The sequence below is a fragment of the Antarctobacter sp. genome (assembly GCF_048262615.1).
In the GTDB taxonomy this organism is placed as follows: domain Bacteria; phylum Pseudomonadota; class Alphaproteobacteria; order Rhodobacterales; family Rhodobacteraceae; genus Antarctobacter.
On the sequence record NZ_JBLXFB010000030.1, the window covers coordinates 1 to 40,725 of the forward strand.

Annotated in this window: 35 protein-coding genes and 1 tRNA gene; 13 read left to right on the forward strand and 23 right to left on the reverse strand. The window is 64.1% G+C overall.

What is annotated here, in order from left to right; translation table 11 throughout:
• Positions 1-11: 11 nt before the first annotated feature.
• From ACN0S5_RS20920 to ACN0S5_RS20940, 5 genes are all read right to left on the reverse strand, one after another.
• A tRNA-Ser gene (locus tag ACN0S5_RS20920) sits at positions 12-101 on the reverse strand.
• A gap of 358 nt (positions 102-459) precedes the next feature.
• Entirely contained in the window at positions 460-2,229 is a 1,770-nt protein-coding gene (locus ACN0S5_RS20925; protein ID WP_417210941.1) for a capsule biosynthesis protein, read from the reverse strand.
• Complete coding sequence (locus tag ACN0S5_RS20930; protein ID WP_417210942.1) at positions 2,207-2,866, reverse strand: ABC transporter ATP-binding protein; 660 nt, start codon at positions 2,864-2,866, stop codon at positions 2,207-2,209. The genes ACN0S5_RS20925 and ACN0S5_RS20930 overlap by 23 nt, the downstream gene beginning before the upstream one ends.
• A gap of 149 nt (positions 2,867-3,015) precedes the next feature.
• The gene (locus ACN0S5_RS20935) at positions 3,016-4,041 is read right to left on the reverse strand and encodes a permease (protein ID WP_417210943.1); all 1,026 of its coding nucleotides are present in this window, start codon (positions 4,039-4,041) and stop codon (positions 3,016-3,018) included.
• Positions 4,034-4,378, reverse strand: coding sequence for an ArsR/SmtB family transcription factor (locus ACN0S5_RS20940; protein ID WP_417210945.1), 345 nt, complete (start codon positions 4,376-4,378; stop codon positions 4,034-4,036). Before ACN0S5_RS20940 ends, ACN0S5_RS20935 begins: the two co-directional genes overlap by 8 nt.
• A 119-nt stretch (positions 4,379-4,497) precedes the next feature.
• Between ACN0S5_RS20940 and ACN0S5_RS20945 the strand changes: the two genes are divergently transcribed.
• On the forward strand, positions 4,498-5,079 hold the full coding sequence (locus tag ACN0S5_RS20945) for a uracil-DNA glycosylase family protein (protein ID WP_417210946.1): 582 nt from the start codon (positions 4,498-4,500) through the stop codon (positions 5,077-5,079).
• Positions 5,076-5,870 carry an SseB family protein gene (locus ACN0S5_RS20950; protein WP_417210948.1) on the forward strand — a complete coding sequence of 265 codons (795 nt, stop codon included), beginning with the start codon at positions 5,076-5,078 and terminating at the stop codon, positions 5,868-5,870. Before ACN0S5_RS20945 ends, ACN0S5_RS20950 begins: the two co-directional genes overlap by 4 nt.
• 69 nt (positions 5,871-5,939) lie before the next feature.
• On the opposite strand, the gene ACN0S5_RS20955 is transcribed toward ACN0S5_RS20950, so the two are convergent.
• The 12 genes from ACN0S5_RS20955 to ACN0S5_RS21010 form a co-directional block, all read right to left on the reverse strand.
• A complete protein-coding gene (locus ACN0S5_RS20955) occupies positions 5,940-6,950 on the reverse strand; it encodes a P1 family peptidase (RefSeq protein WP_417210950.1) in 1,011 nt (336 codons plus the stop codon).
• A 79-nt stretch (positions 6,951-7,029) separates the two neighbouring features.
• Positions 7,030-9,015, reverse strand: coding sequence for an ATP-binding protein (locus ACN0S5_RS20960; protein WP_417210952.1), 1,986 nt, complete (start codon positions 9,013-9,015; stop codon positions 7,030-7,032).
• A 319-nt stretch (positions 9,016-9,334) separates the two neighbouring features.
• Complete coding sequence (locus ACN0S5_RS20965; protein ID WP_417210953.1) at positions 9,335-9,640, reverse strand: hypothetical protein; 306 nt, start codon at positions 9,638-9,640, stop codon at positions 9,335-9,337.
• A gap of 34 nt (positions 9,641-9,674) precedes the next feature.
• Positions 9,675-10,721, reverse strand: a complete 1,047-nt coding sequence (locus ACN0S5_RS20970) for a Hint domain-containing protein (RefSeq protein WP_417210955.1) — start codon at positions 10,719-10,721, stop codon at positions 9,675-9,677.
• Positions 10,722-11,069: 348 nt separating this feature from the next.
• Complete coding sequence (locus tag ACN0S5_RS20975; RefSeq protein ID WP_417210957.1) at positions 11,070-11,810, reverse strand: SDR family oxidoreductase; 741 nt, start codon at positions 11,808-11,810, stop codon at positions 11,070-11,072.
• A gap of 10 nt (positions 11,811-11,820) precedes the next feature.
• Complete coding sequence (locus tag ACN0S5_RS20980; RefSeq protein ID WP_417210958.1) at positions 11,821-12,552, reverse strand: SDR family NAD(P)-dependent oxidoreductase; 732 nt, start codon at positions 12,550-12,552, stop codon at positions 11,821-11,823.
• A 71-nt stretch (positions 12,553-12,623) separates the two neighbouring features.
• Positions 12,624-14,213, reverse strand: a complete 1,590-nt coding sequence (locus ACN0S5_RS20985) for an ABC transporter ATP-binding protein (protein ID WP_417210959.1) — start codon at positions 14,211-14,213, stop codon at positions 12,624-12,626.
• Positions 14,210-15,025 (reverse strand): ABC transporter permease, encoded by an 816-nt coding sequence (locus tag ACN0S5_RS20990; protein WP_417210960.1) that lies wholly within the window; start codon positions 15,023-15,025, stop codon positions 14,210-14,212. The genes ACN0S5_RS20985 and ACN0S5_RS20990 overlap by 4 nt, the downstream gene beginning before the upstream one ends.
• A complete protein-coding gene (locus ACN0S5_RS20995) occupies positions 15,022-15,963 on the reverse strand; it encodes an ABC transporter permease (RefSeq protein ID WP_417210962.1) in 942 nt (313 codons plus the stop codon). Before ACN0S5_RS20995 ends, ACN0S5_RS20990 begins: the two co-directional genes overlap by 4 nt.
• A 40-nt stretch (positions 15,964-16,003) precedes the next feature.
• A complete protein-coding gene (locus ACN0S5_RS21000; RefSeq protein ID WP_417210965.1) occupies positions 16,004-16,879 on the reverse strand; it encodes an alpha/beta fold hydrolase in 876 nt (291 codons plus the stop codon).
• A gap of 66 nt (positions 16,880-16,945) precedes the next feature.
• Positions 16,946-18,394: a hypothetical protein gene (locus tag ACN0S5_RS21005; protein ID WP_417210967.1), complete on the reverse strand. Its 1,449-nt coding sequence runs from the start codon at positions 18,392-18,394 to the stop codon at positions 16,946-16,948.
• Positions 18,395-18,578: 184 nt separating this feature from the next.
• Positions 18,579-20,048: an ABC transporter substrate-binding protein gene (locus ACN0S5_RS21010; RefSeq protein WP_417210969.1), complete on the reverse strand. Its 1,470-nt coding sequence runs from the start codon at positions 20,046-20,048 to the stop codon at positions 18,579-18,581.
• Positions 20,049-20,229: 181 nt separating this feature from the next.
• Between ACN0S5_RS21010 and panB the strand changes: the two genes are divergently transcribed.
• Positions 20,230-21,063, forward strand: coding sequence for a 3-methyl-2-oxobutanoate hydroxymethyltransferase (gene panB, locus ACN0S5_RS21015; RefSeq protein ID WP_417210971.1), 834 nt, complete (start codon positions 20,230-20,232; stop codon positions 21,061-21,063).
• Complete coding sequence (gene panC / locus ACN0S5_RS21020; protein ID WP_417210973.1) at positions 21,060-21,902, forward strand: pantoate--beta-alanine ligase; 843 nt, start codon at positions 21,060-21,062, stop codon at positions 21,900-21,902. Before panB ends, panC begins: the two co-directional genes overlap by 4 nt.
• 60 nt (positions 21,903-21,962) lie before the next feature.
• Here the strand turns inward: panC and ACN0S5_RS21025 are convergent, their stop codons facing one another.
• Positions 21,963-23,240, reverse strand: coding sequence for an acetylornithine deacetylase/succinyl-diaminopimelate desuccinylase family protein (locus ACN0S5_RS21025; RefSeq protein ID WP_417210976.1), 1,278 nt, complete (start codon positions 23,238-23,240; stop codon positions 21,963-21,965).
• A 48-nt stretch (positions 23,241-23,288) separates the two neighbouring features.
• Positions 23,289-24,266 (reverse strand): DUF2125 domain-containing protein, encoded by a 978-nt coding sequence (locus tag ACN0S5_RS21030; RefSeq protein WP_417210979.1) that lies wholly within the window; start codon positions 24,264-24,266, stop codon positions 23,289-23,291.
• Between the two features lie 67 nt (positions 24,267-24,333).
• On the opposite strand from ACN0S5_RS21030, the gene ACN0S5_RS21035 reads away from it, so the two are divergent.
• On the forward strand, positions 24,334-24,867 hold the full coding sequence (locus ACN0S5_RS21035) for a gamma-glutamylcyclotransferase (protein ID WP_417210982.1): 534 nt from the start codon (positions 24,334-24,336) through the stop codon (positions 24,865-24,867).
• Between the two features lie 96 nt (positions 24,868-24,963).
• Here the strand turns inward: ACN0S5_RS21035 and ACN0S5_RS21040 are convergent, their stop codons facing one another.
• Positions 24,964-25,920, reverse strand: a complete 957-nt coding sequence (locus ACN0S5_RS21040) for a homocysteine S-methyltransferase family protein (protein ID WP_417210984.1) — start codon at positions 25,918-25,920, stop codon at positions 24,964-24,966.
• Between the two features lie 129 nt (positions 25,921-26,049).
• Here ACN0S5_RS21040 and ACN0S5_RS21045 point away from each other — a divergent pair, with 129 nt between their 5' ends.
• The 3 genes from ACN0S5_RS21045 (at position 26,050) to ACN0S5_RS21055 (ending at position 31,425) form a co-directional block, all read left to right on the forward strand.
• Positions 26,050-26,679 (forward strand): TetR/AcrR family transcriptional regulator, encoded by a 630-nt coding sequence (locus tag ACN0S5_RS21045; RefSeq protein ID WP_417210985.1) that lies wholly within the window; start codon positions 26,050-26,052, stop codon positions 26,677-26,679.
• A gap of 114 nt (positions 26,680-26,793) precedes the next feature.
• Positions 26,794-27,969, forward strand: a complete 1,176-nt coding sequence (locus tag ACN0S5_RS21050) for a biopolymer transporter ExbB (protein WP_417210987.1) — start codon at positions 26,794-26,796, stop codon at positions 27,967-27,969.
• A gap of 3 nt (positions 27,970-27,972) precedes the next feature.
• Positions 27,973-31,425: a peptidoglycan -binding protein gene (locus tag ACN0S5_RS21055; RefSeq protein ID WP_417210989.1), complete on the forward strand. Its 3,453-nt coding sequence runs from the start codon at positions 27,973-27,975 to the stop codon at positions 31,423-31,425.
• A 21-nt stretch (positions 31,426-31,446) separates the two neighbouring features.
• Here the strand turns inward: ACN0S5_RS21055 and ACN0S5_RS21060 are convergent, their stop codons facing one another.
• The 3 genes from ACN0S5_RS21060 to gloB all read right to left on the reverse strand — a co-directional run bounded on the left by ACN0S5_RS21060 (position 31,447) and on the right by gloB (position 35,663).
• A complete protein-coding gene (locus tag ACN0S5_RS21060; protein WP_417210991.1) occupies positions 31,447-32,421 on the reverse strand; it encodes a M23 family metallopeptidase in 975 nt (324 codons plus the stop codon).
• On the reverse strand, positions 32,418-34,748 hold the full coding sequence (gene clpA / locus ACN0S5_RS21065; RefSeq protein WP_417210994.1) for an ATP-dependent Clp protease ATP-binding subunit ClpA: 2,331 nt from the start codon (positions 34,746-34,748) through the stop codon (positions 32,418-32,420). Before clpA ends, ACN0S5_RS21060 begins: the two co-directional genes overlap by 4 nt.
• A gap of 153 nt (positions 34,749-34,901) precedes the next feature.
• Positions 34,902-35,663: a hydroxyacylglutathione hydrolase gene (gloB, locus tag ACN0S5_RS21070; protein ID WP_417210997.1), complete on the reverse strand. Its 762-nt coding sequence runs from the start codon at positions 35,661-35,663 to the stop codon at positions 34,902-34,904.
• A 67-nt stretch (positions 35,664-35,730) separates the two neighbouring features.
• Here gloB and ACN0S5_RS21075 point away from each other — a divergent pair, with 67 nt between their 5' ends.
• The 5 genes from ACN0S5_RS21075 to atpD all read left to right on the forward strand — a co-directional run.
• Complete coding sequence (locus tag ACN0S5_RS21075; RefSeq protein WP_417210999.1) at positions 35,731-36,471, forward strand: methyltransferase domain-containing protein; 741 nt, start codon at positions 35,731-35,733, stop codon at positions 36,469-36,471.
• Between the two features lie 370 nt (positions 36,472-36,841).
• Positions 36,842-37,408 carry a F0F1 ATP synthase subunit delta gene (locus ACN0S5_RS21080; RefSeq protein WP_417211001.1) on the forward strand — a complete coding sequence of 189 codons (567 nt, stop codon included), beginning with the start codon at positions 36,842-36,844 and terminating at the stop codon, positions 37,406-37,408.
• Positions 37,409-38,950, forward strand: coding sequence for a F0F1 ATP synthase subunit alpha (gene atpA, locus ACN0S5_RS21085; RefSeq protein WP_417211003.1), 1,542 nt, complete (start codon positions 37,409-37,411; stop codon positions 38,948-38,950). It abuts the gene before it with no gap.
• Positions 38,951-38,962: 12 nt separating this feature from the next.
• Positions 38,963-39,844, forward strand: a complete 882-nt coding sequence (locus ACN0S5_RS21090) for a F0F1 ATP synthase subunit gamma (RefSeq protein WP_417211005.1) — start codon at positions 38,963-38,965, stop codon at positions 39,842-39,844.
• A gap of 19 nt (positions 39,845-39,863) precedes the next feature.
• On the forward strand, positions 39,864-40,725 hold an 862-nt coding region (atpD, locus tag ACN0S5_RS21095; RefSeq protein ID WP_417211007.1), incomplete at its 3' end, for a F0F1 ATP synthase subunit beta.

Sequence of the window (40,725 nt, forward strand, 5' to 3'; positions counted from 1 at the left end):
CACATAAAATGTGGCGGAGAGGAAGGGATTCGAACCCTCGAGACGGTCTCCCGCCTACACACTTTCCAGGCGTGCGCCTTCGACCACTCGGCCACCTCTCCGTCGACCCCTTTAGCAAGGACGGGGCCTAGGCTGCAAGGGGCTTTCTGACAGTTCGGGATCTCGTCCAGATGTAGGGCGGGGAGGGTGCGCCGGGCGGGAGCCGAACCGCCCATGGCGCGCGGCGGGCGGGGCTGGACAAAAACGGCCCTTGGTACAGGTGCCGGTCTCTGTTTCCGGCTACACCCGTGTGGTGTCCACAGTCGAAGTGGCCCTCGGCAAGTTGTCGGCGATGCGCTGGCCCTTACGGGCGCAACCGCCCTGCCAAGCGGCGTCCCCGAATGGCGCGCGTGCCATGCGGGCTGCCGTGCGAATACAGGGCTTGCAGGCCCACAGGTGCGCCCGCCGAGGACACCCGGTTCAGGTCGAGACCTGTTCCCGCAGGATCGACGCCGTGAGCGAGATCATCAGGTAGACGCCGCCAAAGATCAGGAACGCAAGGATCGTGTTCTCGAACTTGCGCGGATAGCTGGGGTCTTCCGAGGCGACCGGTTCCACCGAGGTAGTCAGATAACGCGCCTGACTGTCGGCATCGCGCCGCGCCTGTTCCAACCGCTCCAGCGCGGTTTGCAGCATCAGGTCGCGCGTGGCGAGGTCGGCCTCCGCCAGTTTGATCTGCACCGCAATTTCCGCCAGCGAATCCTCTCCGGTGGTTGCGGTTGTCATCTCGCGGTTCAACCGTGTCAGCAGCGTCTCCAGCCGCCGGATGTCACCTTCGGTGCCATCGACCTTGGCGCGGTTCGGGCGGTTGTTGTCCAGAAGCGCCTGAAGTTGCAACTGTTTCTCCTGCAATTGCAATTCGTAGGTGTTGATCTGCGATCGCAGCGCGGCGATGCGCCCCTCGGGGTCGATCACATTGCCGTCCTGCTGCATGCGCACCAGAACCTCCTGCGCCTCACGCCGACCGTTTTCGGCGTCCAAAAGCCCCTGTTCAGCGTCGGTGACGGCATTGGACCGCTTGCGGAACGACAGGTTGTCCACGCGTTCCTCCGCATAGCCGATCAACGCCCGAGAGAAATCCCGCGCGGTCTCTGGATCGGCGGCCATGACCTCCATTTTTACCACGCCTTCGGTCGGGTCATAGCCGATCTCGATGTGACGCTTGTAAAGCGCGTAGGCCTCTTCGTTGGTGGGCGAGGGGTCCAGACGCTGGATCGGGTCGATGAACGCTTGCGAAAAATGCGCCTTGAACCCTTCGTCCCGGTCCAGCCGCAGCATGGCGTCCTTGGAGGTCAGGTAGGATTGCACGGCGATGGCGTCCTGATTGGTGGCGAACTGCGTGCCCGAAAACAACGAGCCCATCGCGCCGCCGGTGTTTTCCGCCTTCAGGATCAGGAATTCCGATTTCGTCGAATACATCGGCGTGGCCATGGCGTAGAAATAATACCCCGCCAGCACCGTCGGCAGCAGCACAAAGGCTGCCAGCCGCACCATCAGCAGCATCATCTTCTTGCGGCGTCGGGCGGCCAGTTCGCGCTGGATTTGCAGGATTTCAGCGGCGCGGCGCTCTGCCGGGCTGATAGTTTCCGTCGACGGCAATTGCTGCTTTTCAGGCTTTATCGTCTGCGGCAGTTGCACCTTGGGGTCGGGTTTGACCGGTTGCGCGGGTTCCGGCCTTGGCCCGGCCTCTGCCTGTACGAGTTCCAGCATATTGGTACGCTGGAACGGGTCGATCCCGCGTTGCCGCAACAGGCGCACCGCGTCGAAATCAGAGGTCGGATTCAGCCCGTGTTTGTTGGCCACCCGCCGCGCCATGCGCAATTGTCGCCCGGTCAGACCTTCGGCGCGGATGCTGTCGATGTCGATCTCACCGGCCACCTGACGGGGCGAGGCGACCTCACCGCTGCGCACCTCCGGCGGTTGGGCGGGTTTGGAAAACTGCGGGCGTGACGTGGCGGGCGGCGTCGCTCTGGTCGGCGTTGCCGGTGTCTGCGTTGCCGGCGACACAGGGGCCGGGGTCTGCATGGCCGGTGTCGCAGAGGGCGGTGTCACAGAGGGCGGGGCCGCAGCGCCGGGGGCGGCGGCACGCGCGGCGCTGACGGTCTCTGGCGCGGGTCTCTCTCCGGTCAAGGCGGGAGCGGCCGGGGAACGCCGAATGCGGAATTTCTTAGCTTTCGGTTTCGTAGTCATACAGCCGTTTCGCTTCTTCCAATGTGTCGAACATATGCATTTTACCATCCATCAGGACAGCCGCCTTGCGGGCGAATTTCTCCAGCACCTTGGGCTGGTGTGAGACGATGATGATCGTTGTGGTGCGCAGCCGGTCGGCAAGGATGTCGCCGGCACGTTTGTTAAACCCCGCATCGGTGGAATTCGGCATGCCCTCATCGATCAGGTACATATCAAAATCCAGCGCCAACATCAGCGCAAAGGTGAACCGCGCGCGCATCCCGGACGAATATGTGCCCAAAGGTTGATCAAAGTATTCCTTGAGGTCGCAAAGCCATCGGCAGAAGGATTCGACGTAATCGGGGTCCAATCCGTAGAGCCGGGCGATAAAGCGGGCGTTTTCCTTGGCCGAGATCTTGGAGACGACCCCGCCCATGAACCCCAGCGGAAAGGACACCCGGCAGGTCCGGCGAATCTCACCCTCATCGGGTTTTTCCAGACCGGCCATCATCTTGATGACAGTGGATTTTCCGGTCCCGTTGGGCGCAAGGATGCCAAGCGATTCCCCCAGTTCGACACGAAAGGACACGCGGTCAAGGATCACCTTGCGCTGCGTCCCTGTCCAGAAGGACTTGCTGACCATGTCGAACTCTAACATCTGGGCGTCCCGGTTGTGCCTCGGTTCCCTCGTACTTTGGTGTATCGGTGATTTAGGTAGATAATTTGTTCACATTATGGCCTTGCGGCGAAACAAAAACAATTCGGGCCCCGCGTGGGGCCCGAACCTGCAACAGTTAACCAAGGAACTCAGGCAATCGCGCCCCATGTCAGCCCGGCGATCATCGCCCCCAGCAGCGCCCAGCCCAGATAGGCAAAGAAAATCCTTGGCTTGACCAGCGCCCAGACCGCGATGGCGGCGGGGATACAACTGACGCCCCCCGCGATGACAAAGCTCATCGCCGCGCCCGGTGCCATCCCCTGTGCCAGCAGCGCATCGACCAGCGGCACGGCGGCATAGCCGTTCAGATAGGCGGGGGCCCCGACCAATGCGCCCATCAGGATCGGCGTGATGCCGGTGCCGCCCAGCAGGCCCGCGATCATTTCTGCCGGCACGTAATGGATCATCAGCGCCTCCAGCACATAGGCCAGCGTCAGCCACTTCAGCAGGAACAGCGCATTCTCCAGCCCGGTATCGCGGAACGTCTCGACCCGGTCGCTGTCTTGCCAAAAGCGCCAGACCGGCTTGCCCTGAAACGGTTTCTTGACGCCGCAGCAGCCGCCCACCTGCGGTTTCTCCCGCAGCGGATCGCGAAACACCGCGCTGTTGGCCAGCGCGCGGGTGCCAAAGCCGCCCAGCAGGCCCAGCCCGATCGCCGCAAGCGCCTTGGCCACGGCAAAGGACCAGCCCAGCGTGCCCGCAGTGATCAGGAACATCGCCGGATCCATCAGCGGAGAGGCCAGCCAAAAGGCCATGACCGCCGCCAGCGGCGCGCCCACCGCCAGCAGGGCGGCGATAAACGGAATGACCTCACACGAACAGAACGGCGACAGCCCGCCGAGCGCTGCGGCCAGAAAGATCATCCGCACCTCACGCCCCTCAAACGCCTTGGCCAGCAGCGTTTCGGCCCCGGTGGCCTTCATGTAGGCGACGGCCAGCACCGCAAACAGGATGAACGGCGCGGTGCCGAGCAACGCATCAAGGGTGAACCGCACCGTATCGGGGAACTGCGGCCAGTCCAGCAGCGCAACCAGCGCCAGAATGCCGAGAATGACCAGCCAGACCTTGGGGACCGGCGGCAGGCGGCGGGTTGCAGTTGTCGTGGTATCAGCCATGATCGGCATCCTTGTGGCAGGTGGCGGCATCCGCGCAGCACTGGCGCAGCAGGTAATCGGACAGCGCCTCGACCTCGGAATAGTCGGCCGCCGCGCAGATGGTGGAGCGTCCCTGCCGCGCCTGCGTCACAAGACCGGCGGCAGAGAGAATTTTCAGGTGGTGGGTGAGGGTGGAGCCGGTGATGCCGGTACGCTCACCCAACGCGCCGATGCTCAGCCCGTCACGGCCTGCGCGCACCAGAGTGTGCAGCACTTGCAGGCGTTGTTCGGACCCAAGCGCCGCAAACTTGGAGGCGGCGGTTTCGACGGTGAGGGCGGGGGAATCAGTCATTTTCATATTTCTAACGTTGTCGAAATGAACCTGCCGCGCAAGCTTTATTTCGACAGGTGTCGAAATGACTGCCCGCGACCCGCGCCAACGTGACCTCATCCCGCGCGGCCTGTAGGGTCCGTCACATGGACAAGCTGCTGACAGACATCCGCGCCTGCCGCCTCTGCGCCGACCGCTTTGCCGCGACGGAAACCGCCCATGCGCCGCGCCCGGTCCTGCGCGCCACGCCCACCGCGCGGCTGCTGATCGCCGGACAGGCTCCGGGGATGAAGGTACACCAGTCGGGCATGCCCTTCACCGACCCCTCCGGCGACCGGTTGCGCGACTGGCTGGGGATCGACAGCGATACCTTCTACGATGCCAGCCGTGTCGCCATCGTGCCAATGGGCTTTTGCTTTCCCGGCTACCGCAAGGGATCAGACCTGCCACCGCCACCGATCTGTGCCCGCACGTGGCGCGCGCAGGTCATGGCGGCGCTGCCCGAGGTGCGCCTGACCCTGCTCATCGGCGGCTACGCACAAAAATGGCACCTTGGCGTGAAAACCGGCGTGACCGACACCGTCACCCGCTGGCGCGACTTTTCGCCCGAGGCCGTGCCCTTGCCGCATCCGTCGTGGCGCAATACCGCATGGCTGAAACGCAATCCATGGTTCGAGGCAGATCTTTTGCCGGTCCTCAGAACCCGCGTCAAAGAGGTGCTGGCATGAACGATGAGACCCTGACGGAACTGGACCGCGCCCATGCGGCGATGGAGGCCACCCCAGAGGATGACGCCGCCCGCCTGCGCTATTACGACCGCCTCGCCAGCACCGAACTCTTCCTGATGCTGACACAGGAACCAGAGGGTGACGCGATTTCCCCGGAACTCTTTGACCTCGGAGATGCGCGGTTCCTGCTGGCCTTTGACCGTGAGGACCGCCTGTCCAGTTTCGCCGGTCGCGCCGTGCCCTATGCGGCGCTGTCAGGCCGCGCGCTGGCCAGCATGGTGGTGGGGCAGGGGGTTGGCCTTGCGCTCAACCTTGAAACCGCGCCCTCGCAGATCCTTCTGCCGCCAGAGGCGCTGTCGTGGCTGGTCGAGACCTTGGGTTCCGGCCCACAAGAGGCACAGGCCCGCCCGACCGAATTCCGCGCCCCCCGCGTGCCGGAACAGCTAGTCACCGCGCTGGACTCCCGCCTTGCCACCGCCGCCGGTCTGGCGCGCAAGGCCTATCTGGCCGAGGTGATCTATGACGACGGCACGCGCGGGCACCTGCTGGGCCTGACCGGCACCACCCCCGGCGCAGAACGCGCCCTTGCCGGGACCATCAATGAGGCGCTGGTGTTCTCGGGGCTGGAGGCGGGCGCGCTGGACGTGACCTTTCTGGCGGACAGCGATGCAACCACCGCGGAACTGGCCCGCGTGGCGCTGCGCTTTGACCTGCCGGAACCGCCCGAACCCGCGAAACTCGAACAGATCGCGCCGGGGTCCGACCCGGACAAGCCGCCAAAGCTGCGCTGAACACGACCATCTACCGCGCACCGCCCGCCATCCACCACACACCGCCCACCACACACCGTAGGGCGGGCTTCAGCCCGCCACCAACCCCAATTCCTGCCGCAACGTCGGCAATGTATCGCCCGGCTCTGCCCGCGCCTCCCACACCGCCCGCGCAATGGCGCGGCTGAGGCAAACGCTGGCCGCGTGGCCGATCATCGCCACCTGTGCCATCGGATCATCCAGCGCCCTTGCCCCCGTCGCGGCGGCAAAGACCAGATCGCCGTCCATCGGGCTATGCGCTGGCAGGATCGCCCGCGCCATGCCGTCATGCGCCGCCACCGCCACCCGGTGACACTGGGCCTTGTCCAGCGCCGCATCCGTCGCCACCACGGCAATTGTCGTATTGCCCTGCTCCGCCATCGCCGCCGTCTTGCGGCTGCGGGGCAAGACCAGCCCCGGCGCAGGGTCCACGCCCAGACCGCCGAATTCTGCGTCCACCTCGAACGGGGCTGCCCAGAACTGCCGCCCCGAGGGTGTTGTCACGCTGCCCATCGGGTTCACCGCGACCAGCGCGCCCACGGTGATCCCGCGCTCCAGCACCAGACTGGCAGAGCCAAGCCCGCCCTTGTGCTGCGCCGTCTGCGCGCCCGCACCGGCCCCGAACGTGCCCAGATCAAACGCCTCGCCTGCCGCCGCCAAGGCTTGCCGCCCCAGGGCGGGGTAGGGGTTGTCACCCCATGCCTTGTCGCCGCCGTTCAGCAGATCGAACAGGATCGCCGCCGGGACAATCGGCACCCGCGCCGAGAATATCTCAAACCCCTTGCCCTGCGCGTGCAGGGCATCCATCACCCCCTGCGCGGCGGCCAGCCCAAAGGCGCTGCCGCCCGACAACACCAGCGCATGCACCGCCTGCACCGATTTGTCCGGGGCCAGCAGATCGGTTTCCCGCGTGCCTGGCGCGCCACCCATGACAGAGACAGAGGCCGCAAAGGGCGCCTCCGCCGTCACCACCGTGACGCCGCTCTTGATCCGCGCATCCTGCGCGTTGCCCACGCGCAGACCGGCAACATCGGTGATCAGGTTCTTGGGTCCGGGACGCATCGGGGGTCTCCTGTGCCGCACATCCCGCAGCATCCCCGCGCATCCGCCCGCGCGCAACCCCTCAGACCCTGCGGGTGTCTCAAGGGGTCCGTTTGGCATCCCGCAGGGCATTGGACACCGCGTTCAGCAGGTCCGCGCGGCCAATCGGTTTCATCAGTCGGACGTCCGAAGGTTTCAGCCCATTGCCATGCACCGTCGCCTCGGCGGCATATCCGGACAGAAAGATGCACGGCAAGGCCGGGTCGATCTGCCGGATGGCCTTGGCCAGTCCCGGGCCCAGAAGCCTGCCGGGCATCACCACGTCCGTGATCAGCAGGTCAAACTGTCCAACGGCCTGATATATCTCCAAAGCCTCATCGCCGGTCTGTGCGGTGGTGACATCGTAGCCCGCGTCTTCCAGCGTGCGTTTCAGGATGCGCATGACCTCGCTCTCATCCTCGGCGACAAGGATCGAGGCCGCTCCGCTTGGCGGCTGCAAGGTCTTTTGCGGCTCGGGTCTGGCGTCCTGCTCGTGCTTTTCGGCGGCCTTGAAGTACAGTTTGAACGTCGTCCCGACGCCGACCTCGGAGTAGACGCGGATTGCGCCGCCGGACTGCTTGATAAAGCCCTGCACCATCGACAGCCCCAGCCCGGACCCTTCGCCCACGGGTTTTTCGGTGTAGAACGGCTCAAAGATGCTGTCCAGCTTGTCGGCAGGGATGCCGTGGCCGGTGTCGCTGATCGCCAGCATCACGTAGCGGCCCGGTTCGATGTCCTCGTCCCGCTCGGACACATATTCTTCGCCGATGCGCATATTGGCGGTCTCGATCGTCACCCGGCCCCCCTCCGGCATGGCATCGCGCGCGTTCAGCAGGATGTTGATGATCGCGTTCTCCGCCGAGGTCGCGTCCAGTTCCACATCCCACAGCCCGGCCATCAGCGAATTCTCAAGGGCAATCGTCTTGGGCAACACCCGCGATCCCCAGGCCATCGTGTCCTGAATGGTCTGGTTCAGGTTGATGCGCTTGGGTTCCAGATGCGCGCGCCGGGCAAAGCTGAGCAGGTTTCTGGTCAGGCCCGCGCCCCGCACCGTCGCCTTGATGGCGGACTGGATCAGCTCCCTGCGGTCCTCTTCGCGGTCCAGTTCCAGACACAGCTCAAGATTGCCAAGGATCACCGCCAGCAGATTGTTGAAGTCATGCGCCACACCCCCGGTCAACGTGCCTATGACCTCGATCCGCTGCGACTGGCGCACCCGCGCTTCGGCAAGGCGCAGGTCGGTTATGTCCATGCTGGTGCCGATATGTTCGACCACCTTGCCGGTTTCATCGGACCGTGGCACCTCGATCTGGCGGATGTACCGGACTTCGCCGCTTGCGTTCAGCAGGCGGTATTCAAAGGTCTGGCTCTCGCCGGAATTGAGCTTGTCAATCGCATCCAGCACAATCGACCGGTCATCGGGGTGGACATGCGGCAACTGCGGGCCGTCGCCTTGGGCAATCGTCATGAATTGTTCGGCGGTCATGCCCAGATTAGCGGCATGTTGCTCAGAGCAGTAGTTGCAATTGCCGGTGAAGGCTTCGAACGAAAAATGACCAAGGCCCGCGATCCGCGTCGCGGTGACCAGTTGCGCTTCGCGCTCGGCCACGATGGCCTCTTGTCTGGCGCGCTCCGCGAGTTCCTTTTGCAATGAGATTTCAAGATCTTGCTCATGTTGGCGCAGGGCCTGCATGCTGGCATCCCGCTGATCTCTCAAACGTCCAAGCAGCATGCCGATGAGAAAGAACAAAACCGCGCCAAAGATCACTTGCTGCACGCCGCCTGTCAACGAAGGGGGGCCGTACTGGTCGGAATAGGCCTTGACCACAAACAGCGCCGCGATAAGCCCGGCGGCAAACCCGGCGCGCTGCCCGCCAAGGGACGCGGCAAGGACAACGCTCACGAAAATTGTCAGAAACGGCGCGGGAAAAGGAATGCCCGTATGCGCGCTTGCATCGACCAGAACAACGGAAATCAGGGTGGGCAGTGCCCAAGCCAGCTTGATAATGGGGGTGTTGTATTGAGAACACCGCAAAGCAAGACCCATCCATTGTATCCCTTCAAACGCCGTCACCTGTCCGGTGCCGGTGGCGATCAGGGACGATTGTCAAAGTTCCCTGAGTCACTTTGTAATGTGCCACAAAAATATGCAATTCTTACGGCGCAACGGCCTCGATCCGGCAATGCCCCCCTTTGTTTTGGCTGTCGTATCCCGAAGACGGACAATAAATTTTCCGAATTTTTAGCAAATCCCGGATAGATTTTTCAAGAGGATAGACGATCCGGGACCATGGCCGCCGGCCCCGGTCCCCCCGGTCCCCCGCGCGACGCAGGTGCCCCTCAGTCCTTGCGCCCCATCCATCCGGTCAGCGCCGCAGCCTCTGCCGCCGTGACCGGCCACCGGCAATCTGCAACGCCGGTTTGGCAAAGACACCGACCGTGCCGCACCCGCCCCGGACGGACGCGGTGACACAGGCGGCCTCCTGCCCCATGGCCTGCGGCGGGAGGGTCACATCCCGCGGATGGAACGCGGCGTTGAAACGCTCATAGCCCTGCGCCGCGCCGAACCCCGCCGGTTTTTCGCGCCGGTTGCAGATTGTTCCGGCGTCCACTTTGCCGGACCAGTCTCTGGTTGCGGCATTGCTGAGGCCCGGCACATCCAGCGCCGTCACAAGAAACAGGTTCGACCAGCGGGAAAGGCGGAATTCAGGCGCTCAAGCGTTGTTTGAGCCTGCTCAAATCGGCATCAGCCTCTAGCCGCGCCTTTGTCTCTTCCGGGACCAGCCGCGCCGCGCTGATGCGGGGCAGGGCCATTTCCTTTATATGACGGTCCATTTCGTGACCGTTCACAAAACCGTCGCGATTTGCGTAGTCGATAAAGCTTTCCGCCGCCACACCCTCGGCCAGCAGCAGTTCATGGGCCTCGGTTTCGACGTGGTAATAGACAAAACCTTCGGGCATCTGCCCCCGTTCCTGATAGATCGTGGTGTTGTTGATCAACGCCCCGGCATTGATCAGGTGGTTGTCGAGGGCGATGGCGTGGTCCGGCGACAGACGCAGGTCACGCACGGGCAGTCCGCCGCCAAGCGCACCGGCCACAATGCGCACGGGGTTCACCTTGGCGGGGTGCATCACGCGGCTGTCGACAGGCTGGCGGCCCAGCCACAGAACCTCTGTCTTGCGGCCATCGGCGGTCAAGACGGTGTCACCGGCCCGCAAGGTTTCAACCGGGACCGGCCCGTCCGGCGTCGAGATGGCGGTTCCCGCTGTGAAGCAATTCAACGAGCTCGCTGAAATGGATTCGATCTGCATGAGTTGCGATACATTGGTGGAGCTAAAGGTGATGTGCGTGAAATTGCCCACCGCCTTTACATCGCCCCCGGCCGTCAACAGGCCATTTGTCGTACCACCGCCGACCAGATGAAAGGCAACTGTCACGTTCGTGCCGGGACCGGCCCCGCGGAAATCAACCGTCACATTGCCTGAAAAGGCTGTCTGGGGGTTCCCTCCGACCAAAGGACCCGACACGTCAGCGGTGAACACGGTTCCCGTGCCCGGAGCATCGAAATTCCCGAACAAGACGCCGTTTGGGTCAACTGGCGGGCCCTGAAAGCCGAAACTGTTGCTGCCTGTGCCGCCACTGATCGACCACAGGAAATTCACACTCTCTTCGGTGAAGTTTACGGTGAAGTTGCTTTCGCTGACACGTGTCTGCCGCGTTGGAGTCGGATCATCAAAAGAGAACGTGACCATGCTGTAAAAACTTCCTTATGACTTCGCCGACTATCGGATTCAGTCTGCCCGAAACAAATAAAATTGTAAAATGATTGATCCGGGCCGAGTCTGGTTGATCACCCGGACGCCACGCAGTTGATCAGCAATGGCTTTTGGGCTTGGGTTTCAACGTGGGGATGGCAGAGGCCCTTGGGCCTCTGACCCCGCTGCCACTAGGTTCTGGTCCTTTTGATCGCGGCCTCTGAATTGATCGCGGCCACCCGAACGGCGGTGTTCCACCGTCGCGCAGAAAATGAACCAAAGGTTAATTCGTCTCTGTAACCCATTGATTTTACACAGGCGCAAAGCTGTCCACGCGTGGACACCCTAAATACAACGCCCCCCATCCACCTCCAGACAGGCCCCGGTGATCATATCCGCCTCGTCCGAGCACAAGAACAGCGCCGCATTGGCCAGATCCCGCGGGGTCGAGAACCTTCCCAAGGGGATGGTCGCCAGAAATTTCGCCCGCATCTCCGGCGTGTCCTCGCCCATGAAGCTGGCCAAAAGCGGCGTCTCGCCGGCCACCGGATTGAGCGCGTTGACCCGCACCCCAAAGGGCGCCAGCTCCACCGCCATCGCCTTGGTCGCCGTGTTCATCCAGCCCTTCGAGGCGTTGTACCAGTTCAGCTTGGGCCGGGGCGACACCCCCGCCGTCGAGGCCACGTTCAGGATCGCCCCCGATCCCTGCGCCTTCATCGCGGGCACCAAGGCGCGGGCCATCAGGTAGACCGATTTGCAGTTGACCGCGAACACCCGGTCAAAGTCCGCTTCGCTCACATCCTCCATCAAGGCGGGCAGATGGGTGATGCCCGCGTTGTTCACAAGGATGTCGATGCCGCCCATCAGGTCGTTCGCCTCGGCCACCAGATTGGTGACGCTGGCCGGGTCGGCAACGTCGGCGTGCAGCGCGTGACCGCCGGTGTCCCCCGCCACCCGGCGCGCGTTGTCCATATTGATGTCGGCGATGACCACCTGCGCGCCCTCGGCGGCAAAGCGGGCCGCGATCCCCTCGCCAAAGCCCGAACCAGCCCCGGTCACGATGGCGCGTTTGCCTTGCAGTCTCATGGTGCCCTCCCTAGTAGACCGCGCGCCCGCCGGACTGGTCAAAGACCGCGCCGGTGGAAAAGCTCGCCTCCTCCGACGCCAGCCAGCAGGCCATGGAAGTGATCTCCTCGATGGTGCCGAAGCGGCCCATGGGGATCTTGGATTTCATGTAGGCGATGAACTCGTCGCTCATCTGGTCAAAGATCGCGGTATGCACCGCGGCGGGGGCGATGGCGTTGACGGTGATGCGCGTGTCGGCCAGTTCCTTGCCCAGCGATTTGGTCAGGCCGATCACCGCCGCCTTGGAGGCGGAATAGGCCGAGGCATTCGGATTGCCCTCTTTGCCCGCGATAGAGGCCATGTTGACGATCCGGCCAAAGCCAGCGGGCCGCATCAGCGCCGCCGCCGCGCGGTTGCAATAGAACAGCCCGTGGACGTTGAGATCGAAAACCTGTGTCCAGGCGTCGGTGGGGTATTCGATGACGGTGGTGTTGGGGCCGGTGATGCCCGCCGAACAGACCAACGTATCCAGCCCGCCCATCGCTGTCTGATCCTCCGCCATGGCGGCGGTGACGGCCTTGGCGTCGGTGACATCGATTTGCCGGGTGCGGATGTTGGGCTGGTCCTCCATGGCGGCAAGGTTCGCCTCGCTGATGTCCCAGACCGTGACCTGCGCACCCTCGGTGGCAAGGCGGCGAGCAATGCCCGCGCCAATACCCGACGCGCCGCCGGTGACAACCGCGTGGCGGTTTTCAAAACGCATGGTGTCCTCCCTTTTGGCGGCATCCTGCTGTGCCGGGGCGGGAAGGTCCAGCGGTTTGAAAGCGTGGGGTGTCAGGCAGCGGGTGCGGGCAGGTGCGGTGCGGCGGCCAGCAGGCTTTGCGTGTACGCGTGGGCAGGCGCGGCAAAGACGCGCTCTGTCGGGCCTTGCTCGACGATGCGGCCCGCGCGCATCACCATGACCCGGTCCGTTACCCCGCGCACCACTGACAGATCGTGGCTGATGAACAGATAGGCCAGCCCGTAAGAGGCGCTGAGGTCGGCCATCAGGTCAAGAATCTGGGCGCGCACCCGGACGTCCAGTGCCGACACGGCCTCATCGAAGACGATCAACTCGGGCCGGATGATCAGCGCGCGTGCAATGGCAAGACGCTGACGCTGGCCGCCGGAAAAGGCGTGGATGTGTTTGTGTGCGTCATCCGGTGACAGGCCCACGGCGGTCAGCGCCTCGGCCACGGCGACGTCGCGGGCAGGGCCCTTTGGCGGGTCGGGCAACAGGTGGAAAGGTTCGGTGATCAGCCGCGAAACGCGGTGGCGGGGGTTGAAGCTGCCGTAAGGGTCCTGAAAGACCACCTGAATGCGGCGGCGCACCGACAGGTTGGGCCTGTGGTCGGTAAAGACCGCCTCGCCGTCCAGCGTGATCGTGCCGGCCGCGATCGGCGTCAGCCCCAGCAGCGCGCGCGTCAGGGTGGACTTGCCGCAACCGGATTCGCCCACCAGACCAACACGTTCGCCGCGCCCGATGTCAAAGCTGACGTCGTGCACCGCGGTAAAGCTGGGTCTGGCGGCAAAGGGATGCGGGCGCGGCAGCGGGTAGGTGCAGGTGACACCCTGTGCGCTCAGCAGCGGACCACTGTCGGGGCGGGGCGGCAGGTGAGGCTGGTGGCTGGAGGCCTCGAACAACGCGCGCGTATAGGGGTGTTCGTGGTGCGCCAGCAGTTGCGCGGTGGGGCCGGTTTCGACAATGCGCCCGTTTTGCATGACGGCGATGCGATGGGCCATGTTGGCCACCACGGCCAGATCATGGGTGATCATCATCAGGGCCATGCCCTCGGTCCGGGTCAGATCCTGCAACAGGTCTAGGATCTGCGCCTGCGTGGTCACGTCCAGCGCCGTTGTCGGTTCGTCCGCGATCAACAGGCGAGGGCGCAGGGCGATGGCCATGGCGATCACCACGCGCTGACGCTGGCCGCCGGACAGTTCGTGCGGATACCGCGACAGCGGCAGGTCCAGACCGCAGCGGTGCAGCGCCGCGCGCGCCTTGTCTCGCGCCTTTGCGCGGGGGGTGCGGGGGCTGTGCTGAAGGATAGTTTCGGCCACCTGTGCGCCGATGGTCTGCACCGGGTTGAGCGCGGTCATCGGTTCCTGAAAGACCATGCCGATGTCGACGCCGCGCACCTCGCATAGTTGCCACTCTGGCAGCGACAACAGGTTCGTGCCGCCCAGAGATAGCTTTCCCGCAGCCTGTGCGCCTTGCGGCAACAGGCCGATGGTGGCCAGCGCGGTCATGGATTTGCCGGACCCGGACTCGCCGGTCAGGGCGACGATTTCCCCCGGCGCGACGGTCAGGTCGATGCCGTCGAGGATGGCCTTGCCGTGGATCGTGACCGACAGGCCGTCGATCTGTAGAAGCGGCTCGGTCATGTGCGCAGCACCCTGAGGCGCGGATCAAAGTGATCGCGCAGCCCGTCGCCCAGCAGGTTCAATCCCAGCACCATGAACACAATTGTCAGGCCGGGGATCAGCGCCACATGCGGGGCCAGCGACACCAGCGTCTGCGCATCGGCCAGCATCCGGCCCCACGAGGGCACGGGCGGTTGCGCGCCAAGGCCGACATAGCTGAGACCCGCCTCGGCCAGAATACCCAGAGAGAACTGGATGGTGCTTTGCACGATCAGCAGGTTGGCGATGTTGGGCAGGATGTGTTCGGCGCTGATGCGGGCGCGGTTCTTGCCCGCGACGCGGGCGGCAAGAATGAATTCGCGGGTCCACAGGCTCATCGCCGCGCCGCGGGAGAGGCGGGCAAAAACGGGGATGTTGAAGATGCCGATGGCAAGGATCGCGTTCAGCGCACCGGGGCCAAAGACGGCGGTGATCAGGATGGCGATGACAAGGCTGGGAAAGGCAAAGATCAGGTCGGCAGAACGTGAGATCAGCTCATCGAGCAATCCGCCTGCACGGCTTGCGGCGGCAAGGCCGAGGGGCACGCCTATCGTTATTCCGATGCCTACCGCCACCAAGGCCACGGCAATCGAGGTGCGCGCACCAACCATTAGCATTGACAGAATGTCCCGCCCGAAATGATCGGTGCCCAGCAGGTGTGTGCCATTTGGCGGTTGTAGACGGGCCGGGATATTGAGCGCCGTCACGTCGCCCGGTGTCCAGAGGAACGACAGCGCGGCGGCGCCAAGGAACAGCGCGGTCAGCGCACCGCCAAGGATCAGGTTGCGGCTCATCCCTTGCGCAACCTTGGATCGGCCAGCGCATAGGCAAGGTCGGTGAGAAAGTTCACGAGGATCACGGCAAAGACCAGCAGCATGACGGTCGATTCCACGACGATCAGGTCTCGCTGGCTGATGGATTGAAAGATCAGCCGCCCGAGGCCGGGCAGGTAAAAGACCTGTTCGATGATGATGCCGCCCGCGATGAGAAAGGAGAATTGCAGCCCGATGATGGTCAGCACCGGGATCAGCGCATTGCGCACCCCGTGCCGCCACAGGGTCTGTCGCCGGGTCAGCCCCTTGGCGCGGGCGGTGCGGATGTAGTCCTCTCCCAGCACGTCGATCAATGAGGACCGCAGCACGCGGGCAAGGATGGCGGCCTGCGGCAGCGCAAGGGCAACGGCGGGTAGGGTGAGGGCGCGGATCGCCTGTAACGGGTTGTCCCAGCCGGGAAAGCCGCCGGACGGAAAGACCCGCCATGTGATCGCAAAACCCAGCACCAACAGCATGGCGAACCAGAAATTCGGGATCGCCACGCCCAGTTGTGAAAACGCCATGACGCCGAAATCCGGCGCGCGCCCGCGCGTGGCGGCGGCGATCAGCCCGGCGGGAAAGGCCAGCAGGATCGCCAGCGTCAGCGCATAGAGCGCCAGCGGCAATGAGATCCAGAGCCGGGTGGCGATCATCTCTGCCACCGGGGTGCGATAAGTGTAGGACAGGCCGAAATCGCCGGTCAGCATGCCGCCGACCCACGACAGGTAGCGCTGAATTTTCGGCTGATCGAGGCCCAGTTCGTCGCGCAGGGCGGCAACGGTTTCGGGTTGGGCATTGATCCCCAGCATGTAGCTGGCCGGATCGCCGGGGGCCACCTCGACCACAAGGAAGATCACCGCCGAGGCGGCAATGAGGCTGAGGATCAGCGAGGTCAGGCGTCGGGTCAGATAGGCCAGCATGGACCGCACCGTAGGAGCGGGCAGGACAGGCGTCCAGAGGTCACGCGATCAGGAAGGCCCGCAAGGCATCGGCGGTCTGTTGCGGCGACTGGTCGACAAAGAAATGCCCTCCGGGGATGGCGCGGGCGGTCATGTCAGCCAGCCGGTCGGCCCATGTGGCAGGCACGTCATAGGCGCGGGCCATCGCGCCGTCGGCCCCGTAAAGGACAAGCGCGGGACAGGGGACACGACGGCCAAGGTCCGCCGCGTCGAGATGGAAATCCACCTCTATGGCGGCGCGATAGTCGTCGCACATGGCGCGGCGGCACGCGGGGTCCGCCCATGCGGCGCGGTAGGCGGCCAGTTGTGCCGGATTGAAATCGGCCAGGGTCGCCTTGCCAAAGCTCAACAGGCAGCTTTCGTAGTAGGCCTCCGGGTTGGCGGCGATCATGGATTCCGGAAAAGGTTCCGGCTGGGCGAGGAAGAACCAGTGGTAATAGGCCTTGGCGACCTTGTAGGTCAGATCGCTCAGCAACAGGTGCGTGGGGACGATGTCCATGACGGTCAGGGTGCGCACCGCCTGCGGCGCATCCAGCGCCATCCGATGCGCGGTGCGCCCGCCCCGGTCGTGCCCGGCAAGGTGAAAGCTGTCGTGCCCCAGATGCCGCATCAACGCCACCTGATCACGGGCCATTTCCCGAAAGCTGTAGCTGTCAACGCCATTTGGTTTGCCGCTTTCGCCGTAACCGCGCAGGTCGGGGCAAATGACGGTGAAATCCTGCGCCAAGCGCGGCGCGACCTCGGCCCACATGGCGCGGGTCTGCGGAAAGCCGTGCAAGAGCAGCAGCGGCGGGCCAACACCGCCGGTCTCATAGGCGATGTCGATGCCGTCCAGCGTTGCGTGGGTGGCGGTGAAGCAGGGGATGTCGTTGCGCATGGTGGAGGCCTTTGTGTGATGGTTGGGCGGCAGGGCCTGAAACGCGAAAGGGTGGGATGGTACATGTCAGAGTGCGTCGACGCAGACGACCTTACCATCCGACAACCGGCGCAGGCATGGGTTAGCGTCGCCCTCCGGGAGAGCAGCCTCCTTGTCGACGAAGTAAAGATCGGTCGCGGATGTCTCAGAGGACATGTGGATCTTGATCTCAATCACGGTCACTGCGCCAGAGTACCAGCGCAGTGTATGGCGAAAGTGCGGGCGCACCGGGTCATCGATCAGATCGACGGATTGAGTACAGGTCTCATCGCGCAGAACGGCCCCCGAGGGCGCAAGCAATGTGCAGCGCGCCTTGCGGATGACGTCTGCGGCGACAGGCGCGTCCCGTAGGGCCGCGAATTCGGTCAGTGGATGAAAGCGGGTTTCAGGCGGGAAAGCCTCAAACTCACCTGCGGCACAATCGCCAATCGGGGTGCTGAGGTAGGGATCATCACCGCAGATTTCGACACGATCAGGGTGTAGCTTGACCTGACATTCCACTGGCAGCTCCAAATACCGAAAGCTGAAGATTTCGGTGACCCCGTTTTCAAATGGCGGGCCAATTTCGAACACGCGGTCCGCGCCGAGAATCCGTTCAAAGCCAAACACATCCCTGGTCATCATGGAGGGAGTGTAATACCCGTAGCTGCGCTCTGACGGCAAAAGATAGCCGTGCACCAGACTGTTTTCGCACCCCATCTGCAACTGCACATTTCGTTGCGGATAAAAAGGCGGCAACCCGTCCAGGTTGATTTCCCAATTCAGGACCTGTTCCATCGTTCGAATGTGGAACAGATCGTCGCCGGGTGTGGCCAGCATCTTTTCCACAAGCTCGGGGTGGATCATCGGCCGCGTCTTGAACGGACGCAGCATTGCGGAGGTACGGACGACCTCCAGCATGCTTTCGATACCGAGGGCATAGGCCTTTTCGATGGCTTCGGAGGAATACCGCTGGTTGGACTGGATCTTGAGCGAGGGGCTGTGAAAGGCCAGATCGCCGCCGATGTGCAACGTCCGATGGTACATGAACCTGTCTTCGGGAAGCTTTGCGCCCGGATATTCCTGATTGCCCATCATGAAGATGATGGCGCAAATCGAATAACACTGGCTGCCGTCGCCGATGTAGGTCGGGTATCGGTCAAACCTGATTTCACGCGCAATTTTCGTGCCTTCGATCAGATGGCCGCCTTCGCTATCAAGACAGATAACGCGCCCGTCCTTGCGAATCTTTTCGCGTATCTCATCGCGTATCTCACCAGAGCGCAGCTTTGCGGAAAACGCATCGTGAGCGACATCAAGCTTGTCGAAATCGCCCTCTTCGATGATGCCCCGGATGTGGATCGCACAGGGCGCACCGTCTCCTGCCCGGATGGTCGCAGCTTGGACAAGGGTGGTCTGCGTGACGGTCAAGCCCAGAGCGCAGGCGAGAAGCAGGGTAAGGTACCGGGCGGAAACTGTGGCTGTGGCTGGGGGCATCTGACCATATCCGTCTGGTTCGGTTTGGAATCTGTTCGGCATTGTGCGGTCGAGGACAAGGGCGCCTGAAAAATGCGTCAGGTGCCGGGCTCACCTGAGCGGCGCGCAATATGGAGTGCCGGACCGCAACCCCTGATCTATCTTTAGCAGGCTGACATGTATGGGCTGCGGTTCAAGCGTTGTTTCACTCCGTCCAACGCACCTTTGTCAGGTCATTTGCCTGTGTCGGCTGGTTCGGCCACAGCCCTTCCAGCCGGGCATCCGCGACCGTGGGAAAGGCCAGTTGGAACAGGTAGCCGTTGACATAGTCCTTGGCGATGATCGTCTGCGCCTCGGCCAGCATGTCAGAGCGCGCACCGGGGTCGGTGGTGGCGTTGAGCAGCTTCATCAGGGCCTGAAACTCGGGGTTGTCATACTGAAAGTAGTAATCGGGCCGGGCGTAGATACCTATGTCGAAGGGTTCGGTGTGGCTGACGATGGTCAGGCCGAAATCCTTGCCGCGAAACACCTCTTCCAGCCACTGTGCCCATTCGAGGTTGGTGATCTCCGCCTCGATGCCGACGTTGCGCAGTTGCGAGGCGATGATCTCACCGCCGCGACGGGCGTAGGAGGGCGGCGGCAGTTTCAGGCTGGTGGTAAACCCCTCGGCATAGCCCGCATCCACCAGCAACATCCGCGCGCGGTCGGGGTCATAAACGGACAGGCCCGTCAGATCGACGTAGTCAGGGTTGTGCGGGGCAAAATGCGTGCCGATGGGGGTGCCAAGGCCGAACATCGCGCCGTCGATGATCGCCTGCCGGTCGATGGCGTGGGATACGGCCTCTCGGACCATCGGGTTGTCGAAGGGCGGCTGTTTGTTGTTCATCGCAAGGATGGTTTCGCCCTCGGACGATCCCTTGATGACGGTGAACCGCGGATCGGCCTCGAACTGGGGCAGGTTTTCGGGTGCGGGAAAGCCGGAAAAGGCGTCGACGTCCTGCGCCATCATGGCGGCAAAGGCGGCCGTGGGGTCCGAGATGAACTTGAACGTCGCCTTGGTCAGATAGGGGGCCTCTCCCCAGTAATCGGCGTTTTGCACCAGCGTGATGCTGTCGCCTTGCTTCCAGTCTTCGAATTTGAACGGGCCGGTGCCGATGGGGGTCTGCTTGATCCCGTCGATGCTCTCGGGGGCGACCATCACCGCGTCACCCCAGGCGAGGCTGAACAGCAGGTTGCCGTCGGGAGCGTCAAGCGTCAGTTGCACAGTCATCGGGTCAATTACGGTGACGTCGCTGATGCCGGTGTACAGCGCCTTTTGCGCGTTTGTGCTGTCCTCGGCGCGGGCGCGGTCGAGGCTGAATTTCACGTCCTCGGCGTCAAAGGGGGTGCCGTCGTGAAATGTCACACCCTCGGCGAGGTGAAAGGTATAGGTCAGCCCGTCCTCGGAAATCTCCCACTCCCGCGCAAGGCCGGGGACAACGGCGCCGGTCTCTGTAAAGCGGGTCAACCCCTCGAACACGTTGGAATACAGCACGCTGTCGATGGCCCCGGCGGCGGCAGAGGTCGGATCAAGGTGCGGCGGCTCCAACTGGATCGCAAGGGTCAGGTCGGTTTGCTGCGCCAACGCAGCGGTGCCGCTGAGCAGAGCGGCGGCAAGGGTCAGGCGGAGGATCATGGCGGGGCTCCCGGTTGCTTTGGCCCGAGTGTTGCGCTTTGGGGCCGCGTGATCAAGCGCGGCCTGCATTTGCCCTCTGGTTCTGCGGCGCGGCAAATGATAGGGCGGTGCGCAATTTTGTTGCGTGATCCGGTGGCTGAACCTCCGGACCTTGCGCGGAGTTGAGCTGGAGGATGAGACCATGAGCGCGACCGCAAAGAAAAGAGCGCCGATGCCGGACGATATTCGTGCCCGCAAAGGGGGCGCGCCGCTGGTCAGCCTGACCGCCTACACGACGCCCATGGCGCAGATGATGGACGCGCATTGCGATTTTGTGCTGGTGGGCGACAGCGTCGGGATGGTGCTGCACGGTCTGCCATCGACGCTGGGTGTCACGATGGAGATGATGATCCTGCACGGACAGGCGGTAGCGCGCGGATTGCAGGCTGCGATGATGGTGATCGACATGCCGTTCGGGTCGTACGAAGAAAGCCCGCAGCAGGCCTTTCGTAATGCCGCCCGGTTGATGGCAGAGACGGGCGCCGGTGCGGTCAAACTTGAAGGCGGGGTCGAGATGGCGTCGACTATCGCCTTTTTGGTGAAACGGGGCGTGCCGGTCATGGCGCACATCGGTCTGACGCCGCAGTCGATCAACACGCTGGGCGGCTACAAGGTGCAGGGGCGTGGTGCGGCGGGGGATGCGCTGATGGCGGATGCCATGGCGGTGGCCGGGGCCGGGGCCTTTGCCGTGGTGCTGGAAAAGGTGCCGGCGACCTTGGCAGATGCGGTCACGGCAGAGGTGCCGATCCCTACCATCGGCATCGGGGCCAGCGCAGGCTGCGACGGGCAGATCTTGGTCGTCGACGACATGCTGGGGCTGTTCACGGCCTTCAAGGCCAAGTTCGTGAAACGTTATGCCACCTTGGGGGCGGATGGCGCGGCGGCCATTGCCGCCTATGCCGAAGACGTCCGCGCGCGCCGCTTTCCGGGGCCCGAACATGTCTTTGGTGACGCCGCACCGGAGCCGAAAGCATGATCGCCCCTATCGTACGCTCGGTCGCTGAATTGCGCGCGATGACCACCGCGTGGCATCGGGCTGGTGAGACGGTGGGCGCGGTGCCGACGATGGGTGCGCTGCACGACGGACACCTGAGCCTTGTGGCGGCGGCGAAAGAGCGTTGCGACCGGGTGATCGTGACGATCTTTGTAAACCCCAAGCAGTTCAACAGCCCCGAGGATTACGAGAACTACCCGCGCACCGAACATGACGACGCGGCCAAGCTGGCGCGCTTTGCCGTCGATGCGATTTTTGTGCCCGATGGCGATGAGATGTATCCGCAGGGGTTCGCGACCGGCGTGTCGGTCAGCGGTCTGACGGACGTGCTGTGCGGGGCGCACCGGCCCGGACATTTCGACGGCGTGGCCACGGTGGTGACCAAGCTGCTGTTGCAGACCTCCGCCGATCTGGCGTTCTTTGGCGAGAAGGACTGGCAGCAGGTGCAGGTGGTGCGGCGGCTGGTGGCGGATCTGAACATGCCTTGCCAGATCGTCGGCTGCCCGACCATCCGCGAGATTGATGGGCTGGCCATGTCCTCGCGCAACCTGCTGTTGTCGGACCGGGCGCGCGGACGGGCGGCGGCGCTGCACGAGGCGCTGGACGACATGGCAGATGGGTTGCGCGCCGGGCAGGCGGCGTCAGACCTGCGCCCCAAGGCAGAGGCACGTCTGGCGGCGGCGGGATTCACAAAGGTCGAGTATCTGGACCTGCGGGCAAATGAGGACCTGTCGCTGTTGGAACGACCGGACAGGCCCGCGCGCCTGCTGGTGGCGGCGTGGCTGGCGGGTGTGCGTTTGATCGACAATATCGGCGTGTGACGCTGGACGGACGCTGTTTCGGCTGCGCCGAAAGACGCCCCGCCCACCGTCCCACGGGCGTCACGATGCTGGCAAAAGCAGCGTCTCCAGACTGCGGGCCATGACCTTGGTGCTGTCCAGCATGTCCGTCACGCCCACCCATTCGTCGGGTTTGTGCGCCAGTTCCAGCACACCCGGCCCGTAAGCGATGCAGTTTTTCAGCCGCCCGATGCGGTCGATGTGTTTCTGATCGTAGGAACCGGGCGACGCGACATAGGCGGGCGCGGCCCCCAGCACATCCTGAATCGCCGCCGCCACGGTGGTCACAATCGGGGCCTCCTGCGGGGTCATCGAGGGGTCGATGCGGTTGATGTCACGGATGGTGTAGTCAAACCGGGGGCGGTTGGCCTTGAGGTCGTCCAGCATGGCGATGACCTCTCCGCGGACCTCGTCATAGGCCTCTTCCACAAGGAACCGCCGGTCGATCACCATCCGGCAACTGTCGGGCACATTGGGCGCGGGCAGGCCGGTGAAGTCTTCAAGCTCGGCCTCGCCGCCGTGGATCGAATTGATGTTGAGGGTGGACTGCCGCGCCGCCTCTGGCGTGACCGGCATGGCGGTTTCGCGGGTGGTCAGCGCGGGGAACAGCCGGTCCTCAAAGGTCCGCATCACCGCCCCCATGTGGCGCACGGCGCAATCGCCAAGGAAGGGCATGGAGCCATGGGCGATCTCTCCCTTGGTCTCGATCTCGGCCCACCAGGCTCCGCGATGGCCGAGGCAGATGCGGTCCTTGTTCAGCGGTTCGGGGATGATGACATGCTGCACCCGGTCGGGCGAAAAGAACCCCAGTTGCGCCAGATGGGCGACACCGCCATAGCCGCCGGTTTCCTCATCCGCGGTGCCGGAAATCTCGATTGCGCCCGCATAGTCGGGATGTTCGGCGATGAAACATTCGGCGGCGATGATCGACGCCGCCAGCCCGCCTTTCATGTCGCAGGTGCCGCGACCATAGATCCGGTCGCCGTCCAGCACCGCCCCGAACGGGTCATAGGTCCAGCCGCGCCCCACCTCGACCACGTCAATGTGAGAGTTGAAATGCACACATTCGCCGGGTCGGGTGCCGACGCGGCGGGCGATGACGTTCCAGCGGGGGTAACGGTCGCTGTCGCCGGGCGCGCCCGTCGCGCGGATCATCTGGCAGTCGAACCCCGAGGCGGCCAGCCTGCGCTCCAGATAGGCGCAGATGTCATGATACAGCGCGCCCGGCGGGTTCAGCGTGGGCAGGCGGACAAGATCCTGGGTAAGAGCGATCAAATCGTCGCGGGCGGCGTCGATGCGGGCAAAAAGCGTGTCAGTCATGGCGCAACTGTCGACCCCTCTGCGCCCCTGCGCAAGGGGGAAGCGTGACTAGGGCAGGCGCAGGCGCGGGGCCTCCCCCAGAGGGATCAAACCGAAGGCGACGCGCCCCTCGTTGAAATCCAGCGACAGGTCCAGCGTGTCAGGCTTGCCCTTGAGTCCGGCGGCCATCGACAGGGCGGTTTCCAAGGTATCGGCCAGCCCCTCGGGCAATTGCCCGGCGTCGCGCGCGCGGCCCAGCATTTCGCGCCAGTTGACCGCGCGCACCGTCATCTGGCCACTGGCGCGCCCGCCTGCGTCGGCGTTCAGACGCCCGGCAAGGTTCAGCTCCAGCCCTTCGAACCGGTATTCGGCTTGGCGCAGGTCTATCTTTTGCGGCTGCGGCCGGGGGCCGGTCAGCGCGTCAAGGGTCCAGCCCCGGTCAAAGCTGACTTCAGCCTGTAGTTGCAGCGCATCCGCGCGGGCAGTACCGGGCAGCAGAGGGCTGTCGGGTCCGGCCAGTGCCTCGGAGGTGAGACCGATCCGGTAAAGGTTTGGGGTGCCCGCGACGCCGGTGACGGCGGCGCGCAGACCGGCCAGGGCCAGCGCCCCCTGCGGTCCGTCGATGTTGAAAACCTCTGCCTCAAGGTTGGCGCGCAGGATCTGGCCCTCGGCACCGTGCACCAGCGAGGCGCGCAGTCCCGTGCTGTCTATGGCGACCGGACCGGAAGGGAGTGTCAGCCTCTGCGTGTCCGGCCAGACCAGAATCAGATGACCGGGCCGGTAGGTCAGCCCGAGGATCTGGAAAAACGCGGCCTCCCAGCCGACACCGCGCGCGGGATCGTTCAGCCGCACGCCGGTTAGCGTGGCGTCAAGGCGGCTGGGAAAGCCGCGTATTTTCAGGTCGGTGTACTCCGCCTGCCACCCCTCGGCGCGGCGCGCGTCGAACCATCCCGCGATGTCGCGCTTCAGGGTCCAGGACGACAGGACCCAGAACCCCGCCCAGCCGATGAGCAGCGCCGCCGCCACCGCAAAGATCACGCGATTCATCGGCTCTGCCCCTTTTCCTGCCGCTTCTGATCGTGTTTACAGGCCGTCAGCGGGAAGGACCAGATTGATGACGCTTTGGGTGTTCGGATACGCCTCACTCTTGTGGAACCCCGGATTCCCGGTGGCGGAACGGGTGCAGGGACGTCTGCATGGCTATGCGCGCAGTTTTTGCATGTATTCGATCCACCATCGCGGGACCGAAGACTCGCCGGGTCTGGTTCTGGCGCTGGACGAACAGGACGGGGCAAGCTGTGACGGGCTGGCGTTGCGCGCGGTACCGGGCACCGAGGATGAGACGCTGGCCTACCTGCGCGAGCGCGAGCTGATCTCGTCGGCCTATCTGGAAAAGCGTCTGGACCTGGCGCTGACCGACGGACGGCGGGTGGAGGCGGTGTCTTATGTGATCGACCCGCATCATGTGCAGTATTGCCACCTGCCGCTGGAAGAACAGGCGCGGATCATTGCGCGGGCGCGGGGCGGGCGTGGGCCGAATACCGAATACCTCTACAACACCGCCGCGCATCTGGATGAAATCGGCGTGCCCGATGCGGACCTGCACTGGCTGGTGCGTGAGGTGAAGGCGCTGACCGGCGAGGGCTGAGGCCCGTGGTCAAGCGCGCAGGAGGGGCTTTGCCCCTCTTGGCCTGACGGCCAATTCACCCCGGGTATTTCGACAAAGAAGAAGCCGGAGCGTGGTTCATGCCTGTTGGCGACGCGCGGCCATGACCGCCGGGGCGATCCGGGCCAGGTGTTTGTCCCATGTGCCGCAACACCCGCCCCAGATGTCGGCCTGCGGAAGGCGGCGGGCAAGGACCCCCATCTGCTGGCCAAGTTCTTTGGGGTCGCCCTCTTCGAGGTGGTTCAGCTTGCACAGGGCGATCTTGTCCATGGCGGCGGCGTTGGGGCGAAAGCTGCGCAGGCGCGCCTGCCAAGAGCCGGTCTCCAGCGCCGGTTCGAATTCCAGCGGATGAGAGCAGTTGATGCCATAGCTGTCGGGGCGCGCATCGGGGCCACAGGCGGCGTCGGTGGCGGTGACGGCCTCGGCAAGGCTGGGGCCCGCGCGCAAGCGGTGCTCCTCGGTCAGGGTAAACGAAATGTTCACCGGGATGTCGGCACGGGTGGCGGCGCGGGCGATCCCCACCGCCTCTGGCAGGTTGTTGATGGTGGCGGCCCAGATCAGATCGACCCCGTCGCGCGCGCAGGTGTCGATCTGCTGGCTGTGGTAGTCTTCGGCCTCTGTGTCGGTGATCGTCCGGTTGAGCGCATAGGCGTCGCCGCGCGGGCCAAGGATACCGGCGATGCGGATCTCGGGGATTTGGCCCATGTAGGGTGCGCTGACCTCGCGCAGGAAGGCGATGTTGCGCAGTTGGATGTCGTCCAGTGCGGCGCGTTCGTAGCCCGCCAAGGTCCCCCAGTCGGCGCTGGCGCGATAGTCCAGCCCGCCGAGCAGCGCGCACCCGCCAGCGGCTGCGATCTGGTCCAGCAAGCGGCGGTACATGTCACGCGTCACCTGCATGGCCTTGGGATTGTCCAGCAGGGTGAAGGCGCAGAAGTGATCGAACTCAAACCCGTGGCGAAACATCAGCTCTGTTTCTGTGCCGCCTTCGGTAAACCACGGCAGGCCATCGGGGTGTGGGGCAAAGACCGGGGGCATGATGCGGCTCCTTTTGGGCCAGTCTGAAGGTTGGTCAGGGCGGCGGCCAGTGGACTCGTGGTACACTGCACCATCGGTACTGTGATCCGCCTGCCGCCATCCGGTAAGCTGACCGCGAAAGGAGGGGCCATGTCCTTTATCAAGCCACGCAGTACGGCGACGACCCGAGACCGGCTGTTGACAGCAGCGGAAGTGGCCATACTCGACAAGGGTTTTGCCGCCACCTCGATCGAGGAACTGATCGCCGAGGTGGGCATCACCAAGGGCGGTTTCTTTTACCATTTCAAAGACAAGAGCGCGCTGGTCGAAGCCATTCTGGAACGCCACCTGATCGCCGAGGAGGACTGGCTGGACGGGCTTTTTGCCCGCGCGGCGGAAGAGACGACAGAGCCGCTGGCGCAGTTTCTGGTGTTTCTTCGGCTGTTGCGGGACCAGATGGCGGCGCTGCCGGATGTGCATCCCGGCTGCCTGATCGCGGCCACCTGTTTTCAGGAGCGGCTGTTCACCCGGACCGTGCACGATCTGGCCCGGCAGAACCTGCTCAACTGGCGCGCCCGGTTTCACGCGCGGCTGACCGCGATAGCGCAGATCCACCCGCCCCATGGCAAGGTCGAACTGGAGGCACTGGCCGATATGCTGGTTGTGCTGGTGGACGGGGCGATCATCCTGTCCAAGACCGTGCAGGAGAAAGACGCCCTGCCACGGCAAATCGCCCTCTATGAAATCTTTGTCGCCGAGGTCTTTCGGGGCGCAGGGTAACTGTTGCGCAAAGCGCGGTTTTTTCCCCGATCCTGCGGGAATTGTTCATAACTTCTTGGCTCTGTAGCACTAAACGCTTAGATGTAGCGCAATAGAACAAGCGTCAGGTGTCCAATGGACCAGCCCGACCTCGAGGCCGAGCCACAATTCACGCAACCCGTCCGTCAGGTGGTTCTCATGCTGGCGGTGCTGGGCCTGTCCGGGTTCGGCGGCTTTCTGGCGCTGCCCCGCGTTTTGCCGGTGTTCCAGTCCAATCCCTATCTGAACGGCTTTATCCTCTTTGTCTTTGTCGTGGGGGTTCTGGCCTGTTTCTGGCAGGTGGCGCAGTTGATGGTCTCTGTCCGCTGGATCGAACGGTTCACCGCGCGTGGCGATCAGGGGGTGCGTGCCGTTCCGCCGCGTCTGCTGGCGCCATTGGCGGCGCTGTTGCGCCGTCGCCGCGACAAGCGGATGCAGATCACCACCACCTCGACCCGGTCGATCCTCGACTCCGTCGCCCAGCGGATTGACGAGGCGCGGGAAATCACCCGCTATATCGTCTCGTTGCTGATTTTTCTCGGTCTTCTGGGCACCTTCTACGGGCTGGCCACCGTGGTGCCCGCACTGGTCGAAACGATCCAGAGCCTTGCGCCGCGAGAGGGGGAAACCGGCACTGATTCCTTTGCCCGCCTGATGTCGGGGCTTGAGGGGCAGTTGGGCGGTATGGGCGTGGCCTTTGCCAGTTCGCTGCTGGGGCTGGCCTGTTCGCTGATTGTCGGCCTGCTGGAACTGTTTGCGGGTCATGGCCAGAACCGGTTTTACCGCGAGCTTGAGGAATGGCTGTCGTCGATCACGCGGCTTGGCTTTTCCTCTGACAGCGAGGGGCCGGATCTGGGGGCTGCGGGGCTGGTTCTGGACCAGATGGCAGAGCAGATGGAACGCCTGCAATACCTGTTTGTCGAATCCGAACAGGGCCGGTCCGAGGTGGACGCCCGGCTGGCGCAACTGGCCGACAGCGTCGAGCGTCTGACCGAACGGATCGAGGCGACCGCGCCCTCGGCGAATTCCTTGGCGCGCATTGCCGAAGGACAGGAACTTCTGGCGCAGGCGATCCGCGACAAGGAATCGGAGGAGGGGCTGGATGCCGAAAGCCGGATGCGTCTGCGGTCGATCGACGTGCAGATGCTGCGCATCCTCGAAGAAATCAGCGCCGGCCGGCAGGAAAGCATGGCCGAGTTGCGGACCGATCTTGCGGCGTTGTCGCGGTCGCTGGGTGTGACGCGTGGCATCCGGCCGCGCGGGGACGGGTGATTTATGGCGCTGTCGCGACGCACCGGCGCGCGTTTTCAGGCGTCCATCTGGCCGGGGTTTGTCGATGCGATGACCGGCCTTTTGCTGGTGCTGACCTTTGTGCTGTCGATCTTCATGGTCATGCAGTTTGTCCTGAACGAGACGATCACCGGGCAGGAAAGCGAACTGGACACCCTGAACGCTGAAATCAGCGCGCTGGCGCGGGCGCTGGGGGTCGAAAAGTCCAAATCCACCCGGCTGGAAAACGAGGTTGGCCAGCTGAGTTCGACCCTGTCGGACCGGGATCTGCGACTGGATGAACAGCAAAATATCATCAACAGCCTGACCGCCACCCGCGACCGGCAGGCGGCGCAACTGGATGCCGCCGCCGCCCGGATTGCCTCTTTCGAGGATCGGGTGGCCGCGCTGTTGCTGGAACGGGATGAGGCGCGCTCTGAGGCGCGGGAGGTGACCGCCGCCCGCGATGCTCTGGCGGACGAACGCGATGCGCTGACCGCCGCGCTGACCAGTGCGCGCAGTGAGATCGACGATCAGGCCGAGGCCGCAAAACTGGCCGCCGCCCGGCGAGAGGCGCTGGAGGCCCTGATCACTGATCTGCGCGCCCAAAACGCTGACCGGGACGCACGGATCGGCGCGCTGACCGCCGAACTCACCGATCTGGAGGCCGACCTGACCGAAGAGGAAACCGCCCGTCTGGCCGAGGCAGAGGCCGCAGCGGCCCTGCGCAAGCGGTTGGAAGAGGCGGGGGCCGAACTGACCGCAATGACCATGGCCTTGGAACAGGAACGCGCGCGGGCCGAGGAAACGTTGACCCTGCTGGCGGCTTCGCGTGAGGCGGAAAAGGATCTGAACGCCCGACTGGCCGCCGCCCTGCTGGCCGGTCGGCAGCAAGGCGACGACCTTCAGGGCCGCATCGACGCGCTGGAGGCGCAACTGGCGGAGGCGCGCCGGGCTGAGACCCGGCTGTTGGCGCAACTGGCGGATTTGCAGGACGAAACCGCGCTTGAGGCGCAGACCCTCAAGGCGCGCCTCGACGATGCAGCGGCGCGGATCGCGCAACTGGAGGCCGCGCTGAGCGACGCCGAAAAGACCGAGACGCGATTGACCGCCGATCTGGCGCAGGCGCGCAACGCCGGCGCGGAAGCGGCGGTTTCCCTGCAAACGCAGGTGGATGCCGCCTTGGCCCGGATCACCGAGCTTGAGGCCTCATTGGCGCAGGCGCGACAGGCCGAGGCGCGGCTCAATCAGGAATTGGCCAGCGTTCTGGCCGATGGCGAGAGTGAGGCCCGCTCCCTCCAGAACCGTATCGACGCGGCGCTGGCGCGGATTTCCGAACTGGAAGAAACGCTTGCCGATGCGCGGGCGCAGGGGGCACAGACCGACAGTCGGCTTGCCAATCTGCGGGACGATTTGACGGCGGCCCGCGCCGCGCAACGCGATGCCGAACAGGCGCTGGCCCGCGAAGAGGCCGCGCGCGCGCTGGCCGAACGTGGGTTGAAAGACGCGCAGGACCAGTCGTCGCTGCGGGCGTCGCGGCTCACCGATCTTTCCGCGCAACTGGCACAGGCGCTGTCGCGTCTGGCAGAGGCTGACGCGCTGAAAACGGAACTGGAGGCGCTGCGCACCCGCAATCTGGCGCTGGTGTCCGACCTGTCGGCGGCAGAGGGCACAGCCGCGGATCGCGCCGCCGCGTTGACGGATCTTCGGGCCGAACGCGACAGGCTGGACGCGGCGCTGACCGTTGCCCGCACCGAGATCGGTGAGGCGCAGGGCAGCGTGGCGTCCCTGCGCGATCAGGTGGCCGCGTTGACCGGGCAACTTGATCAGGCCCGCACCCGCGAGGCAGAGCGCACCGACGTCATCGAGGCGATGCGCGGCAAAGTTGCCCAGATCGAGGCGCAACTGGACGCCGCCCTGAAACGGGTCGCGGATCGTGGCGACCGGATTGACGGGCTGCAAAACGAAAATGCCGATCTGTCTGCGCGACTGGCGCGGATGGGCGGAGAGGCGGCGCAGCGGGATTCTGCGGTCACCGCGTTGGGCGCCACCAACGCGCGCCTGTCGGCCGAACTGGATGCGGCCCGCGCCCGCGCGGCTGAACGCGATGCGCAGATGGCGCGGTTGCAACAGGAACTGGCGCAGGCGCAGGCCCGCGCCGAGGACCGCACCGCCGAAGCGGCGGAACTGGAGACGCTGCGCGGCGACCTTGCGCAATTGGGCACCCGACTTGAGGCGGCGCAGCGCCGGGCCACGCAGGGGCTTGGCCGGGTAGTTGTACTGGAGGCCGAAAATGCCGACCTGACGCGCCAGCTCGCCGCGGCAGACGGGCGCGATGCTGAACGCGACGCCGAAATCGGCCTTTTGAAAGGCCGGATCGACCGCATCGCAGCCGAACTCCAATCCTTGCGGGCGCGTGACGCACAGCGCGACGGGTTGATCGCCGACCTGCGCCAAAAGTTGGCCGAGGCAGAGGCGCGCGCGCTGGAACAGACCGATGACAAACGCTCGCTGGAGGAAAAGCTGGCCGCCGCGCTGGCCGCCCGGCTGGCGGCGGAGACAACGGTTGAAGAGACGCGTGACCGGCTGGCCTCGGCCCTTGCGGCGCAAGAGGCGGCGGATCTGAAGCTGGACGATCAACTGGATGCGGTGGAAGAGCGGCAGATCCTGCTCAATCAGGCGCGGGAAAAGCTGGGCCAGACAGAGGAACGCGCAACGCGGGCGGAATTGCAGGTCGAGGCGCTGAATCAGAACGTTGCGGAACTGCGCCGCCAATTGCGCGAATTGCAGGCGTTGCTGGACGATTCCATTGCCAAGGATGCCGCGTCGGAGGTGCGCTTGCAGAACCTGGGTTCGGAACTGAACGCGGCGATTGCCCGCGTCGCACAGGAAGAGCGCCGCCGCCGTCTGGCCGAAGAGGCCAAGCGCAAGGCTGAAGAAGAGAAACGCAAGCTTGAAGAAGAGCGCGCGGAACGGCTGGAAGCGGAAAAGAAAGACCTTGAAGCCTACCGGTCGGAATTTTTCGGCAAGCTGCGCACGGTGATTGGCGACCGCGACGGTATCCGCATCGAGGGCGACCGGTTCGTGTTTTCCTCCGAGGTGTTGTTTGAGGTCGGGTCGGCGGACCTGTCCGCTGCCGGGCGCGGTGAGATCAAGGAAGTTGCGGATATCCTGCTGGATATCGCGGACGACATCCCTACTGGCATCGACTGGGTGATCCGCGTCGATGGCCACACCGACAACCGCCAGATCCGGCCGGGCGGGGCGTTTGCGGACAACTGGGAGCTCAGCCAGGCGCGCGCGCTATCGGTGGTGCGCGACATGATCGACAACTACGGCATCCCGCCGCAACGCTTGGCCGCCAATGGCTTTGGTGAGTTCCAGCCCGTCGATCCGGCGGACAATCCGGAGGCATGGGCGCGCAACCGGCGGATCGAATTGAAGCTGACAGAGCGATGACCGGGCAGGGGGCCGGCTGCGCTAGTCCGCGATGGTCACATGGGCAAAACGGTGGGCGATGACCTTGTCGTCGCGCGTCAGCTTTGCCCGTCCGATGTATTCACCCGTCGGCCAGCCCGCCGCCGGGGCCTTGCGGCCAAAGGCACGCATCTGGCTGGCCTGATCCGAGTCCAGCGTGATCTCTTTTCGAAACACCTCTGTCCCCGCAGGGCTGTGGGCTGACAGGGTCAGCACGTCGCCCGGTTGCGGATAGCCAGCATGGGCATAGAGCACGATAGGTTGCCCCGGAGCCAGCGCCGTGCGGCGGGCAGAGCCGTCGGCCACGGATTTGAGCGTGGGCACACTGGCCGAGAACCCGGCCGTGACCAGCCCGGTGCGGGTGTAGGCCGGGGGATCTGTCCACAGCGTCGGGACCGGATCGCCGCAGGTGCCGGTGGCCTGCGGGCGAAACGGATCGACCACCTCACCGTTGCGCATCACAGTCAGATGCACATGGGGGTGGTTGGTCTGGCCAGACAGTCCCACAAGGCCCAGCGGATCGCCCGTCTGCACGATATCGCCGGGTGCGACCGAAACGGAGCCAAGCCGCAGATGGCAATACAGGGTTTGCCAGCCGCCCTCATGGTCGATCAGCACCGCGTTGCCGCAGGCGTTCTGCGCGGTCACGCCGCGCATCAGCCGGTCATCCGGCATCTGGTCGCGGATGCGTTTGACCACCCCCGGCGCGGCGGCCAGCACCGAAACGCCGGTCGTGATGGCGTCGAAGTCGAGCAGCGCGAAATCCGTGCCCTTGTGGGCATCGCGCGAGTTGATGCCGCAGGAGAAATCGCGCTGACTGCCTTGGGCCGGGTCGTTGTCGACGTAATCCTCGATGAAACAGGTCTCACCCAGAGTGCAATCCAGTGGCACCGCCAGATGAAAATCCTCCGCCCCGGTTGCCGGGACGGAGGTGATCAGGGCCAGCGCGGCCGCGAGGGCGGCGCGCGACAGGGTCATTCCGCGGTCAGCAAAGGCGGCTTTTTCGACCCGAGACGCGGCTTGTCCGGTCCGCTGAGGTCAAGGAACAACTCTCCATCACGGACGGAGACCTTGACAACGCCACCCTTGGCCAGTTGGCCAAAGAGCAATTCCTCGGCCAGCGGCTTTTTGATGTGTTCCTGAATCACACGGCCCAGCGGGCGGGCGCCCATCTTGTCGTCATACCCCTTGTCGGCCAGCCATTCGGCGGCGGGCCGGGTCAGTTCGATGGTCACGTTGCGATCCATCAGCTGTGCCTCAAGTTGCAGCACGAACTTTTCGACCACTTGCAGGATCGTGTCCTTGGGCAGCGGCTGGAAGCTGATGACCGCATCCAGACGGTTGCGGAATTCCGGCGTAAAGGTCCGTTCGATGGCGGCGGTATCCTCGCCCTCGCGGCGGTCACGGCCAAAGCCGATGGCCGATTTCGCCTGTTCCACGGCCCCGGCGTTCGAGGTCATGATCAGGATCACGTTGCGGAAGTCCACCGAGCGGCCGTTGTGGTCGGTCAGCGTGCCGTGGTCCATCACCTGCAACAGGATGTTGAACACATCCGGGTGCGCCTTTTCGATCTCATCCAGCAGCAACACACAGTGCGGGTGTTGATCCACGCCATCGGTCAACTGTCCGCCCTGATCAAAGCCGACGTAGCCCGGAGGCGCGCCGATCAGGCGGCTGACCGCGTGTTTCTCCATGTATTCGGACATGTCAAAGCGCAGCAGTTCGACGCCCAGTTGGTCGGCAAGTTGCTTGGCCACCTCGGTCTTGCCGACGCCGGTGGGGCCCGCAAACAGGTAGTTGCCGATGGGCTTTTCCGGTTCGCGCAGGCCCGCACGCGCCAGTTTGATCGCCGAGGACAGCGCCGTGATGGCGGCGTCCTGCCCAAACACCACCCGCTTGAGCGATTTTTCAAGGTCTTTCAGAACCTCGGCATCGTCCTTGGACACGTTCTTGGGCGGGATGCGGGCGATTTTGGCGACCACTTCCTCAATTTCCTTGGTGCCGATGGATTTGCGCCGCTTGGAGGCGGCCACAAGATGCTGCGCCGCGCCGGCCTCATCGATGACGTCGATGGCCTTGTCGGGCAGTTTGCGGTCATTGATGTAACGCGCGGACAGTTCCACCGCTGTCTTGATCGCATCGGCGGTGTATTTGACGCTGTGGTGATCCTCGAAATAGGGCTTCAACCCCTTGAGGATCTTCACGGTATCCTCGACCGAAGGCTCATTGACGTCGATCTTCTGGAACCGGCGGCTGAGCGCGCGGTCCTTTTCAAAGTGCTGGCGGAATTCCTTGTAGGTGGTCGAGCCCATGGTGCGCAGCTTGCCGCCCTGTAGCGCGGGTTTGAGCAGGTTGGACGCATCCATCGCGCCGCCAGAGGTGGCCCCGGCGCCGATCACGGTATGGATTTCGTCGATGAACAGCACCGCATCGGGATGCTCTTCAAGCTCTGTCACCACGGATTTCAGCCGCTCTTCAAAGTCGCCGCGATAGCGCGTACCGGCCAGCAGCGCGCCCATGTCGAGCGAATAGATGGTGGCGTTGGCCAGAACCTCGGGCACCTCGCCCGAGATGATCTTGCGCGCCAGCCCCTCGGCGATGGCGGTCTTGCCCACGCCGGGATCCCCCACCAGCAGCGGGTTGTTCTTGCGGCGGCGGCACAGCACCTGAATGCAACGCTCCACCTCGGAGTCGCGGCCAATCAGCGGGTCCACATCGCCGGCCTGCGCCTTGGCGTTGAGGTCCACGCAGTATTTGCCCAGTGCCGATTCCTTGTCCGCCCCGGCGGTTGCGGTGTCGGCCTGCACCGCCTCCTCTTCGGCATCGGTGGCGCCCTGAACCGGGCGTGCCTCGCCGTAGGCGGGGTTCTTGGCGACGCCGTGGGCGATGAAATTCACCGCGTCATAGCGCGTCATGTCCTGTTCTTGCAGGAAATAGGCGGCGTTGGATTCGCGTTCGGCAAAGATGGCGACCAACACATTCGCGCCTGTCACCTCTGTGCGACCGGAGGATTGCACATGGATGGCCGCGCGCTGGATCACCCGCTGGAACGCGGCGGTTGGCACCGCCTCCGATCCTTCGATGTCGGTGACCAGATTGGACAGGTCGTCGTCGATGAATTCGACCAGCGTGGTGCGCAGCTCTTCGGTATCGACAGAGCAGGCTTTCATCACGCGGGAGGCATCCGGTTCGTCGATCAAAGCAAGAAGGAGATGTTCCAGTGTGGCGAATTCGTGGCTGCGCGAGTTCGCGAGCGCCAGAGCCGAGTGAATTGCCTGCTCAAGGGTGTTCGAGAATGAAGGCACGGGCGTGCTCCTCTTGTCTGCGCGGATCCGTTTGTCGGGACCAGCATTGCCTCATAGTATTAAAGTTTGGTCGATTGCGGCCAACCTTCAAGTTTTTTCTCGGGATTCCTGCATCACTTTTGACCCTGCGGACGAAATCTGCCGCGAGCGTGATCAGAAACTATCCTTGCGTTTGCGCACCTCGGCAAAGACTTCGGCGTCGGTGCCGTCGGGCAATCCGACGGCGGTTTTGACACTCTGCCGGGTGGCGCGAAGAAAGGGGTTGGTGTCCAGTTCTACCGATAGCGCGACCTGCGCGGTGGATCGTCCTTTGAAGCGGGCGGCCTCGATGGCGCGTGCCCGAGAGATAAGCGCTTCGTTTCCGGGTTCAATAGTCAGGGCAAAGGCGGCGTTTGACGCGGTGTATTCATGGCCCGAGTATACCACGGTTTCCGGCGGCAAAGAGGCCAGTTTTTCCAGACTTTCCCACATCATTTCCGGCGTGCCCTCAAAAATGCGTCCGCATCCCAGCGCCATCAGGCTGTCGGCGGTAAAGACGGCCTTGGCCTCGGGGTAATGAAAGGCGATGTGGCCCAGCGTATGACCGGGCACGGCGATCACCTCGCAGCGGCCCTCGCCGGTGCCGCCGGAAAACCCCGGCTCCAGCGCCATGTCCAGTTTCGGCAGCTTGGCCTCTTCGGCTTTGGGGCCCATCACCGGGCAGCCGTATTTTTCGCGCAACTCGGCCACGCCGCCCACATGGTCGTGGTGGTGGTGCGTCAGCATGATCACCCCCAGTGACCAGCCGCGCGCCTCCAGCGCGTCGATGATCGGCCCGGCCTCTGGCGCGTCGATCAGCGCGGTGCCGTCAGGGCCGTGGACGAGATAGGCGTAATTGTCCGACAGGCAGGGCACGGTCACGATGTCGAGGGGCATGGTCTTTCCTTCGCGGCTTTGTCAGGATGGTCCGGGACCAGAGTGGCGCATCGTTCGAGGGGGTTCAATGCATCTGGACGTTCAGGTGTTGCGGGATTTCTACTATCGCAGTGCGCTGGGGCGCGCGGCGCAAAAGATTCTGCGCGCCGAGGTCCGCAAGTTCTGGCCCGAGGCCAAGGGGCAGACCGTGGTCGGCTACGGCTTTGCGGTGCCGCTGTTGCGTCCATACCTCAAGGACTCGCGCCGCGTTCTGGCGTTGATGCCCGCGCCGCAGGGGGTAATGTCCTGGCCCGCGGGCATGGCAAACGTGTCGGTGCTCAGCGAAGAGACGCTCTGGCCGCTGGAAACCGGCCACGTCGACCGCCTGATCCTGATGCACGGGCTGGAAACCTCCGAGCGGCCCTCGGATCTGCTGGACGAGGCATACCGCGTGCTCGGCCCCGGCGGCAAGGCGCTGTTCATCCTGCCCAACCGCTCTGGCATCTGGGCGCGGGCCGATCACACGCCGTTCGGCTACGGGCGGCCCTATTCGCTGGGGCAGCTTGAAACACAGCTCAAGCGGTATGATTTCGTCCCCGAGGCGCATGTCTCGGTGTTGTATCAACCGCCCTCGACCCGGCGTTTCTGGATGAAGACCGGGCCGATCTGGGAAAAGGTCGGGCGCGCGGTTCCGGTGACGGCGGGCGGCGTGATGCTGGTCGAGGCGTCGAAACGGCACCCGCCCTCGCGGCGCAAGGTGGGCAAGGCGGCCAAGGTGCTGAACCCGCTGGAGGTGCTGGCCCCCGCCGGCAAGGCCAAGCCGGTCTGACCGAGGCACCGGAACGGCGCGCGTCGCCTGCGGCACCATCGCCCCGCCCACCACCGTCCCCGGCACGCCTGTCACCTGCCGGTCAGGGGGGCGGATTCTGCTCGGGAATCGTGCATTTGCAGCAAAAACCGTGTCTTCTATGCATCTTGGCAGGGCACGAAAGGTCGCACCATGGGGCCGGATTCCGCCAACCCTTTGAAACTAGGGGGTTCGCCCCATCTGTTTATCTTTTCTAAGGTTGTTGCGGGGTGGGGGAGGCTCTGCTACATCCGCGTCGATTTGATTGCTTTGACGTCGGTCAAGGTAAGGAAACGCCGCCAGACGCCGTCCCAAGGAAGGGGCGCGCGTTGTATCGGCATACTACGGAAGGGTGGACGTGTCTGACTCAGCATCGATTTCCTCCGGCATTGCAGAGCGCTATGCCACCGCCGTCTTCGGGATTGTGAAGGAGGCCGCTGAGCTTCCCGCTCTCGAAGCCAATCTGGACGACCTTGCTGCCGCTCTCGACGAAAGCGCCGATCTGCGGGACCTTCTGGTGAACCCCGTATATTCGCGCGACGCTCAGGGCGCGGCGATCGGCGCGATTGCCGACAAGATGGGCCTGATGCCCGCCGTGAACAACGCGCTGCGCCTGATGGCCTCCAAGCGTCGTCTGTTTGTGGTGCCGCAGATGGTGACCCGCCTGCGCGAGATGATCGCTGCGGAAAAGGGTGAAGTGACCGCCGAGGTGACCTCGGCCACCGCGCTGACCGACGCTCAGGCCGCCCAACTGGCGGAAACCCTGAAGGCAAATGTCGGCAAAGATGTTAAGATCAATGCGACCGTTGATGAAAGCCTCATCGGCGGTCTTGTCGTCAAGATGGGCTCGAAGATGATCGACACGTCGATCCGCTCGAAGCTCAACTCCCTCCAGAATGCAATGAAAGAGGTCGGATAAATGGGTATCCAAGCTGCAGAGATTTCTGCGATCCTGAAGGACCAGATCAAGAACTTCGGCCAGGATGCCGAAGTTGCCGAGATCGGTCGCGTGCTCTCGGTCGGTGACGGTATCGCCCGTGTCCACGGCCTCGACAACATTCAGGCTGGTGAAATGGTCGAGTTCCCGGGTGGGATCATGGGCATGGCGCTGAACCTCGAAACCGACAACGTCGGTATCGTGATCTTCGGCTCTGACCGTGACATCAAGGAAGGTGACACCGTCAAGCGCACCAACTCTATCGTGGATGTGCCCGCGGGCAACGGTCTGCTGGGGCGCGTCGTGGACGGTCTGGGCAACCCGCTGGACGGCAAGGGCCCGATCGAGGCGACCGAGCGCCGCATCGCCGACCAGAAAGCGCCGGGCATCATCCCGCGTAAATCGGTGCATGAGCCGATGGCAACCGGCCTCAAGGCCGTCGATGCGATGATCCCGATTGGCCGTGGCCAGCGCGAACTGATCATCGGCGACCGTCAGACCGGCAAGACCGCCGTTGCTCTGGACGCGATCCTGAACCAGAAAACCTACAACGACGCCGCGGGCGACGACGAAAGCAAAAAGCTGTACTGCATCTACGTCGCCATCGGCCAGAAACGGTCGACCGTGGCGCAGCTTGTGAAAAAGCTCGAAGAGACCGGTGCCATCGACTATTCGATCGTCGTGGCCGCCACCGCCTCCGACCCGGCGCCGATGCAGTTCCTGGCACCCTACGCCGCGACCGCGATGGCCGAATTCTTCCGCGACAACGGCAAACATGCGCTGATCGTGTACGATGACCTGTCCAAGCAGGCCGTGTCCTATCGCCAGATGTCCCTGCTGCTGCGCCGCCCGCCCGGCCGCGAAGCGTACCCCGGCGACGTTTTCTACCTCCACTCGCGCCTGCTGGAGCGTTCGGCCAAGCTGAACGAAGACAATGGCGGCGGGTCGCTGACGGCTCTGCCGATCATCGAAACCCAGGGTGGTGACGTTTCGGCGTTTATTCCGACCAACGTGATCTCGATCACCGACGGCCAGATCTTCCTTGAAACCGAACTGTTCTATCAGGGTATCCGCCCCGCCGTGAACACCGGTCTGTCGGTGTCGCGCGTTGGCTCCTCCGCCCAGACCGACGCCATGTCGTCGGTCGCCGGTCCGGTGAAACTGTCGCTGGCGCAGTATCGTGAGATGGCCGCCTTTGCCCAGTTCGGGTCCGACCTTGACGCCGCCACCCAGCAGTTGCTGGCCCGTGGTGCCCGTCTGACCGAACTGATGAAACAGCCGCAGTACTCGCCGCTGACCAACGCGGAAATCGTCTGCATCATCTTCGCCGGTACAAACGGCTACCTCGACAAGGTGCCGGTGTCCCAAGTGGGTCGCTTCGAAAGCGGTCTGCTGGCCTTCCTGCGCGGCAAGAAGACCGACTTCCTGAACTGGATCGAAACCGAAGATCCCAAGTTCAAGAAGGGCGAGCCGGTTGAAAAGATGAAGGCGGTCCTTGACGAATTTGCCGCAGACTTCTCGTAAGGGGATCGACAGATGCCCAACCTGAAGGATCTCAAGAACAGGATCGCGTCGGTCAAATCGACCCGCAAGATCACCAAGGCCATGCAGATGGTGGCTGCCGCAAAACTGCGGCGGGCACAGGACGCGGCCGAGGCGGCCCGCCCCTACGCGGAACGCTTCAACGGTGTGATGGCGTCGTTGGCCGCGTCGGTCGGTGACAGTGATGCCGCTCCCCGCCTTCTGGCGGGGACTGGCAAGGATGATGTGCAGCTTCTGGTGGTCATGACCTCGGAACGCGGACTCTGCGGCGGCTTCAACACGAACATCGTGAAGCTGGCAAAGACCCGCGCGGACAAGCTTTTGTCCGAGGGCAAGACCGTCAAGATCCTGACCGTCGGCAAAAAGGGCCGTGAGCAGCTCAAGCGCGAGTACGCGAAATACTTCGTCGGTCACGTTGACCTTGGCGACGTCAAGCGGCTTGGCTATGGCAACGCGCAGGACATCGCGCGCGATGTTCTGGCGCGCTTTGACGGTGGCGAATTCGACGTGGCGACGATCTTCTACGCGACGTTCCAGTCCGTCATCGCGCAGGTGCCGACAGCCCAGCAGATCATCCCCGCTGCCTACGAAAGCGAAGGGTCGGACGAGACCGGCGAAAGCACGCTCTACGACTACGAGCCCGACGAAGAGGCCATCCTCACCGACCTGTTGCCGCGCGGTGTCGCGACACAGATCTTCTCGGCCCTGCTCGAGAATGCCGCCTCTGAACAGGGCGCGCGGATGTCGGCGATGGACAACGCCACGCGGAACGCGGGTGATATGATCGACCAACTGACCATCGAGTATAACCGCTCGCGTCAGGCCGTCATCACCAACGAACTGATCGAAATCATTTCGGGCGCCGAGGCGCTCTAAAGAAGACCGGAGACGAAACATGGCAAACGCACAAGGCAAGATCACGCAGGTGATTGGCGCCGTGGTCGACGTTCAGTTCGACGACGACCTGCCGGCAATTCTGAACGCGCTGAACACCGACAACAACGGCAAGAAGCTGGTGTTGGAAGTGGCGCAGCACCTCGGCGAAAACACCGTCCGCACCATCGCGATGGACGCGACCGAAGGTCTGGTTCGCGGTCAGCGCGTGACCGACACCGGCGGCCCGATCTCGGTGCCCGTGGGCAACGCAACGCTGGGCCGCATCCTGAACGTCATCGGTGAGCCGGTGGACGAAGGTGCGCCGATCAACACCACCGAATATCGGGCCATCCACCAGCCCGCCCCGGAGTTCATCGAACAGTCGACCGAATCCGAGGTTCTGGAAACCGGCATCAAGGTCATCGACCTGCTGGCCCCCTACGCCAAGGGCGGCAAGATCGGCCTGTTCGGCGGCGCCGGTGTGGGCAAGACCGTTCTCATCATGGAACTGATCAACAACATCGCCAAGGTGCACTCGGGCTACTCCGTGTTCGCCGGTGTGGGTGAGCGGACCCGTGAAGGCAACGACCTCTACCACGAGATGATCGAATCCAACGTCATCAAGCCCGACAACCTTGAAGAATCGCAGGTGGCTCTGGTTTACGGTCAGATGAACGAGCCTCCGGGCGCGCGTGCCCGTGTCGCCCTGACCGGCCTGACGCTGGCCGAACAGTTCCGCGACCAGTCCGGGACCGACGTTCTGTTCTTCGTGGACAACATCTTCCGCTTCACGCAGGCGGGCTCCGAGGTTTCGGCTCTGCTCGGCCGTATTCCTTCGGCGGTGGGCTACCAGCCGACGCTGGCCACCGACATGGGCGCGA

Coding starts and splice junctions, on each gene's coding strand:
- ACN0S5_RS20925 (WP_417210941.1), bottom strand. CDS start 2,229: ATGACTACGAAACCGAAAGCTAAGAAATTCCGCATTCGGCGTTCCCCG.
- ACN0S5_RS20930 (WP_417210942.1), bottom strand. CDS start 2,866: ATGTTAGAGTTCGACATGGTCAGCAAGTCCTTCTGGACAGGGACGCAG.
- ACN0S5_RS20935 (WP_417210943.1), bottom strand. CDS start 4,041: ATGGCTGATACCACGACAACTGCAACCCGCCGCCTGCCGCCGGTCCCC.
- ACN0S5_RS20940 (WP_417210945.1), bottom strand. CDS start 4,378: ATGAAAATGACTGATTCCCCCGCCCTCACCGTCGAAACCGCCGCCTCC.
- ACN0S5_RS20945 (WP_417210946.1), top strand. CDS start 4,498: ATGGACAAGCTGCTGACAGACATCCGCGCCTGCCGCCTCTGCGCCGAC.
- ACN0S5_RS20950 (WP_417210948.1), top strand. CDS start 5,076: ATGAACGATGAGACCCTGACGGAACTGGACCGCGCCCATGCGGCGATG.
- ACN0S5_RS20955 (WP_417210950.1), bottom strand. CDS start 6,950: ATGCGTCCCGGACCCAAGAACCTGATCACCGATGTTGCCGGTCTGCGC.
- ACN0S5_RS20960 (WP_417210952.1), bottom strand. CDS start 9,015: ATGGGTCTTGCTTTGCGGTGTTCTCAATACAACACCCCCATTATCAAG.
- ACN0S5_RS20970 (WP_417210955.1), bottom strand. CDS start 10,721: ATGGTCACGTTCTCTTTTGATGATCCGACTCCAACGCGGCAGACACGT.
- ACN0S5_RS20975 (WP_417210957.1), bottom strand. CDS start 11,810: ATGAGACTGCAAGGCAAACGCGCCATCGTGACCGGGGCTGGTTCGGGC.
- ACN0S5_RS20980 (WP_417210958.1), bottom strand. CDS start 12,552: ATGCGTTTTGAAAACCGCCACGCGGTTGTCACCGGCGGCGCGTCGGGT.
- ACN0S5_RS20985 (WP_417210959.1), bottom strand. CDS start 14,213: ATGACCGAGCCGCTTCTACAGATCGACGGCCTGTCGGTCACGATCCAC.
- ACN0S5_RS20990 (WP_417210960.1), bottom strand. CDS start 15,025: ATGAGCCGCAACCTGATCCTTGGCGGTGCGCTGACCGCGCTGTTCCTT.
- ACN0S5_RS20995 (WP_417210962.1), bottom strand. CDS start 15,963: ATGCTGGCCTATCTGACCCGACGCCTGACCTCGCTGATCCTCAGCCTC.
- ACN0S5_RS21000 (WP_417210965.1), bottom strand. CDS start 16,879: ATGCGCAACGACATCCCCTGCTTCACCGCCACCCACGCAACGCTGGAC.
- ACN0S5_RS21005 (WP_417210967.1), bottom strand. CDS start 18,394: ATGCCCCCAGCCACAGCCACAGTTTCCGCCCGGTACCTTACCCTGCTT.
- ACN0S5_RS21010 (WP_417210969.1), bottom strand. CDS start 20,048: ATGATCCTCCGCCTGACCCTTGCCGCCGCTCTGCTCAGCGGCACCGCT.
- panB (WP_417210971.1), top strand. CDS start 20,230: ATGAGCGCGACCGCAAAGAAAAGAGCGCCGATGCCGGACGATATTCGT.
- panC (WP_417210973.1), top strand. CDS start 21,060: ATGATCGCCCCTATCGTACGCTCGGTCGCTGAATTGCGCGCGATGACC.
- ACN0S5_RS21025 (WP_417210976.1), bottom strand. CDS start 23,240: ATGACTGACACGCTTTTTGCCCGCATCGACGCCGCCCGCGACGATTTG.
- ACN0S5_RS21030 (WP_417210979.1), bottom strand. CDS start 24,266: ATGAATCGCGTGATCTTTGCGGTGGCGGCGGCGCTGCTCATCGGCTGG.
- ACN0S5_RS21035 (WP_417210982.1), top strand. CDS start 24,334: ATGACGCTTTGGGTGTTCGGATACGCCTCACTCTTGTGGAACCCCGGA.
- ACN0S5_RS21040 (WP_417210984.1), bottom strand. CDS start 25,920: ATGCCCCCGGTCTTTGCCCCACACCCCGATGGCCTGCCGTGGTTTACC.
- ACN0S5_RS21045 (WP_417210985.1), top strand. CDS start 26,050: ATGTCCTTTATCAAGCCACGCAGTACGGCGACGACCCGAGACCGGCTG.
- ACN0S5_RS21050 (WP_417210987.1), top strand. CDS start 26,794: ATGGACCAGCCCGACCTCGAGGCCGAGCCACAATTCACGCAACCCGTC.
- ACN0S5_RS21055 (WP_417210989.1), top strand. CDS start 27,973: ATGGCGCTGTCGCGACGCACCGGCGCGCGTTTTCAGGCGTCCATCTGG.
- ACN0S5_RS21060 (WP_417210991.1), bottom strand. CDS start 32,421: ATGACCCTGTCGCGCGCCGCCCTCGCGGCCGCGCTGGCCCTGATCACC.
- gloB (WP_417210997.1), bottom strand. CDS start 35,663: ATGCCCCTCGACATCGTGACCGTGCCCTGCCTGTCGGACAATTACGCC.
- ACN0S5_RS21075 (WP_417210999.1), top strand. CDS start 35,731: ATGCATCTGGACGTTCAGGTGTTGCGGGATTTCTACTATCGCAGTGCG.
- atpA (WP_417211003.1), top strand. CDS start 37,409: ATGGGTATCCAAGCTGCAGAGATTTCTGCGATCCTGAAGGACCAGATC.
- ACN0S5_RS21090 (WP_417211005.1), top strand. CDS start 38,963: ATGCCCAACCTGAAGGATCTCAAGAACAGGATCGCGTCGGTCAAATCG.